The organism is Maritimibacter sp. DP1N21-5, from assembly GCF_019218295.1.
GTDB lineage: Bacteria > Pseudomonadota > Alphaproteobacteria > Rhodobacterales > Rhodobacteraceae > Maritimibacter.
In genome coordinates, this window is record NZ_JAHUZF010000003.1 from 168,334 (window position 1) to 224,998 (window position 56,665).

Here is a 56,665-nt window from a genome sequence, read left to right on the forward strand (position 1 = left end):
ACATAGAAGGCGCGGTCACGGGTGCCGGTGTCGAAGCCCGTCGGGAACCAGCGGCCTTCGGTTTGCCACAGGCCGGCATAGGGCGCCCAGTAGTCCCAGGCCCCCTTCATCAGAAGCATGGCATAGGCAAGGCAGACGGTCAGCGCGATGAGCACGAGCACGCGGCGGCCGCGCGGGGCGAGCATCCCGGTTATCGCATCGACGCCGAGGTGCGCGGTCATGCGCACGCCGTAGCTGATGCCGAAGACGACGAGCCAGGCGAAGAGGATCAGCGTGACTTCGAGCCCCCAAATGAGCGACTCGTTGAAGACGTAGCGGAGGATCACGTTGGCGAATGTGACCACAGTCATGAGGCCGAGGATCACGGCGATGACCGTCTCCTCGAAGCCCCGGCGGTATGCTGGCGCGCTCATGGCTGCCCCCTGAAAGCCTGCAATGTTGGATGGAAAGAGGGCGGACGGTTTGTCCCGTCCGCCCGTGGTTGCCTTAGGAACCGGCGTTGATTTCCTGCGCGGCGGCGATGTTGTCGGCGCCGACGTCGCCTTCGAACTGTTCCCAGACGGGCTTCATCGCGTCGACCCAGGCCTGACGCTGTTCGTCGGTCAGTTCGCGGATCACGCCACCGGCGTCGAGGATCGCCTGACGGTTCTCCATGTCGACGGCGTCGATCGCGGCGTTCCGCTCGGCGGTAACTTCGTTCAGGATCGTGAGGAACTGCTCGCGGGTCGCTTCGTCGAGGCTGTCGAGCCAGTCGACCGAGGCCACGACGAGGTAATCGAGCACACCATGGTTGGTTTCGGTGGTGCCGTCCTGAACTTCAAAGAACTTCTGGCCGTAGATGTTGGACCAGGTGTTTTCCTGCCCGTCGACAACGCCGGTCTGGAGCGCGCCGTAAACCTCGGAGAAGGCCATCGGCTGCGGCGAGGCGTCGAGCGCTTCCATCTGGGCCACCAGCACGTCGGAGGGCTGCACGCGGAACTTGAGCCCGGCGGCGTCTTCGGGCAGTTCGAGCGGCTTGTTGGCCGAGAACTGCTTCAGGCCGTTGTGCCAGAAGGCGAGGCCCTGAAGCCCGCGGCGCTGCATCGAGTCCATCATCGCCATGCCGGCTTCGGACGTCTGGAAGGCGTCGACGGCGGCCATGTTCTTGAACATGAAGGGCAGGTCGTAGATGCGGAAGACCTTGGTGAAGGTCTCGAACTTCGACAGCGACGGCGCGGCGAGCTGGACGTCGCCCTGCAGCATGGCCTCGAGCACCTGATCGTCGTTGTAGAGCGTCGAGTTCGGATAGACCTCCATGCAGGCGGTCCCGTTCATCTCTTCGTTGACGCGCTCCATGAGAAGGTTCGCGGCGATGCCCTTGGGGTGATTGTCGGTGTTGGTGACGTGGCTGAACTTGATGACCATCTCGCCATCTTCACAGGCGGCGATAGCGCCGGTGGCGGCAGTTGCGGCTAGAACGGTCGCCAGAGCGGCGGTCGAAAGGAATTTCATGATGTCTCCTCCATGTATCTCCCGGCCCCGGACGGGGTCCGGGGTTATGTGGCGGAGGTCCGCTGAGACCCGCAAGAAAAGAAATGCAGGATTTGCATGGCAGCTATTTCGTTTTGTTAATCAGTTGTTTAGTGGGATTTCAGCTGTGGAGGGTGGAAGATGGTGCCCCCTGATGTGCGGTTTTTCGCACTTCGTTTGCGCCTGACTGTGCGGAATATCGCACAGCCTTGGGAAGGTCTTCACGCCGGAATTACGGATCAGCGATAATCCTCGGGCTTCAGCCCATGCCGGGCGAGCTTGTCGTAGAACGTCTTGCGCGGGAGTTTGAGAGCTCGCGCAGCCTCGGTCGCGTTGCCGGCGTGGTCACGCAGCGCCTCGGCCAGAAAGGTGCGCTCCACCTCGGCCATGCGTTCGGCCAGACCCAGTTCCGGCGAGCTGTCCGGCTCGGTCATGCCCATGGCATAGCGCATCGCTGCGTTCATGAGTGCGCGGGCGTTGCCGGGCCAATCTTCGGCCACGAGCCGCTGCATGGTTTCCGGGGGAACCTCGGGCAGGGGCAGGGCCGCCTGTTCGCAGGCAATGGCGAGGTAATGGCGAAAGAGCGCAGGGATATCCTCCCGCCGGTCGCGCAGGGGCGGAATATGAATGCGCGCTGCGTCAAGCCGGTAGTAGAGGTCCGGGTGGAAGCTGCCGTTTTCGGCAAGCTTTCCGAGGTCCTGATAGGTGCCGGCGATGACTCGCGGAGCCGAGGGGTCCTCCATCCCTTCGATCAGGGCGAACTGGGCCGGCTGCGGCAGGGCGGCGATTTCGTCGAAGAACAGGCTCCCGCCCTCCGCCTCCCGGAAGTTGGCGGCGAGGCTGGTGGGGGTTGCCCCGGCGGCCGCGATCTTCAGGAAAGGGCCGCGCGATATGGCGGAGAGCAGATGGATGACTTCGGCCATCTTCGCGGTGCCAACGCCGGGCTCGCCCGTGATGAGCACATCGGCCATGGTGCGCGCCACGGCTCGGGCATCGGCGCGCATCTTCTGCGACAGGGCCGATGATCCGCGCAGAAGCCGAGCGGCGGCGTCGCCCGATTGCACCTGCGCCTTGAGCGCGCGGTTTTCCAGCACGAGATCCCGGGTCTTGAGGGCCTTCTCCACCACTGCGATCAGCGCGGCGGGGGCACAGGGTTTTTCCAGAAAGTCGAAGGCGCCCGAAGCCATGCCGCGCACGGCGGTCGGCACGTCACCTTCGCCGGTCAGAAGGATCACAGGCAGCTCGGGATCGACCGTATGGGCAAAGTCGAGCAGGGCGAAGCCGTCCTTGCCCGGCATGCGGATGTCGCTGACGACGACGCCGCGGAAGTCCGCGGAAAGGTGGTCCTTCGCCTCGATATAACTGCCCGCGAGCGTCGGCAGCAGGTCGGCAAGCTCGAGCGTCTGGCCCAGCGCCTCGCGCACCGAGGCGTCGTCGTCCACCAGCAGCACGCGGCGGGTCATGCGGCGGCTTCCTTGGGATCGGAAGGAAGCAGGTCCACGGTGAAGATGGCGCCACCCTCGGGATGATTGGCGCCCCGGATCGCGCCGCCGAACCCTTGCACCAGCCCGTAGGAGATCGAGAGACCGAGCCCCATGCCTTCGGCGCTTCCCGGGGACTTGGTCGAATAGAAGGGGTCGAAGACCCGGTCGGGATCGGCGATCCCCGGTCCGCTGTCCCGCACGCTCAGTTGCACGGGGTCGCCGGGTGTCAGGCTGATCGAGACGCAGCCGCCCTGACCCATGGCGTCGATGGCATTGGACAGCAGGTTCACCACGACCTGTTGCAGTCGTACCTCGCCGCCCTTGACGATGACGGGCGCCTGCGGAGACCGCCAGTCCAGCGTGACGTCATGCCTGCGCTGCTTGTCCGCGGTTACCTCGAGCGCGGCCTCGATCACGCCGACGAGATCCACATCCGTGATCGGACCGCTTTCCTGCCGGGCAAAGGCACGCAGGTTCTGGATGATGCGTCCCATCCGGCGGGCCAGTTCCGAGATCTTGGCGAGGTTTTCGCGCGCGATGTCGGGTTTGCCCCGCTCGAAATAGGCCTCGCCGTTTTCTGCGAAGGACCGGATCGCCATGAGGGGCTGGTTGAGCTCGTGGGAAATGCCGGCCGACATCTGCCCCAGCGCCGACAGCTTGCCCGCCTGGACAAGATCGGCCTGCGCGCGTTGCAGCGCCGCCTGCGCCTCTTTCCGCTCGGCCACCTCGCGGGTCAGGGCGGTGTTCGCCGCCGTCAGCTCCTGCGTGCGTTCGCTGACACGAGCTTCCAGCCGGGCATTGGCCTCGGCCTCGACGGCCAGCCGGTGGGCCAGCACCATGCGGTTCTGCTGCACGAAGAACAGCACCGCGCCGAAGGTCATCAGAGCGCCTGCCGTAATCAGCCCCCAGAGCACCGCGCCCGCAAATGCGCCGGAAGTGTCGATGAGCATCTCGGCGGTGAGGTTCAGGGTCGGCATGTCGCGGACAAGATGGATCGCGTGGGAGGGAAGATACCGCCCCCCATCCAGTTGCCAGATGTCGTGACCGCCGACGATCCGGTCGAAATAGGCGGGAAACTCCAACACCCGGTCCGCAAGGATCAGGTCGGACCGGTTGGTGATGAAGACTTGCCCGGTCCGGTCGGTAAAGAACACGGGCGGGGCATCACCGGGCCAGTTGTCCTCGATCTGGCTGACCTCCATCCGGGTCATGACCGCGCCCGAGACGGAACCATCCGGGCGCAATACCGGCGCGGCGAAGCTGAAATACCGGTTCGGGCCGTCGGCGGCGGCAGCGGTTTCGCTCTGGGTGCCAAGCGCGCCCGACAGCGCCCGCGCGAGGGGCGCGAGGGCCGGGTCCCGGGCGACCGATGCTCCCTGACTGCCGGCGACGATCCGACCGTCGGGATCGACCACCGCGACATCCGCCGCTCCGGTCATATCGGCCATGGACTGCACGACCTCGTCCGCGACCGTGGCATCGCCTCCCCCCGCGAGAAGCGCCTGAAGGTCGGGATGGCGCGACAGGATCACCGCGAGTTCGCGGTAACGATAGAGCTGCGCCGCGACCCGGTCGGTGGCGAGCGAAAGGTCGGCCTCGCCGCGCTCCGCCATGCGGTCGAGACGGTCGTGATAGACCGTCCAGCCGACACTGCCTGCCATCATGAGGGCGACGATCAGAAAGGTGAAGATACGGGCCATGGGCGCCTGCGTTTGAACCGGACGCCGACGATCATAGGCCGGGCGGGCAGCCTTGGCGAGGGCCGCCTAGTCTTCGAGCTTGAAGTTCGGCAGGCTGTCCAGCGCGCTCTTGAGTGCATCGCCCCATCCCGAGGAAATGCTCTGGAAGTAGGGGTCCGTCGCGGCGATCCGGCCCCGCGTGCCAAGCCGGAAGCTGTCGGTCGTATAGAGTTGGTAGTCGAAAGGCAGGCCGACGGAGAGGTTCGCCTTCACGGTGGAATCGAAACTCACCAGCAGAAGTTTCAGCGCCTCCTCGAAGGTGGCACCCCGGTCATAGGCCCGCACGAGGATAGGACGGCCGTACTTCGTCTCGCCAATCTGGAAATAGGGCGTATCCTCGCCCGCTTCGATGAAGTTCCCCTCGGGATAGATCAGGAACAGGCGCGGCGGGCTGCCTGCGATCTGGCCGCCGAAGATCAGCGTCGCACCGAAAGACGCATCGGCCCTCTGCCCCGCCTGCGCGTGGGTCGAGATGACGTCCTTGAGCGTCTTGGCGACAAGCTGCGCGGCCTGAAACATCGAGGGCGTCTCGAGGATCGACGGCGCGCGTTCCTGGGGCGCCTTCGTGCGTTCGTCCAGCGTCGAGACGACGGCCTGCGTCGTGGCGAGGTTGCCGGCCGACATGAGCATGAGCACCCGTTCGCCGGATTCTTCCCAGACGTGAAGTTTCTTGAACGTCGAGATGTTGTCCACGCCCGCGTTCGTGCGGGTGTCCGACATCATGACGAGACCCTGGTCGAGCATCAAGCCAACGCAATAGGTCATGGCCGCCCCTTACTGCTGTGCGACTTCGATCTGGACGTCGAGCTTTTCGTCCGCGCCCCCGAAGCGAGAGCCAATTACAGGAGCAGCCCCGGAATAGTCCAGCCCCGTCGCGACGCGCACATAGCGATCGTCGGGCGACTGTGCGTTCGATACATCGAAGCCGACCCAGCCCAACCCGTTCACATGGACCTCTGCCCAGGCATGGGTGGCGTCCTGTTCGGTGCGATCGTCCATCATGAGATAGCCGGACACGTAGCGCGCCGGGAACCCCATCTCGCGGGCGCAGGCAATAAAGATATGGGCGTGGTCCTGGCAGACGCCGTGGCCAGCCGCGATCGCCTCTTCCGCCGTCCATCCGCTGTCGGAGGCCCCGACCGTATAGGTGACGGTCTCGGCGACGGTGCCTGACAGAGCATGAAGCCGTTCGATGTCGGTGTCGCCTTCGACCTGCCGGATGATGGCGCGGGTGCCCGTGCCGGGCTTGGTCAGAGTGGTGGGCCGCTCGAAAAGCCACAGCGGCGCGAGCCCCACGTGCCGTCCGACGACGCCGGCGTTGTCGGTGATCTCTACCTCGCCCTCGCTGCGCACGACGACTTCGCGTGTCTCACGGTCGAAGCTGATCAGCTCCACGAGGTTGTTGTGATGGTCGGTGAAGGTCACTTCCTTCTTGCCGCCCTCGACCGTCGTCGCCCAGTTGAGCACCGTCTGCTGATGATTGTTCTTGGGCGTCTTGCGAAGCTGTTCGAGCCCGTAGAGCACCGGTTCATCGAAGCGGTAGCTCGTCTTGTGTGTGATCTTGAGCCGCATCTGAACCTAAACGTAGAACCTGTAGTCTTCTTCGATCTGCCCGGACAGTTCGCCAAGGCTTCCCAGCACGCTCTGGATATATTCGTGCAGACCGAAGTCGAAGATTTCGTTGACATCATGCATGGAAAACCGCTGGGCGAGCGTGTCGGCGATGTCATGCGACGGTGCGCGCGCGCCGTAGTCCTGCGCGAGATAGTTGAGGTTGTTGCGCAGCTTGGACACGCAGAAATTGAGGCTTCTGGGCATCCGTTTGTCGAGGATCAGGAACTGCGCGATGTCGCGCGAGTTGATCGCGCTTCCATAGGCCGTGCGATAGCCGCCACGGGCCGACACCGCCCTGAGGATCAATTCCCACTGCACGTTGTCCACCGTGCCGCCGACGGAGAAGACCGACGGCAGAAGGACATAGTATTTCACATCGAGGATCCGCGCCGTGTTGTCGGCCCGCTCGAGGAAGGTCCCGATCCGCGCGAAATCATACATGTCGTTGCGCAACATGGTGCCATGGGTCGCACCCCGGACGAGCGCGGTGCGGTGCCGGATGTTCTTCAGGACCGCCGGAAGGTCCCGCTCACTGACCTTGCGGGCGAGGTCGTCGCGCGTCGCCATGTAGCAGGCGTTGACCGCTTCCCAGACCTCCATCGTCAGCGCCGTGCGCACCATGCGCGCGTTCTGGCGGGCGGCGGCGATGGTCGAAAGGACGGAGGACGAGTTGTCCTTGGACCTGAGCAGCCAGTCGATGGCGTGGTCCTTCGTGACCTCGTCGTGGGTCATGTTGTAGCCGTATTCGACACCGGCGGTCTGCATGATCGAGCGCCATTCGTCATCGGAATTGCCCGAGCGTGTCAGCGCGATGCGCTGGCCGGTTTCGATCAGGCGGGATGTGTTCTCGGCCCGCTCCAGAGAGCGATACATCCAGAAGAGGCCGTTCGCGGTCTTGCCTAGCATGGCCTCAGTCCTCCAGCACCCAGGTGTCCTTGGTCCCGCCGCCCTGCGACGAGTTCACCACGAGCGAGCCTTTCTTGAGCGCGACGCGGGTGAGACCCCCAGGGGTGATGTTGATCCCCTCGGGCGAGCACAGGACGAAGGGCCGCAGGTCCACGTGACGGGGCGCGAGGCCCTTCTTCGTGAAGATCGGCACCGTGGAGAGCGACAGCGTGGGCTGCGCGATATAGTTCGATGGCTTCGCGATGAGCTTCTTGCGGAATTCCGCAAGCTCCTTGCGCGACGACGTGGGCCCGATGAGCATCCCGTAGCCGCCCGACCCGTGCACCTCTTTCACGACCAGTTCGGCGAGGTTGTCGAGCACGTATTGAAGGCTGTCGGCGTCCGAGCAACGCCAGGTCGGCACATTCTCGAGGATGGGGCGCTCGCCGGTGTAGAATTCGACGATGTCGGGCATGTAGCTGTAGATCGCCTTGTCGTCCGCGATGCCGGTGCCCGGCGCGTTGGCGATGGTGATCCCGCCCGCGCGATAGACATCCAGGATCCCCGGAATGCCAAGCTGGCTGTCGGGGTTAAAGTTGAGTGGATCGAGGAAGTCGTCGTCGACGCGACGATAGAGTACGTCGATGGGCTGATAGCCCTGCGTCGTGCGCATGGCCACGCGCCCGTCCACGACACGCAGATCGTGGCCCTCTACAAGTTCGACCCCCATCTGGTCGGCCAGGAAGCTGTGTTCGAAATAGGCCGAATTGTAGATCCCCGGCGTCAGCACTGCCACGGTGGGCGGCCCGTCACAGGCGGGCGGTGCGCAGGCGGCGAGCGAGCGGCGCAGGTTGGCCGGATAGTCCGACACCCGGCGCACGTTGGTGCGGGCGAAGAGCTCGGGGAACATCTGGAGCATGGTTTCGCGGTTCTCGAGCATGTAGCTCACACCCGAAGGCGTCCGCGCGTTGTCTTCGAGCACGTAGAACTCGTTGTCGCCCGTGCGGACAAGGTCGATGCCCACGATATGGGTGTAGATGCCGCCGGGCGGGTTCACCCCGATCATCTTGGGCTGGAAGGCGTCGTTGCGGGCGATCATCTCCTGCGGGAGCCGCCCCGCCTTGATGATCTCCTGGCGGTTGTAGATGTCATGCAGGAAAGCGTTGATCGCGCGCACGCGCTGTTCGATCCCCTTCGACAGCTTCTGCCATTCGCGCCCGGAAATGATCCGGGGAATTATGTCGAAGGGAATAAGCCGCTCTTCGGCTTCGGCCCGTCCATAGACGTTGAAGGTGATCCCCGTCAGCCGGAAAAGCTCGTCCGCTTCGCGCTGCTTTTGTCGCAATCGGGTGGGATCTTCCCCGTCGAACCAGGTGTTAAACTCGGCATAGGGCGAACGAAGCGCCTCGTCGCGGCCCCACATTTCGTCAAAGATCTTACCGTCGCTCATGATCCCACTCTACTCACCTCTCGCGCGACCACAAACGAATTGCGACGGCATGGGAACGAGGGCCGGTGCCTCCCGGATCGGAGGTTCACGCTTGTGCCTAAAGCTTGTGCAGATCCGTGGGAATGCGCCGTTATTTGCGCCTCACATCACGCCTAAACCGCGTCCCTGACGTGACAATTTTGCCCGGCACGCGCCAGTGTTGACCCCGGTTACGGACCAGATGGTCCATTTGTGCTGGAAAATATCGAAGGATACCGCTATGGCTCTCGAAAGAGATAAGCAAGCGGCCGATTACAAAGAGCTGCTGCATCGAGGTAGGCGGTAAAGACATGAGCGCGATCCCATTCGTGATCCGCGATGCTGTTGGCAATCTCCAACAGGGTTCGGTTACAAATTCCATTGATATACAATCCATTACCATGCCGCAGGCGAGCCACGTCTCGCTGGACCTGCGGCGTCTCGACGTGGCGGGGTATCTTCGGTCGGGGCAGGACCTCGTTCTGCTGCTCACCGACGGACGCAAGATCGTGCTCGAAGAGTACTACGGTCTCAACGGCGATCCGCAGTCGACGCTTTACCTCAACGAAGGCGGCCATCTGATCGAAACGCGGGTCTCGGCGACGGGCGCGGTCACCCATGTCGAGGCCGACACCTGGGGCAAGTTCTCGGACCTCGACGCCCTGTCCTATCCGGACGATCCGGTGGTGACGCGTGGCGACGGCACCGACGATACGATGGTCGCCGGGGCCTATGCCCAAGGCTACGCTGGCGGCGAGGAAGAAGTGACGATGGGTCCGGGCTTCGCGGCGATCCCGCTCATGGGTTTCGCGGGGGCAGGGGGCGGCGGTGCCTTGGCGGCCGCCGGTCTTGGCGCCGCCGGACTTGGGGCCGTGGCGCTGGCCTCGGGCGGCGGCGGCGCGGGAGCGGGCGGAACGGGTGCTGGCGGCGGGGCGCAATCCGTTCCGGCCAGTGTGACGCTCACGCCCGGCAGTGGCGCGAACGGGTCCATCGTCGTGAACGGCGCGGGCCACGCCTCCGGTCAGTCGACCCTGACGGGCACGACGCAACCGGGTTCGACCGTGATCGTCACCGTCGGTGGCACCGATTATCCGGCAACCGTGGGGCCCAATGGCAATTGGAGCGCGACCATCCCCTCGACTGCGTTGCCCGGCGGCGAATACAGCCAGACGGTGATCGTGACAGCGACGAACGGAAGCGGCAACAGCACGTCGACCTCCGGCACGCTCGTCATCGACACGGTCACGCAAGCGACGGTCAACGGGACCGGCGGTGCGGACGGGATCGTGAACGGGGCCGAGGCGGCGGCGGGCGTGACATTCACCGGCACGGGCGAACCCGGCGCACGCGTGGAGGCGAGCTTTCAAGGCGTCACCCATACGGGCACCGTCGGCGCGAACGGCCAATGGTCCGTGGACTTCGACGCCTCCGAGATTCCCTCGGGCGAGTATTCCGGCACGTTGACCGTGGTCGCGACGGACCTCTACGGCAATACGACCACAGTCACCGACGTGGTGACGGTCGATACGCTTACCACCCTGACCGCGCAGCTCTCGGGCGCAGGCACCGACGGCATCGTGAACGCGGCGGAAGCGCAGGTCGGCGTCACCCTGTCGGGCCTCGCCGAACCGGGCGCAACGGTCACCGTCACCATCGGCACTGTCACGCTCCCGGCCAATGTCGCGGGGAATGGCGCCTACAGTGTGACCTTTGCTGGTGCGAACCTGCCTGCCGGGGAAACCCGGGCGATTGTCAGCGTCACCGCGACCGACCTGGCAGGGAACACCACCACGGCCCAGACCACGGTCGCGATCGACACACTGGTCCGGGACTTCTCCTTCACCTCCACGCCCATCGGCGGCGATGGCGTGCTGTCGACGTCCGAGCTCGCCGCCGGGGTCACGATCACAGGGACCGTCGAGCCCGGATCGACGGTGACGGTCTCTTTCGGGAATGTCCTTCGCAATGCCAGCGTGGCGGCCAACGGCAGCTGGAGTGCCACTTTCGCACCCGGCACCATCCCCTCAGGCGAATACGACGCGCTCTTTTCCGTCTCGGCGCGCGATGCGGCGGGCAACGTGGCCACCATGACCGAAAGCGTCCGGGTCGACACCGACGCGGGGCAGGTGGCGATCAGCCCGGCGATGATCGAGATCGACGACATCGTGAACGCAGCCGAACGGGCTGACGGCGTGACCGTCACCGGCACGGCGACGCCGGGCATGGCGGTGGTCGTGACGCTCGGCAACGCGTCAACGACGGTTCTCTCTTCTGCCACCGGGCAGTGGAGTGCGACTTTCGCGCCCGGACAGATCCCGGTCGGGACCTATGACGCGGCGATCACCGCGCGGATCACCGACAGCTACGGCAACACGAAGACTGCGAGTGACGGCGTACGGATCGACACGGTGGTCGACAACCTCACCGGGCAGGGCGTCGTGGATGTGGACGGCGTTATCAACGGTGCGGAAGCGGCCGCGGGTGCCACCCTCACCGGGACGGTCGAGCCGGGATCGACGGTGCAGGTCACGATGAACGGCTTCACGCATGCGGCCTCGGTCGATGCGGCGGGCAGCTGGGCTGCGAACTTCCTGCCCGGCGAGCTTCCCCTGGGCGAGTTGAATGTGCCCGTCACGGTCCGTGTGGTCGATCCGGCGGGCAACCCCGCGATGATCACCGACACGGTCCGCGTCGATACCCTCGTCAACACCTTGTCCAGGGCTGCGGCCCTCGACGGCAATCCGGCGATCAACGCGGCCGAGGCGGCAACGGGCGTGACCTTCACCGGAACCGTGGAACGTGGATCTTCGGTCGTCGTGAACCTTGGTGAGGTTGCGCATGCCGCCGTGGTGGACGGCAACGGCAACTGGGCCGTGACCTTCTCCCCGGCCGAGATCGGCACGGGCGAACGCAACCTCCAGCTCAGCGTCACCGCCACCGATGCGGCAGGAAACGCGCGCCTGATGACGGAGACCATCGTGCTCGACACCGTCGCGCCCGACGGGCCTTATGTGAACGCCTATACCCGCGAGGGCGAGAACCTTCGGGCCATCCTCGTGGAAACCGGCGATTCCGAGGCTTCAATCGTGGCGCTGTCGCCGACCGGGGCGCAAAGCGCGGTGACCCACACCGCCTATGACGACCTGTTCCGGCAGGGCGAGGTCTATATCAACTTCCCGCAGGATCTTCCCAACGGGTCGCACCTCGTCATTACCAAGACGGACGACGCTGGCAACGAAAGCTCGACGCTCTTCGTGCAGGACAGGGCCCTGCCCGATACGATCAACATGGCGAACCCGGGGTTCGCCAACCACCAGATCGAGGCCATCGACCTGCGCTTTGCCGAAGACAGCCAACTCACGATCTCGGCGGATGTGCTCGAAGGGCTTTCGGTCAACACCAACGCGCTGACCATTCATGGCTCTGCGGACGATCGGGTGATCATCGACATCACCGACGGGTCGGCCTTCACCAACACCAACCAGCACGTGACCATCGGCAATCAGGATTACACGATCTACACGCTCGGCGATGAAGGCGGGATGCTCATCATCGACGACGACATTCAACTCACGACCTGATCGCGAAGATCATGCCACGGCGCGCCGATGAAAGAGCGCGCCGGGCAGAGGCAGGCAAGCGAGAGAGGCAGGACCCTTGAGGCAGGGACTATTTCGACAGACGGCCATGGCCATCCTCGCGATGGCCCTGTCCGGCTGCATGTCCGACGAGATCACCGGAAATCTGCCGTTTGGGGTGGGCGCAGAACGTCCCGAGGAGGTGACCCGCATGGGCGCCTATGCCCAGGCGCAGGCGGATCGGTCGGAAGAAAACCGCTCCGTAATCATCGACGCCCTGATGGCCCGGCGTTCGGTGCTGCTGCCGGGTTCGCCTTACGATTCGGTCGCGAGGTCCGTCCTCGACGCCTCGTCACGCACGGCCGAGGCTGAATTGCAGCAGGCTCGTCTTCGCTCGCGCGCGGCGGACAAGAACTGGCTGCCGTCGCTCGGACCGAACCTGAGCCTTGCCAACTTCTCGTCCTTCATCGCGACGCTGGTGATCGACCAGGTGATCTTCGACAACGGCCGCAAGAAGGCCGAACGCGAATTCGCCCGGGCCGATGTGGAAGCCGCTGCCGTGAATCTCGCGCAGGACCAGAACGACCGGGTGCATACGGCGCTGGTCCTTTATCTCACGGTTGAGGAAGAACGAGACCGCGCCCGCGTGGCCGAGGCCGGGCTTGGCCGGATGCGCGTACTGGAGCGGAACATGACCGCCCGGGTCGAGGGGGGGCTGGCCGACCTGTCCGAACTCGCGGTCATCCGGGCCAAGGTCGCCGAACTCGAAGCAAGCGCCGAAGCCGCGACGCGAAAGGCCGCCAGTGCAGAAGCCGAACTGGCGGCCATGTCGGCGCGTCCGCTGGATGAGGTTCATGGTCTTTCGTCGGTCGCCCTGCCCAGCGGCGTCACGCCGCTCGCGCTGCATTTGGCCGAGGCCGAGATGAAGCGCGACATGGCGCAGGCTGCCATTGCCCGTGCGGGGCTTCTCCCCGGGTTGTCGGCAGGTGGCGCGATTTCCAATCAGGGGACCTCCGGGCCCGATCTGCAGCTTTCGTCCGACTCGGGCTTCGGGTTTTCCACGCCCGAAAACCTGCGGGCGGTCGAAGCCTCGAAAGAGGCCTCCACACGGCGGGTGGACGAGGTGCGGGAAGAGGTGAACCGCAAGTTGGCCGCGCTCGCCGCCGAGCGCGACGGCATGGCCGCCAATGCCCGACGTTCGGCCGAGCTTGCCACCCAGAGCGAAGCCAATGCCACGCTCTTTCAGCGCCAGTTCGAGGCCGGCACCCGGAGCGTGACCGAACTGGCCAATGTGATCGAGACCGCGACCCGGCTCGCCGACGACGCGATCCAGGCGCGGTATCAGTCGGCGCGGATCGACGTGGAGTTGGCGCGCACGCTGGGGGTTCTTGCAGACGGGGCGGCGATGTGACCGGGTCGAACCCCTTTCCCGTCACCATCACCGGTGCCGCGCTCCGGGGCACGATCCGGCCCACGGCCAACGCGAACCCCGCGCCGGACGCTGCCCCCGCCACGTCGGGCACCGTGACGAGGTCAGACCCCGAACTGCGCCGGGCGGCGACAACGACGCGGCTGTCTCGCCGCGCCGCTCTTCTGGAAACCTACGCCGCGCTTCTTGGCCAGACGGCAGTCGCCCGCGACATCGAGGACGCCATGCTCGCGCTGGGCGACGGGTCGCAGGGCGTGAGCGCGGAGATGATCGTGGCAGGGCTTCGCGCGGTCGGACTGAAGGCCAGGCTCACGGTCACGCGGACCCTCGATCCCGCGCTCTGGCCTGCCGTTGCGATCATGACGAACGGACAGGCGGTTCTGGTTCTCGGGGCCTCGGCCGATACCGTGACGATCTATGAAGCGGGCGCACGGGACCGGCAGACCGACGTGCCCATGGCCGACTTCGACCCTTTCTTCGGGGGTCAGGTCATCCGCGCCACCGCGACCCGAGACCAGATCGACGCTCGCCATGCGGTGCGTGGGACGCCGCCGCATTGGTTCTGGGGCGAAATCCGGCGCTACAAACGGCATTTCTACGAAGTGGCACTCGGCAGTTTCACGGCGAACCTGCTGGCCGTCGCCGTCGCACTCTTCTCGCTTCAGGTCTATGACCGGGTGATCCCGCATCAATCCACGCCGACGCTCTGGATGCTGACGCTTGGCGCGGGGCTCGCCATCCTGCTCGAGGCGGGTCTCAAGGTCGCGCGGGCGCGGCTCATGGATGGGGCGGGCAAGGCGATCGAGCTCAACATCCAGTCGCTCCTCATGTCGCGCATCCTCGGTATGCGGTCCGACAAACGCCCTGCCACGCCCTCCGGCCTCTTCGCCTCCATGCGCGAATTTTCCTCGGTGCGGGAGTTCTTTACGGCTTCCTCCATCGGCGCGCTCACGGACATTCCCTTCATCGCGCTCTTCCTTTTTCTGGTGGCCTCCATCGGCGGGCCGATCGTGCTGGTTCTCGTCGGGGGCGGGGTGCTCATGGTCCTGCCGGGGCTTTTCCTTCAAAAGCGCATGGTGGAGCTTTCCAGACAGTCGCAGGGCGCCTCGGCCAAGTCGTCGCGCCTCCTGCACGAGGCGATCTATGACCTCGACACGATCAAGACCGCCCGGGGCGAGGCGCGGTTCATGCGGCTCTGGAACGAACTGAGCCTGCTGCAGGCGCTGAAGTCGTCCGACCAGCGCAAGCTCGCGGCCTGGCTCGGCTTCTGGGCACAAGGCGTGCAACAGGCGACCTATGTCGCCGCCGTGGTGGTCGGTGTCTACCTGACCTTCGCCGGACAGTTTACCGTGGGCACGATCATCGCGGTCGGTATCCTGTCGGGCCGCACGCTCGCGCCATTGACGCAGCTTGCCGCAACGCTGGCGCGCTGGTCCAACGTGAAGAATGCGCTGGACGGGCTCGACGCCATCGCGGGCTCGGATCAGGACGCGGTCGAGGGGCGGACCCACTTGCGGCGCGATACTATCCGGGGCGCCTATGAACTGCGGGAGGTGAGCTTCGCCTATGACGAGGACGCCGTGCACCTCGACGTGCCCGCACTCGCCATCGGCGCGGGGCAGAAGGTCGCGCTGTTGGGGACGAACGGTTCCGGCAAGTCGACCTTCCTGAAACTGCTTGCGGGCCTCTATGGACCGGGCAAGGGCCGTCTCATGATCGACGGGGTCGACATGGCGCAACTGGCCCCCCGCGACCTGCGTCGCAATGTGGGCTATCTGGGTCAGGACGTGCGGCTCTTTGCCGGCAGCCTTCGCGACAACCTGAACCTCACGCTTCTCGACCGAGACGACGACCGGCTGCTGGCTGCGCTCGACTTCGCTGGACTAGGCACCTTTGTGCGGGGTCATGCCAAGGGCCTCGACCTTGAGATCCGCGACAACGGTGAAGGCCTGTCCGCCGGGCAGCGGCAGTCGATCGGCTGGGCGCGGCTCTGGCTTCAGGACCCGAACGTGGTGCTTCTGGACGAGCCAACCGCCGCGCTCGACACCACCCTCGAAGCGGCGCTGATTTCCCGCCTGCACGACTGGCTCGGACGGCGCACCGCCGTCATCGCAACCCACCGCCTGCCGATCCTGACGCTCTGCGAACGGGTTCTCATCCTGCAGAACGGCCGCCCCGTCGTGGATGGTCCGCGCGACGACGTGCTCGCGCATCTGCGGGGCGACGGTGTGACGGGGACACGGAAGACCGCATGACGACATTGGACGCACCCTTCGCCGAGGACCTCAAACGTCCGTCGCGCCTCATCTGGCTCTCGGCCGTTTCGGTGCTGGTGTTCCTTCTCTGGGCCGCCATCGCCTGGGTCGACGAGATCGTGCGTGCGCCGGGCGAGGTGACGTCCTCCTCCCGCCCTCAGAGCATCCAGAACCTCGAAGGCGGGATCCTCGCCGAACTGCTTGTGAACGAAGGGGATCAGGTCGCGGCGGGCGATGTCATCGCGCGGCTGACCGGGACCGGGTTCCGTTCGACCGTGACGGATTACGCCGAACAGATCGGCGGGCTCAAGATCAAGCGCCTGCGGCTCGAAGCCGAACTGGCGGGCGAGGATACCTTCGTCGTGCCGGAGGACCTCGCTCGGCTGACGCCCAATATCGTCGCGTCCGAAACTGCGCTTCTCTCGGCGCGGCAGGCCGATTTCATTGCACGGCGCGACGGGGCCAACGCCGTGTTGGAACAGGCCGCCACCCAGATGAAGATCCTCGAGGATCTGTATGATCAGAAGGTCGTAGCACTCATCGAAGTGACCCGCGCCCGGCAGGCCCACGCGGACGCCCGCGTGAAATACAACGAGATCGTGACCCAGACCGAACTTGCCCGTGCCGAAGAGTATTCCGACGTGCTGCGCGAGCAGGCGACGCTCGAACAGAACCTTGCCGTCGCGGAGGATCAGCTTGACCGGACCGTGCTGACCTCGCCCATGGCGGGGGTCGTGAACAATCTCGCCGTGACCACCATCGGCGGCGTCGTGCGTCCCGGCGAGGAGATCGCCCAGATCATTCCGCTTGGCGACGACATCTTCGTCGAAGCGCGCGTCAGGCCTGAAGACATCGCCAACGTCCAGCGCGGGCAGGAGGCGACGGTGAAGCTCTCGGCCTATGACTACACGATCTACGGGTCGCTCAAGGGCCGGGTCGAACTCGTCTCGGCCGACACGTTCAAGGACGAGCGCGCCCGCGACGGCGACCCGCATTATCGCGTGATCCTGAAACTCGACATGGCCTCGCTCACCGAACGGCAGCGCAGGCTGGAAATCCGGCCCGGCATGGTCGCGGATGTCGAACTTCACACCGGGTCCAAGACCATCCTGCGCTACCTGTTGAAGCCGCTCTACAAATCCCGGGAAGCCTTCCGCGAGCCTTGAAGGGTGGCGGACACATTAGTTGACATATCAATTCGAAGTGCGCAGGAATGGAGCGTTGACGAGTCAACTCGTTGAGTCCTCGACGCTGGCTTTAGGAGGGGCGCATGGAACTGATCGAAGGCCACAGGGTCATTGTGCCGGCCAAAGGCATCCCAACGCTCGACATCGACCCGTTCGACGAAGCGGTTCTGGCCGATCCTTTCGAGTATTTCGACGCGCTGCGCGGGCTGGGGCCGGTGGTCTATGTCCCGAGGTATTCCATGCTTGCGGTCGGGCAATACGGGTCGACCCATGGCGTCTTCACGGATCATGCGCATTTCGTGTCGTCCCGGGGCGTGGGTCTGAACGACTTCAAGATCGGAACACCCTGGCGCCCGCCGTCGATCATCCTCGAGGTCGATCCGCCGGATCATACGAAGACACGCCGTGTCATGGCCCGAGCCCTGTCGCCCAAGGTGGTCAAGGACCTGGCCCAGACCTTCGCCACCGCGGCAGAGGCTCTCGTGGACGAGGTGCTGGCCAAGGGCCGCGTCGAAAGCGTGACCGAAATCGCGGAACGCTTCCCCCTGTCCGTCTTTCCGCAGGCGGTGGGGCTGAGGGAAGTGCATGACCGCTATCTCGTCGACTACGGCAATTGCGTCTTCAACGCGATGGGACCGGACAATCGGCTGCGGCGGGAGGCCATCGACTACACCCGCGAGATCGCCCCCTGGATCATGGCGGCCTGTGCCCGCGATAGGCTGACGCCGGATGGTATCGGGGCAGCGATCTATGCCGACGCCGATGCGGGCGAGATCACCGAGGGCGAAGCCGCGATGTTGGTGCGCTCGCTCCTGTCGGCCGGGGTGGACACGACCGTTTCGGGCATCGGCAACGCGCTTTTCTGTTTCGCCGAGAACCCTGTCGAATGGGACAAGCTGCGCGCCGACCCGAGCCTGATCAAACCGGCATTCGAGGAGGTTCTGCGCTATTCCTTCCCGGTCCATACCTTCGGTCGGACCGCGGGCGTGGATACGGAAATCTCCGGGCATCCGGTGGAGGAGGGAACCAAGATACTCGCCGTGATCGGTGCAGCCAACCGCGATCCCGAGAAATGGGGGGCGGATGCGGACCAGTTCCGGGTCGACCGCCGCCCCGTAGGTCAGATCGGTTTCGGCGCAGGTATCCACGGTTGTGTCGGCCAGAACATTGCCCGAGGCGAGACGGCCGCGATCCTCACCGCGCTTGCCGCCAAAGTGAAGCGGATCGAGTTCGACGGCGCGCCGGTCTGGCGGCCCTCGAACGCGATCCACGCACTCGACTGCCTGCCGCTGCGGTTTGTTCCGGCGTAGGGACGAGGAGCGTATGACCCGCGAGACTCACAGGTCGACGAAGGACCGCGAGGGAGAGACGATCCTCGACCTCGAAACTTACGTGCCCTTTCTTCTGTCGGTCGCGGCAGCGGCCTGGACCCGAACGACATCGGCCGAATATCGGGCGCACTTCGGGCTGGGGATCACAGACTGGCGGGTGATTTCGATGCTCAATATCGAACCCAAGATCACGGCGAACCGGATCTGTCAGGTGATCCACATGGACAAGGCGGCGGTCAGTCGGGCCTTGCACACGCTGTCCGAGGCGGGGATCGTCGCCTTCGACGCGCCGAAGCAGAACCCTCGGAACCGGACCTGGTGGCTCACCGACAAGGGGCGGGGGCTCCATGCAGACATTCTCGGCGTGGCGCTGGAGCATGAGGCGAAGATGATGGCGGGGGTCGCGGGGGAAGACTTGGACACCTTCCTCTCCGTGCTGCGCCGTATGCACGTGAACCTCTCGGCGAAGTCTTAGCGCGGTGCCGCCGCTCGCCGAAGCCGGTCGTTGATCGCACGGCCCAACCCTTCGTCAGGGATCGGGGACACCGCGATGGGGGCGGTCCCGTCCCGGTCCATCTCGTGCATCATGCGAAAGAGGTTCGCCGCCGCTTCCACCAGATCGCCACGGGGCGACAGGTTCCAGTCGGCCTCGACATCCCCGAACCCCAGGAGCCGCTCACCGGGCCGCGCCGTTTCGGCACCGAGCCTCACCGGCGCGTCGGGCGCATAGTGGCTGGCGAGCTGGCCCGGCGCGGTGATCCGCGCGCCCTCGTCGCGAGTGGCGAGCGGCGCGCCCAATGCGGCCTCGATGTCCTCGACCGAGAGGCCGCCCGGTCTCAGCACAACTGGGCGCGGAACCGTGGGGCGAGGCGCGAAACCGACGATGGTGCTTTCCACGCCGACACCGCAGGGGCCACCGTCCAGAACCGCCGCGATCCGTCCGGAGAGCCCGGCCATCACATGCGCGGCCGTGGTTGGTGAAATCCGCCCGGATGGGTTGGCCGAGGGGGCGACGATGGGGCGATCGACGGCGCGCAGAAGCCGCTGCGCCACCGGATGCGCCGGCACCCGCACTGCCACCGTGGAAAGCCCCGCGCTCACCAGTGCCGACATCCCGGCCTCCGGGCGCGCTTCGAGCACCAGCGTGAGCGGTCCCGGCCAGAACGCCTCGGCAAGGGTGCGCGCTTCGTCCGTCAGGACGGCGATCCGTTCCACGCCGGCAAGATCGGGCACATGCGCGATCAGCGGATTGAACCTTGGCCGACCCTTGGCTTCGTAGATCCCCGCAACGGCCAGATCGTTGCCCGCATCTCCGCCCAGACCATAGACCGTTTCGGTCGGGAAACTGACGAGAGCACCCCGGCGCAGAAGGTCGGCCGCCTCGGCGATGCCGGCCTCGTCCGCCTGCAGGAGCCTTGTCTGAAGTGCCGGAGCCATGACGCCGCGTTGTCCTTGTCTCGCATTGTGAAAGCAATAAGTTTCAGCCAACCGCCTATAGCCCCGGCAAAGGCCCACGTCCAACGAAAGGTGACCCATGCCCTTCCGCTCGCCCGTCTCCGACTTCCAGTTCCTGCTCGACAACGTTGTCGATTTCGCTGCCGTCGCAGCGACCGAGAAATTCGCGGAGGCCACCGACGACACAGTGACCGCGATCCTCACCGAAGCGGCCAAGCTGTCGGACGAGGTGGTCGCGCCTCTCAATCGTAGTGGCGACCTCGATCCCGCGAAGCTGGAAAACGGCGTGGTGCGCACCTCGAAGGGGTTCAGGGAGGGCTATCAGGCCATTGCCGAGGGCGGCTGGGTCGGTATCTCGGGCGATCCTGAATATGGCGGCATGGGGCTTCCCTTCACGCTGGCGGCGAGCGTGAACGACATGCTTTCAGGGGCCTGCCTTGCGCTCGGGCTGAACCCGCTTCTGACGCAGGGTCAGATCGAGGCGCTGGAAACCCATGCCTCGGATCAGCTCAAGGACACTTATCTGCCCAGGCTGACGTCTGGCGAATGGACCGGGACCATGAACCTGACCGAACCGCAGGCCGGATCGGACGTGGGCGGGCTTACCTCCAAGGCGACGCGCAACGACGACGGGACCTATGCCGTCACCGGCCAGAAGATCTTCATCTCCTGGGGCGATCACGACGTGGCTGCGAACGTCTGCCACCTCGTCCTCGCGCGGCTGCCGGACGGCAAGCCGGGGACCAAGGGGATCAGTCTTTTCATGGTGCCGAAGTTCATCCCGGACGAGAACGGCGAAGCCGGCAAGGCCAATGATCTGCGCGTCGTCAGCCTCGAACACAAGATGGGCCTTCATGGCTCGCCGACCTGCGTGATGAGCTTCGAGGGGGCGACTGGCTGGCTCGTAGGCGAGGAACACAACGGCATGGCCTGCATGTTCACGATGATGAACAACGCCCGGCTTCAGGTCGGGGTGCAGGGTGTGGGCATCGCTGAGGCGGCCTATCAGCATGCCCTGACCTATGCGCTCGACCGCAAACAGGGACGCACGCCCATCGAGAACGGGCGCGGCACCATCGTGGATTTCGCGGATGTGCGGCGGATGCTGCTTCAGATGCGTTCCGAGACCTATGCCGCGCGTGCCATCGCGCTCGCCTGTTCCGTGGCGATCGACATGAGCCATGCGACCGGGGACAAGGAGTGGGAGGCGCGGGCGGCTTTCCTCACCCCCATCGCGAAAAGCTACGGCACCGATACCGGCATCAAGGTGTCCGAGCTTGGAGTGCAGGTGCACGGCGGCATGGGCTTTGTCGAGGAGACCGGCGCGGCGCAGTATTCCCGCGACGTGCGCGTGACCTCGATCTACGAAGGCACCAACGGCATTCAGGCGATGGACCTCGTCGCGCGCAAGATGATGGACGGCGGCGACATGGCCTTCCGCCTGCTGGACGAGATCGAGAGCTTCAACGAAACGATCCGGGAAAGCCACGGCGACCTTGCCGGGCCGGTCTGGGACGCGGCGGAGACCCTGAGAGAGGCAACCGAATGGTTGCTCGAACAGGACCTTCAGACCCGGTTCGCAGGCGCGGTGCCCTATCAATCCGCTTTCGCGCGGGTGCTTGGCGCCTACTACCACCTGAAGTCGGCCCATGCCGAGGGCGAACCCGGCCCTCGCACCGCGCTTGCCCGGTTCTATATCGAGCGTCTCCTGCCCGACCACGAAGCCAACCTCGCCGCTGCGCGGGCCGGGGCGGAGGGTCTTTATGCCTTCGGCATCGAGGAGCTGTCGGCGTGATGGTCGCCCCTCTCGCCTTTCCGTGGGAGGATCCTCCCGCTGAAGGCGAGGTGACGGAAGTGGCCGAGGGCGTTCTTTGGATCAGGATGCCGCTTCCCATGAAGCTCGACCATGTGAACGTCTTTGCCTTCGACGATCCCGAGGGCTGGACCATCGTTGACACGGGACTGGACAGCAAGCGCGCCCGCGCGATCTGGGAGACGCTTTTGTCGGGTCCGCTTGCCGGGCGGCAAGTGGCGCGGGTCGTCGTCACGCACCATCACCCGGACCACATCGGCCTCGCGGGATATTTTCAGCGTCACCATGGGGCCGAGCTCGTCACCACTCGCACGGCCTGGCTCATGGCGCGGATGCTGCGGCTCGACGAACAGGAGCGCCCCGTCGACGAAACGCTCGCCTTCTGGCGGTCGGCGGGCATGGATCGCGAGATCTATGAGAAGCGCAAGGAAGAGCGGCCCTTCAACTTCGCCGACATCGTGAGCGAACTGCCCCTTGGCTTCACACGGATCAAGGAAGGCGACAGCATCACCTTCGGTGGACGCACCTGGGACGTGCGCATTGGCAACGGCCACGCGCCCGAACATGCCACCTTCTGGTCGCGCGACGACGCCCTTGTCCACGGGGGCGACCAGCTGCTCGCCACGATTTCCCCGAACCTCGGCGTCTATGCGACCGAGCCCGAGGCCGACCCGGTCGGCGAATGGCTCGAAAGCTGCGAACGGCTCAAGCAATACGCGACGCCGGAACAGCTCGTGCTGCCCGGTCACAAGCTGCCCTATACCGGGCTGCCCACGAGGATGCGCCAACTCATCGAGAACCACCATTCGGCGTTGCGCCGGCTCCTCGCAGCCATCGAGGAACCGCGCACTGCGGTCGAATGTTTCCCGGCGATCTTCAAGCGAAAGATCGGGGATGCCGAATATGGCCTCGCTCTGGTTGAAGCGCTCGCGCATCTGAACCACCTTTACCAGATCGGCCAGGCCACGCGGGAACGCGGACCTGACGATGCGTGGATCTGGAAGAAACAGGGGTAAGACATGTCCGTAACGGGAATCGAACGCAGGCCGGGGCGGGCCGTGCATTGCGACGATCATGCAGAACCGACGCCGGAACAGGTGCCCTTGCCGGACGCGCTCACCCATGAGCCCATCGACAAGAAAAGCCCCGCGCAATGGGCCTATGAGCGGCTCATCCTCTATATCCAGAACTTCGAACTGAAGCTCGACCGCGACCACGAGGTCGCCATGGGTTTTGTCGGCGGCGATGCTGGTGTGCTCAGGATCGAGGGGCTTGGGTATTTCGACCCGGATATCGTGACGTTCTACGGCGCCGAACGTGACGGCACCAAGACCCAGCTCGTCCAGCATGTGAGCCAGCTCAATGTGATGCTGAAGGCCATGCCGCGCCCGAAAGAGGAAAAGGATGAGGAGCCCTATCGCATCGGGTTTCGGCTCGCACGGGACCTGGAACAGGGGCAGGACGGGGACCAAGAGGCGACACCTGGGGCCAAATAGCCCTTTTCACGCGCCAAAGTCGTGACAGACCCATCGGAATCGTCTATCGGACAAAAAAATTCGAATGCGAGGGCAACGAAATGGCTGAACACGAACCCGGCACGATGGATATCCGTGTGCAGGAAAAGACTTTTGATGGATTCATCAAGTTCACGGTACGCTCGGTGATCGCGATCATCGTGGTGCTGATCCTGCTGGCCATCGTCGGCGCCTGATCCCTTCGGGGCCGCCCCACCGGCGGCCCTTTTCACGTCGACAATCTGTTCCGGGTGCACTCCATGCGTCGCCTCCTGCTTGCTGTTTTCATGATGCTCGGTCTGGCCGCCTGTTCGGGCGAAAGCGTCTGGGCGCCGGATGAAGAGGTGCAGCGCGCCGTCTACCGTCACCCGGGTCCGCCGACCATCACGCTCTTCACGGTGATCGGGACCAAGAACGGGCAGGGCGGGCATTCGGGGCTCATGATCAACGGAAGCCAGCGGATCCTGTTCGATCCGGCGGGCACCTTCAACCACCCGCAGATCCCCGAACGCAACGACGTGCTTTTTGGCTTCAATGACCGGGCGGTGGCCTTTTACGAGGACTATCACGCACGCGAAACCTGGTACATCGTGCGCCATGAAAAGGTGGTGACACCCGAGGTCGCGCAACTGGCGATGCAGCTTGCGATGAACTACGGCGCCGTGCCGAAGGCCTATTGCGCCTCGTCGATCAGCGACATCCTGCGGCAGGTCCCGGGGTTCCAGAGCCTGCCCTCGACGATGTTCCCGGTCCCGCTGATGGAGGCCTTCAAGGGTCTGGGCGGCGTGACCGAGAGCGTCTATCGCGACAACGATCCCGACTTCAACGGCAACATTCTGGCGCCGGCGATTCGCTGACCTGCGCCTCCGCTGCCCTGCGCCAAGGGCGCGCGGTCAGAAATCGACCGCCAGCCCCTTTTTCTCCCAATCGCCATAGCGCACGGGCTCGGGCCCGTCGCGGCCGCCAAGCTCGCTGGGCAGGTCGAGCGCCTTCTGCGTCCTGCGGCGTTCCTCGGCCTCGGCCAGGGCGCGCTGCGCGGCGGGGGGAAGGTCCTTCTTGGCATCGGTATCGTCAGGCATCGCTCTCTTCCTTCGTCTTCTGCTTTGATATAGGCGGCGCAATGAGAATTGGCAAAGGATCGGCCGATGGCAGGTGACGCGACATTGCCGCGCAAGCGCGCGCTGGACATTCTGGGCGACGTGACGGAAGAGCGGCGGCTCCTGTCCGAGGTCCTGCCCAAGCGGACGGCTTCGCTCGCACCCGAGGATCGCGCAAGGGTGCAGCGACTGGTCACGACGACCCTGCGCGCGATGGACCGCGCCGACCGCGCACTGGGCCCGCACCTCAAGAAACGTCCTGCGCCTCGGGTGATGAACCTCCTGCGGCTTGGCATGGTGGAAATCTGCGATCTGGTCGAAGCGCCGCATGGTGTCGTCAATTCCGCCGTCGCCATCGCGCGAAGCGACAAGAAGACCGAAGGCATGGCCGGGCTGGTCAATGCCGTCTTGCGCAAGGCAGATATCGAGGGGTGGCCGAATCTCCCCATCCCGCGGCTTCCGAAATGGCTGCGCAAACCGCTGGTGGACGACTACGGCAAGGAGATCGTCGCGGCGATCGAGGCCGCGCATTATGCAGGCGCGCCCATCGACCTTACCCCCAAGGGCGAGGCCGACGCAGTGGCCCGCGCCGTGGGCGGAACGGTCCTGCCGAATGGAACCGTGCGGCTTGCCGGTCAGGTGCAGGTCACCGCTTTGCCCGGTTACGACGCGGGCGACTGGTGGGTACAGGACGTTGCGGCTTCGCTGCCGGCCCGGGTGCTGGGCGCCAAGCCTGGCGAGCGTGTCCTCGACCTCTGCGCCGCACCCGGTGGCAAGACCCTGCAACTCGCCGCCGCCGGGGCCGATGTGACGGCGGTCGACGTGAACGCAGCACGCATGGCACGGGTCGAGGAGAACCTGGCGCGCACCGGGCTTTCCGCGACCTGTGTCGTCTCCGATGCGCTGGAATACGAGGCCCCCGCCTTCGATGCCGTGCTTCTCGACGCGCCCTGCACCGCGACCGGCACGATCCGCCGCCACCCGGATCTGCCGCAGGCGAAGGATGGCGCGGATTTCCCGGGTCTCTTCGAACTTCAGGAGCATCTCATCGACCGGGCGCTCGGGCTTCTGAAACCCGGCGGGCGGCTGGTCTATTGCACCTGTTCGCTGCTCATCGACGAGGGCGAGGAACAGGTGCGCGACGCGCTCGCGCGGCATCCGGGGCTCAGGGTCGAGGCGATCTCGCCCGGCGATACCGGCTTCGACTTCGCCGTCGACGAGCTGGGTGGGCTGCGTCTGCGGCCGGATTTCCTGCCGGAACAGGGTGGGATGGACGGCTTCTACATCGCCCGCTTCGTCAAAGCCTGACGCGCGGTCCCTGAAGCCGACCTGAATCACATGACTCGCGCGTCGGCTCCCGCTAATGTGCCACGAGACCCCGCGAAGGGGCGTCTGCTGGACTGAGGCGAGGGCATTGGCGACGGACATCCCCATGACGGACCGCAAGACGCGGTGGCTCAACCGCTGGCACGCGTGGCGTGCCGGGCGGGCGACGCCGCCGACGGGATTCGTCTCGCAACCCGATCCGCGCACCATCGGCAGTTTCGCGCGTGGGCGGCAACTCGTCGCTGGGAATTTCCTCTTTGCCGGCAACCTCGTCCAGGCGCCCGAGCAAAGCCTCTGGACCATTTCGCCGCCCAGCCCCGACTTCGAGGCCGCTCTGCATGGTTTCGCCTGGATGGACGACCTTGCCGCGCTGGGTGACCGCGACGCACGGGCGCGCGCGCAGTTCTGGACGCAGGACTGGATCGACCGTTTCGGGCGTGGCAACGGACCGGGCTGGACGCCGGATGTCGCAGGCCGCCGTCTGATCCGCTGGATCAATCACGCGATCCTCATCCTGAACGGACAGGACAAGGACGCGGCCGAGGCCTTCTACCGCTCGCTCGGCCAGCAGACGATCTTCGTGGCACGGCGCTGGCAGGCGACCTCGCCCGGGCTGCCCCGGTTCGAGGCGCTGACCGGGCTCGTTTATGCGGGGCTGTCTCTGACCGGCATGGAGAAACATGCGAAACCCGCCGCCACCGCGCTCGCCCGGGAATGCGACCGGGAAATCGACGCGGCGGGCGGGATCGCCACGCGTAACCCGGAGGAATTGCTCGAGGTCTTCACGCTTCTGAACTGGGCGGCGCTCGCGCTCGACGAAGCGGGGCAGGGCGCGCTGCCGGGCCATCGCAAGGCGATCGAGCGGATCGCGCCCACGCTTCGGGCCCTGCGTCATTCCGACGGTGCGCTTGCGCGGTTCCACGGGGGCGGGCGCGGGTTAGAGGGGCGGCTCGATCAGGCGCTCGCGACCTCCGGGATTCGCGGCGGCGCGACCGAAGGGCTCGCCATGGGCTATGCGCGCCTGTCCTCCGGGCGCACCTCGATCGTTATGGACGCCTCCAAGCCCCCGGTGGGTGCGGCGAGCTATGATGCCCATGCATCCTCCCTCGCCTTTGAACTGACCTCAGGGCGGCGGCCGCTTGTCGTGTCCTGCGGGTCGGGCAACTACTTTGGAGCCGAATGGGGCAAGGCCGGTCGCGCCACACCGTCGCATTCGGTTCTGGGGCTCACCGGCATTTCATCCTCCCGCCTGGGTCAGCCGGAGCCAACCGCTCACGGATTGCGCGCGCCGATGGTCGAGGTCCCGAACGAGGTCGAAGCGCGTATGATCGGCGACATCGACATGGTCGGTCTCGTCGCGGGTCACGACGGCTATGTCCCCCGGCACGGCCTCGCCTATGTGCGGCGGATCGAGCTGTCGCTCGACGGGCGGCGGGTGGGCGGCGAAGAAACCCTCGCCGCCGTCAGCGAAACCGAACAGGCGCGCTTCAATGCCGCGCGGGCGCGCGAACCCGACGGTATTCCTTTCGACGTCCGGTTCCATCTGCATCCTGACGTCGACGCGACGCTCGACCTTGGTGGCACGGCGGTATCCATGCAGCTCAAGTCTGGCGAAATCTGGGTCTTCCGCTACGAAGGCAAGGCGCAACTGCGGCTCGATCCCTCCGTTTACCTCGAAAAGACGCGGCTGAAGCCCCGCGCAGCGAAACAGGTGGTTCTATCTTCCCGCGCGATGGATTATGCGACCCGCATCCGCTGGACCTTTGCCAAGGCCAAGGACACGCCCATCGGCGTGCGCGACCTGGTGCGGGACGACGCGGACGAGCTGCCGAACTGACATCTGGGGACATCCATGACCGACCTTTCACCCGTGCGCCGCGCGCTGATTTCCGTTTCCGACAAGACCGGGCTGATCGAGCTGGGCCAGGCGCTCGCCGGGCGCGGTATCGAGCTTCTGTCCACCGGCGGATCGGCCAAGGCGCTGCGTGACGCGGGTGTAGCGGTCAAGGACGTCTCCGAGGTCACGAATTTCCCCGAGATGATGGATGGGCGGGTTAAGACGCTGCACCCCATGGTCCACGGCGGCCTGCTTGCGCTCCGCGACAACGACGACCACGTGGCGGCGATGAAAGAGCATGGGATCGGCGCGATCGATCTGCTCGTGGTGAACCTCTACCCCTTCGAGGCCGCGTTGGCCCGGGGTGCCGACTATGACGAGATGATCGAGAACATCGACATCGGCGGCCCGGCGATGATCCGCGCGGCGGCCAAGAACCACGGTTTCGTCACGACCATCGTCGATGTCGAGGATTACGACGCGCTGCTCGCGGAACTGGACTCGAACGACGGCGCCACCACTTATGCCTTCCGCCAGCGGCAGGCGCAGATCGCCTATGCCCGCACGGGGGCCTATGACGCCGCCGTCAGCACGTGGATGGCGGATGCCATCGGCGAGGCGAATCCCCGCCGCCGTGTCGTCGCCGGTCAGATCAAGCAGACCATGCGCTACGGCGAGAACCCGCATCAGGACGCTGCCTTCTACGTGGACGGCTCGAACCGTGAGGGTGTAGCGACGGCCACCGTGCATCAGGGCAAGGAGCTGTCCTACAACAACATCAACGACACCGATGCAGCGTTCGAGCTCGTGTCCGAGTTCCGGCCAGAGGACGGCCCGGCGGTCGCGATCATCAAGCACGCGAACCCGAGCGGCGTGGCGCGGGGCGAGACACTGCTCGACGCCTATCAAAAGGCTTTCGACTGCGACCGCACCTCGGCCTTCGGCGGCATCGTCGCGCTGAACCAGCCGCTCGACGCGGACACCGCGCGCGCGATCACCGAGATCTTCACCGAGGTCGTCATCGCGCCGGGAGCCTCCGACGAGGCGCGCGAGGTCTTTGCCGCGAAGAAGAACCTGCGGCTTCTGACCACGGGCGGCCTGCCCGACAACCGCGCGGGCGGACAGACGATCCGTCAGGTGGCCGGTGGCTATCTGTTTCAGAACAAGGACAACGGGTTCATCGGCTTGGACGACCTCAAGGTCGTGACGAAGAAGGCCCCTACAGACGCCCAGATGCGGGACCTGCTCTTTGCGTGGAAGGTCGCCAAGCACGTGAAGTCGAACGCCATCGTCTATGTGAAGGACGGCGCGACCGTGGGCGTGGGTGCGGGCCAGATGTCCCGACTCGATTCGGCGATGATTGCCGCGACCAAGGCGCAGCGCATGGCCGATCAGCTGGGTCTGTCCGAGAGCCTCGCCATCGGGTCGGCGGTGGCGTCCGATGCCTTCTTCCCCTTCCCTGACGGGCTGATGGAGGCCGCGCAAGCGGGCGCGACCTGTGTCATTCAGCCGGGCGGCTCGATGCGTGACGACGAAGTCATCGCGGCAGCGGACGAAGCAGGTCTCGCCATGGTCTTTACCGGCATGCGGCACTTCCGGCACTGAACGGGGACGACGATGCGCACCCTTGGCCTGACTGCCCTGATCATCCTGATCCTCGACCAGCTCACCAAATGGCTGGTCGTGCATCACATGGAATTGCAGCGCGTGGGCGCCATCGACTTCTGGGATCCCTTCCTCAACTTCCGCATGGCCTGGAACGAGGGCGTGAACTTCGGCCTGTTTTCCTCGTCGGAAGAGGTCACGCGCTGGGCGCTGATCGCGGTCGCCGTGGTGATCTCGGTCGGCGTGGTCTGGTGGATCCGGCGCGACAAGATGGGCTGGAAGGCGCAACTTGCGGGCGGGCTCATGGTCGGGGGTGCGGTGGGCAACATCATCGACCGTATTCTTTACGGGGCGGTCGCGGACTTCATGAACATGTCCTGCTGCGGGATCAACAACCCGTGGAGCTTCAACATCGCCGACATCGCGATCTTCGCGGGCGCCATCGGGCTAGTCATCTTCGCGGACGCTTCGGGCGAGAAAAAGCCTCGGTCCCGGTCCGGGACGAAAGGCAAATGAAAGACTGGCCGGCAACGAATCCCCATGTGTCGATTTCACCCGTGACGGGGCGGGCGGGATACGCTACACACTGTGCCCAAAGGGTGCAGGAGGCATAGATGCAGGGCTTTGCCACGAAAATCGGACTCGGGATCGCGGTGCTCGCGCTCGCCGCCTGTGAAACGGACCGCGAGCCGAACCTGTTCAACGTGCGCTCGAGCACGCCGGACGAATTTTCGATCATCCCGACCAAGCCGCTCGAGCAGCCCGAGGATTACGAAAGCCTGCCCGCGCCGACCCCCGGTGGCTCGAACCGCGCCGACATCAATCCCTATTCCGACGCCATCGTCGCCGTGGGCGGCAGCGAAGCGGCCTACAACCGTGGCGCCACGGCGAGCGAGAACGGTCTGCTGGCGCAGGCCGCTCGTTACGGCGCGCCCGCCAACATCCGCGAACAACTCGCGGAAGAGGACCTCGAATACCGGCGCGAGAACAACGGGCGCCTGCTCGAACGTCTGTTCAACGTGAACGTTTATTACGAGAGCTACTCGCAGCAAGAACTGGACCAACATCTGGAACAGGACCGCTTGCAGCAGCGCGGTGTGCGCACCCCCTCGGCGCCGCCGGACCCGCTCCGCTACTGATCCGACCGGATCACACGCGCGTGCACAACCCTGTGCACGGGGTTGCACCGGCCCGCGCGAAGGCTACCTTCGGGCCAATGGAGGACCCCATATGACGCGACTTCTCTCGGCCTGCTTCGCCGTGCTTATCACTTCCATGCCTGCGCTTGCGAAGGAGGAAGTGACCGACTTCACCCTCGACAACGGGATGGAGGTCGTGGTGATCGAGGATCATCGGGCCCCGGTCGTGGTTCACATGGTCTGGTATCGCGCGGGAGCGGCGGACGAACCCTGGGGGAAATCCGGCATCGCCCATTTCCTGGAACATCTCCTTTTCAAGGCGACCGAGAACATGCCCTCGGGCGAGCTGTCCCGCGTCGTGGCCGAGGTCGGCGGATCGGACAATGCTTTCACGTCCTACGACAACACCGCCTATTTCCAGCGTGTCGCCAAGGAACATCTCGAGACAATGATGACGATGGAGGCCGACCGGATGCGCAACCTCCTGCTCTCCGAGGACGACATCGCGACCGAACGCGACGTGATCCTCGAGGAGCGCGCGATGCGGATCGACAACAATCCCGGCGCGCTTCTCAACGAACAGATGAGCGCCGCGCTTTTCATGAACCATCCCTATGGCATCCCACTTATTGGCTGGCGGCACGAGATGGAGACACTGGGTCGCGAGGACGCGCTGGCCTTCTACGAAAAATACTATGCGCCCAACAATGCCGTGCTGATCGTCGCGGGCGACGTGACCCCGAACGAGGTGCTGGCCCTTGCCGAGGAACATTATGGTCCGCTTGAGCCGACGCCGGGGCTCGAGGCCCGCGAACGCCCGCTGGAGCCTGTCCCGCTCGCCGAACGGCGCATGTCGATGACCGACCCGCGCGTGTCCCAGCCCTATGTGCTTCGCGACTACATCGCCCCCGCGCGTATGCCGGGGGATCAGAAGACCGCCGCCGCGCTCGTCTATCTGGACGAGATCCTCGGCGGCTCGCGGGCCACGTCGCTTCTGGCCCGGGCGCTGGAGTTCGACACCAACACCGCCGTCTCCACCTTCACCGGCTATTCCTCGACCTCGCTCGACAGTTCGATCTTCACTGTGGGCGTCGTGCCGGCGGAGGGCGTGTCGCTGGACGACGCCGAGGCCGCTATGGACGGCGTGATTGCACAATTCATGGAGGACGGCATCGACCCGGCCCAGTTCGAGCGCATCAAGACCCGCATCCGCGCGAGCGAGATCTACGCGCAGGATTCGGCGCAGGGGCTCGCCAACAGCTATGGCCGCGCCCTGACCACCGGGCTCACGCTTGAGGATATCGACGCCTGGCAGGAGGTGCTGCAATCGGTCACGCCTGATGACGTGCTGGAAGCTGCCGCGTTGGTCCTGAAGCCCGCGCAAAGCGTCACCGCGCATATGATGCCGCCCGCACCCGCCCCCATGGTCGAAACTCAGGAAGAGGCGATCCAATGATCCGTTACGCGCTGGCAATCCTCGTCCTCTTTACGCTTCCGCTCCGCGCCGAAGTCCCGATACAGGAGGTCACCTCTCCCGGCGGTCTGAAGGCCTGGCTTGTCGAGGAACACTCGATCCCCTTCGTCGCGCTCGAAATCCGCTTCCGGGGTGGCGCCTCGCTTGACGAAGCCGGCAAGCAGGGGGCGACGAACCTCATGACCGGGCTTCTCGAAGAGGGCGCGGCCGACATGGACAGCCAGGCCTTCGCGCAGGCCAAGGAGGAGGTGGCGACCACCATCGGCTTCGACATTTTCGGCGATGTCCTGACCGTATCGACGCGCTACCTCACCGAGAACGCCGAGGCCTCGCTCGAGCTCCTGCGCGCCGCGCTGATCGAGCCGACCTTCGATCCCGTTGCCATCGAACGCGTGCGTGCCCAGGTGATCGCCCATCTGAAATCCCGCACCACGGACCCCGACGAAATCGTCGGTGACGTGATGGCGACCGCGGCCTATGGCGACCACCCCTATGCGCGCTACCTTGGGGGGACGCTCGACAGCGTCGCCGCGCTGACCCGGGACGACATCGTGACCGCCTTCCGGAACGCCATCGCGCGTGACCGGGTCTATATCGCCGCCGTGGGCGACATCACGCCCGAGGAACTGGGCCGTGTGATGGATCTTGTGCTGGGCGACCTGCCGGACGAGGGCGCACCCTTTCCGGCCGATGTGGAATTCGCCGCAAGCCCCGGCGTTTCTGTAACCCCCTTCGACACGCCGCAATCGGTGACCCGTTTCGGCCAACCCGGCATGGAGATCGACGATCCTGATTTCTTCGCGGCCTTCATCCTCAACACCGTCATGGGCGGCTCGAACTTCGACAATCGCCTGATGGATGAAGTGCGGGAAAAGCGTGGGCTGACCTACGGCATCGGCACCTATCTGATCGACAGCGACTACACCGAGGCCTTCATGGGCAGCTTTTCTTCGCAGAACAACCGCATGGCCGAAGCCGTGGGGGTCGTGCAGGATGAGTGGCGCAAGATGGCCGAAGAGGGGATCACGCAGGAAGAACTGGACGCTGCGAAGCTCTATCTCACCGGTTCCTATCCCCTGCGTTTCGACGGCAACGCGAATATCGCCAATATCCTCGCGTCCATGCAGATGGACGGCTACGACGTCGATTATCCGGCCACCCGTAACGACAAGGTCAACGCCGTGACCCTGGAAGAGGCGAACCGCGTCGCGGCCGAGTTCTTCCAGCCCGACAACCTGCGCTTCGTGGTGGTGGGCCAGCCCGAGGGTCTCGACCCCACGGTGAATTGAGCCGGCACGGGGGAGGGTCTGGGCCCTCGCCTTCGACTAGCGCTGATACCTGATGAAGGGCGTGAGCGTGCCGACCCGGTCGTAAAGCTGGCGCGCGGTCGCGTTGAATTCCTGTGTCATCCAATAGACTGTCGGCGTCCCGTTCTCGTCGGCCAGCCGATAGACCGCCTCGATCAGCGCGCGCCCGACGCCGGTGCCGCGCGTTTCGAGCGTGGCGAAGAGGTCCTGAAGATAGGTCACGTCTTCGCGCTTCCAGTTGTGGGCATGGAAGACCACGTTGACCATCCCCACGAGCCTGCCGTCCTTTTCCGCCACGAGCCCCCGTTGCTGGAGCCGCGCAGGATCGCAAAGACGGGCAAAGGTCGTTTCGCTCACCTCGTCGGGCAGCTTCGTTTCGTAGAAGTCGAGGTAGCCCAGCCAGAGCGGCATCCACTGGTCGCGGTCGTCGGGGCGAAGGGGGCGGATCAATAGAGTCATGGTGGGTCCCGCACTGTTTTGGGCAGCAGAGACAGGTCCAAGGTCGGGGGTCAAGCCTGTGCCAGACGGGGCGCGCGCGGATTTTCTGTGACCTATCCACAGAAATCTGTCCCTCGCCTGCTTCCTGCACTGCCCAAAATCATGCTATATCTAGCGGCATGTCCGCGACCGCACCCCATATGTCTGGTAACGCCACCAATTCTAGAGCGTCGATCCAGCAGCTTGACGAGGCTGCGATCAACCGGATCGCGGCGGGCGAGGTCGTGGAACGCCCCGCCTCGGCGGTCAAGGAACTGGTGGAAAACGCCGTCGATGCTGGTGCCACCCGGATCGAGATCGCCTATGCCGATGGGGGCAAGACGCTGATCCGCGTGACCGACGACGGCTGCGGCATCCCACCCGAGGAATTGCCCCTCGCGCTTGCCCGGCACGCCACCTCCAAGATCGACGGGTCGGACCTTCTCAACATCCATACCTTCGGCTTCCGGGGCGAGGCGCTCCCGTCGCTTGGTGCCGTCGGTCGCCTGACCATCACTTCGCGCGCGGAGGGCCATGACGCCGCGACCATCCGCGTCGCAGGCGGACGGATGGACCCCGCGAAACCCGCCGCTCTCACCCGTGGCACCGTGGTCGAATTGCGCGACCTGTTCTATGCCACGCCTGCGCGTCTCAAATTTCTGCGCACCGACCGCGCCGAGGCGCAGGCCATCGCCGATACGGTTAAACGCCTCGCCATGGCCGAACCGCATCTGGGCTTCACACTGCGCGATGTCTCGGGCGGCGGGGAAGGGCGCGTGGTGTTCCAGTCGCTGCCGGAAACCGGCGACCTTTTCGGCGCGCTCCATGGCCGGCTCGCGGGCGTGCTGGGCCGCGATTTCGCCGAGAACGCACTGGCCATAGACGCCGAACGCGACGGGTTTCGTCTGATCGGCTATGCCGCGCTGCCCACCTATTCGCGCGGCGCTGCCGTGGCGCAGTTCCTTTTCGTCAATGGCCGCCCGGTGCGCGACAAGCTTCTCATCGGGGCATTGCGCGGGGCCTATCACGATTTCCTGTCGCGCGACCGGCATCCGGCTGCCGCGCTATTCATCACCTGTGATCCCAGACTCGTGGACGTCAACGTCCACCCCGCGAAATCCGAGGTTCGTTTCCGTGAACCCGGGTTGGTGCGGGGCCTCATCGTGTCGGCGCTCCGTCATGCGCTGCACGAGGCAGGCCACCGCGCCTCCTCCACCGTCGCGACGGCGACGTTGGGGGCGATGCGGCCCGAGGGCTCTGAACAGCCCTCCGTCCCCCGCATCTACCAGATGGACCGACCCCCCCAGTCGGTCCTTCACACCGCGCGGCACATGCAAGCTCCCCCGAGCTTCGCTTTTGCCGAGCAACCTTCGGCCCGGTTCGATCCCGCTCCCCAAGTCGCGGGGTCGGATCGGCCCGAAGAAACGCATTCTGTAGCCGTGCCAGACCGCGAATCCCTGCCGCTCGGCGCGGCGCGGGCGCAGGTGCACGAGAATTACATCATCGCCCAGACCGAAACCGGCATCGTCATCGTGGACCAGCATGCGGCCCACGAACGGCTGGTCTATGAAAATCTGAAGTCACAGATGGCGGCGAATGGCGTCGCGTCGCAGACGCTGCTCATCCCCGAGATCATCGAGCTGTCGGCGGGTGACACCGTCTTGCTCCTCGATTTGGCGGAGGACCTCGCGCGCCTGGGGCTACATATCGAAGCCTTTGGCGGCGGCGCCATCGCGGTGCGCGAAACGCCCGCGATCCTCGGACAGGTCAACGCCGAGGCAATGATCCGCGATATCCTCGACGAGCTCGCTGACCTCGGGCAGTCAAACACGCTCCAGTCCCGGATCGAGGCGATCCTGTCGCGCGTCGCCTGTCATGGCTCGATCCGCTCCGGGCGCTGGATGCGGCCAGAGGAAATGAACGCGCTCCTGCGCGAAATGGAGGCGACACCGCATTCCGGGCAGTGTAACCATGGCCGTCCCACCTATGTGGAACTGAAACTCTCTGACATCGAACGGCTTTTCGGACGCACATGATCCAGATTGGCGACACCACGTTTTCCCTCTCCGACCCGCTCACGCTGGCCGCGCTTGCCGGAGGGCTTGTCCTGCTGCTCCTCGTGATCCTCCTGGTCCTGCTCCTCGTGCGTTCGGGACGCGCGTCGCAGACGAATGCCGAACTCACCCGGCAGCTCGCGGGCATCGGGCAGGCGGTGCAGATCCTTGGCCAAGGCCAGGACCAGCTTTCGGGCGGGTTGCGCAACGTGTCGGATACGCAGGCCTCGGGCCAGTCGCGGATGATCCAGACGATGGAGGCACGCCTGGCCGAGGTGCAGCGCCAGATGCAGGACCGCCTGCACGAGAACGCCATGCGCTCGGCGCGGTCGTTGTCGGAGCTGCAGGAGCGGATGAACGAAACGCTCTCCGGCTCGACCGTCAAGACCACGAAGAGCCTGACCGAACTTCAGGAACGCCTCGCCACCATCGACAAGGCGCAGGCGAATATCGAAAAGCTCTCCGGCAACGTGCTGTCTTTGCAGGACATCCTGTCCAACAAGCAGACGCGCGGGGCCTTCGGGGAAATTCAACTGAACGACATCGTGGGCAAGGCCCTGCCCGCGGACAGTTATTCCATGCAGGCGACGCTCTCGAACGGCAAGCGCGCCGATTGCCTAATCCACCTGCCGAACCCGCCCGGGCCCATCGTCATCGACTCGAAGTTCCCGCTCGAAGCCTATGAGGCGCTGCGCAATGCCGAGACGGCCCAGCAGACAGCCGAGGCCGCGCGGCTCCTGCGCACCGCCGTGCGCACGCATATCAAGGCGATCGGCGAGAAATATATCATCGACGGTGAAACCGCCGATGGCGCGATCATGTTCCTGCCGTCGGAAGCGGTCTATGCCGAGCTTCACGCCAACTTCGCCGACGTGGTGCGAGAGGGCTTCAATGCCCGCGTCTGGATCGTGTCGCCGACGACCTGCATGGCCACGCTCAATACCATGCGGGCGATCCTGAAAGACGCGCGGATGCGCGAACAGGCGGGGGCGATCCGCAAGGAACTGTCGCTGCTTTTCGCGGATGTGAACCGGCTGGGCGACCGCGTCGAAAACCTCGACCGCCATTTCCATCAGGCGGCCAAGGATATCTCGGACATCAAGATTTCGGCCGAGAAAGCCGGGAACCGGGCCAAGCGGCTCGACAACTTCGATTTCGAGGAACTGGCCCCCGACGCCGACACCGCCGCCATCGTCCGCCTGCCCAAGGCCTGACGGCTTGCACCGGCCGCGCGCGCGGCCCATGGTGAGGGCAATCATCGAAGAGGCCAACATGCTCGAAATCAGCCCCTCCCGTGTCGCCCGCATCGCCCTTCAGGCGCGCGAATTGCCGGACACCGAGACCGTGCTCCGCAGCTATATCTCCGACCTCAATACCGACGAACAGGCGAGCCTCGTCGCCGTGATGTGGATCGGGCGCGAAACTTTCGAGGCCGAGGACCTCGAGGAAGCCATCGCCACCGCAAAGGCCGAAGCCACCGCGCCGACCGAGGACTACCTGCTGGGGGAGACAATGCTGGCGGATTACCTCGAAGCCGGTCTCGATGCGCTGGGATATGACGTCGAGGACCTCGAAGACGATCATATGAAATAGGGCGCCCGTGTCGGGCGCGACACCTGTAGAACGCCTTAGACGAAGGTCCGTGCGAATTCGCGTGACGGATCGGCCAGATGAGGCACGGCGTTGAACTGCGTCAGCGACAGGGACGCCCCGATCGGATGCATCTGGTGGACCGAGGTGTTCATGATCGCGAGCGCCATGCGCGCCATCGCCCCGATCTCGAGCCCCATGGACACACGAATGCCCATGGAAATGAGCCCGCCCGAGGTCACGACAAGCGCGCGACCCTCGCCCTCGGAGATTTCGTGGAGCACGTCGCCGACCCGCTGTTCGAAGTCCTGAAAGGTCTCCTGGGCGCCCTTGATCTGACCATCCCGCCAGGCGGTGAAAACCAGCGGCAGATGTTCGATGAACGCGTCGCGACCGGTCGGATGGGCAATCCCCATCTGTTCATGCATCCGCGCCGACAGGTCGAAGTATGCAACTTCGTTCAGCCGGGCGTCTTCGATGACGGGACCGAAACCCACCGCTGCGGCCGTTTCGCGATGGCGCCGCAGGGTGCCCGAATAGACCCGCGCATAGCCCTCGCCCGATGCCCGAAGGTAATCGCCCAGCCATTCGGCCTGTTGGTGGCCCAACTCCGACAGCTTGTCGTAACCGTGTTCGTCGTTCGAGGCGTTATTGGCCTGGCCGTGGCGGATGAGTGTGATCTGAGACATGCCCGCTTGCTAGCCCGACCGGCGGGTGAGGGGAAGCCCTATCGCCAGACCACGTCGCCCAGAAAGATGTAGCCCGCTCCGTAGATCGTCTTGATCAGTTTCGGGTTCTTGGGGTCTTCGCCCAGTTTCGTGCGCAGGCGCGAGATGCGGACGTCCATCGCGCGGTCGAAGCTTTCGCCCGCCGCACCGCCGAGCGCCTCCTGCATATGCGCCCTCGAAATGAGCCGCTTCGGTGCTTCGAGGAACAGGCGCAGCACCTCGGCCTCGGCATGGGACACGCTCACCTCTGCGCCGTCCGTGCCCTCCAGCACGTATCGGTCGAAATGCGCAGTCCAGTCCGCGAAACTCGCGGTGTTCGTGGTGCCGGTCGCCGCCTTGCCCTGCCTGAGTCGCGCGCGCACGCGAGCCACGACCTCGGCCGGCTCGAAGGGTTTCGTGATATAGTCGTCCGCCCCCAGTTCCAGCCCTGCCACCCGGTCATGCACCTGCGCGCGTCCCGAAACGATGATGATCGACGCCCCGCTTTCGAGCGCGAGCCGGTGGACGAGCGACAGCCCGTCGCGGTCGGGCAATCCGAGGTCCACCAGACAGACATCAGGGGTCATCGACCGTAGCGCCGCCTCGAACTCGGTGGCGCGACCGAAGCCCGCCGTGCGGAACCCGGCATCCTCCAGCGCCTTCGACAGCACCTGCCGAATCTCGGGCTCGTCTTCCAGGATGGCGACGAGAGCCGCGCTCACAGACTCGCCTCCCCGATGAAGGCGGCGAGCTGGCCCCGGCTGAAGGGTTTCGACAGCACCTTGAGGCCCGCGCGCTTCGGGTCGGACTTGGGCAGGGAGGACATGAGGAGCCGGGGACAGCGGAGCCCTGCCCTGTCCAGAGCTTCGATCAGAACATCGCCCGTCATTCCCTCTCCCAACATGATGTCCGACAACACCAGCCCGATCCCGTCGATCTCGGCCAGTCCCAGCGCCTCGGCCGCATTCTCGGCTTCGATAACGGTATGCCCGAGACCGACCAGCATGTCGCGCACATCTGCGCGGATGTCCGGGTTGTCCTCGACCAGGAGCACCATGGTAGGCCCTGCGTCCTGTCCGGCCGGGATCAGGGGTAGCCGCATGGTCACCTGTGCGCCGGCCTCAGTGTTCTCGACCCGGACCCGCCCGCCATTGAGCTTGGCGTGGTCATAGACCATGGCAAGCCCCAGTCCCGATCCGTCGCCGCCCTTCGTCGTGAAAAAGGCATCGAACGCATGGTCGAGCGCCTCGGGCGTGAAGCCGGGTCCGGTATCCGTGACCACGAAATCGAGCCACGTGTCCGCCACCTGCCGCACCGTAATGCCGATCTGTCCGCCGGTCTGGTGTTCGGAGGCAATCGCGTCGCGTGCATTGAGGACGAGGTTGAGAAGCGCATCCTGCACCGCGCCCACGTCCAGCATGACCGCACCCGCGCGCGCTTCGTTCACGACGGTGAGGTCGATCCTCTCTGGCAGCGCCGCCCGCGCGAGCGTTTCGGCCTCGGCTAGAAGCGTGGGGAGCGTCACGGCCTCGGGCCGCAGTTCCGGCTCGCCCGACATCGACGCGATCCGCTCCAGTATCCGACCGCCGCGCCGTGCGGCCCCCGTGGTGGCGGCGATGATCTCCCGTGCGTCGGGCGGCAGGTCAAGCTCGCCCAACCGCGACTGCATGCCGAGAATGATCGTGAGCAGGTTCGAGAAATCGTGGGCCAGCCCCGAGGTGAGCTGCGCCGCGAGTTCGCGCTTTCGTGTCTGGGTCAGGGCCGCGCGCGCCCGCGCCTCTTCGGTCACGTCCATCGACAGGATATAGACGCCGGTGATCTCCCCACCCGCATCGTCGGGGGTGAAGGCGACCCGAATGCGCCGTCCGGTGCCTTCATGGTCGAACTCGAACACGCTTGGCGCGCCGTCCAGCGCCTGCGCAAGGTAAGGTTCGATCTGCCCGAAAGCTTCCTCCCCCAGTGCTTTCCTTGAGCTAAGGCCAATGATCTGGCGCGGCGTGCCGGGAAGGACCGAAGACAGGCGTCGGTTGGAATAGGTGTAGCGCAGGTCCCGGTCCACCCGCGCGATATGCGCCGGCATCATCTCGGTCGTCATGCGGGTGCGGGCTTCCATCTCTGTCAGTTGCCGCTGCAACTCGATGAGCGCCGTGTTGGTGGCGGCCAGCGCCCGGTTCGCGGTCTCCAGCTCCTCGGCCCGCGCGAGGACCTGGTCCGACAACTCCTCGGATCGCGTACGCAGGAGCGATTCCTGCCGCTTGATGCCGGTGATGTCCGTGTAGACCGTGACCCACCCCCCCTGCGGTAGCGGGTTACCTTCGACCGAGACCCAGTGCCCGTTCGACCGGGTGCGTTCCATATAGTGCTGCTCGAAGGCCTGTGCCTGCGTTACGCGGACCTCGACGAAGTCGTCGACATCGTCCACCGGCCCGTATTCGCCCCGCTCGGCGAGCCACCGGATGGTGTCTTCAAAGCGCGCGCCCCGCGTGACGAGGTGGTCGGGCAGGTCGAACATGGTCTGAAACGCGCGGTTCCCCACCACGAAGCGGAGGTTCGCGTCATAGATCGACATGGCTTGACCGATCAGGTTCAGCCCGGCCTGCGTCAAGGCCGCGATATCGGTATACTTGAGATCCAAACGCCTCCTCCCAAAGCCGTTCACCGTCTTGGCTAGCACCCTGCGCCCTATCCGCAAAGTCCGTTTTCGCGCGTGCAGCACCCGTAACAATTCGTAAGGATTGGGCAAAACTCGGGAAACGATTTGCCGCTCACTTAGGCCTCGGATCGACCAGCTGCGACTGACAGGGGGAGGACCGGGTCAGGCGCGCCGGGGTCGAGAGGGAGGAACGATTTGGTGAAAGAAACCGCTGAGACGGGCGGGCTGGTGTCCATTCCGGCCCTGCTGGCCCGCAACGTGCGCGACCACGGCACGCGCCCTGCCTACCGCGAAAAGGAATTCGGGATCTGGCAAAGCTGGACCTGGGCCGAAACCGCCGAGGAAATCGACGCGCTGGCCATGGGACTGGTCGCGCTGGGCATCGCGCCCGGCGACCATGTGGCGATCATCGGACGCAACCGTCCTGCGCATTACTGGTCCATGGTGGCGGCGCAGAAATGCGGCGCGGTCCCGGTGCCGCTCTATCAGGACGCCGTCGCGGAAGAGATGGAATATGTGCTCGGCCACTGTGGCGCGCGCTTCGTCATCTGCGGCGATCAGGAACAGGTCGACAAGGTGATCGAGGTGCAGGACCGCGTCCATGGCATCGACCAGGTGATCTATGTCGACAAACGCGGGATGCGCAAATACGACCACGCGCATCTGAACTGGATCGAAGACGTGATGGCCGAGGGCCGCGCCGGTCACTCGCGCCTCGAAGGCGAAGTCGCGAAACGCACCGCCGCGCTCGGCTATGACGACACCTGCGTCATGCTCTATACCTCGGGCACGACCGGCAAGCCCAAGGGCGTCGTGCTGTCAAACCGCAATGTCATCGAGACGGCGAAGAATTCCTCCGACTTCGACCACCTGACCCCGGGCGAGGACATCCTCGCCTATCTGCCGATGGCCTGGGTCGGCGATTTCATCTTCTCGGTTGGACAGGCCTATTGGACCGGGTTCTGCGTCAACTGCCCGGAAAGTCCGGACACGATGATGACCGACCTCAGGGAAATCGGGCCGACCTATTTCTTCGCGCCGCCGCGTGTGTTCGAAAACCTCCTGACCACCGTCATGATCCGGATGGAGGACAGCGGGCGTCTCAAAAAGCGACTGTTTGACCATTTCATGGCCCATGCGCGCCAGGTCGGGCCCGCGATCCTGGACGGCAAGCCGGTGTCGGGCATGGACCGTTTCCGCTATGCGCTGGGCAAGCTCTTCATCTATGGGCCGCTGAAGAACACGCTGGGCTTTTCCCGCGTGCGCGTGGGCTATACGGCGGGCGAGGCGATCGGGCCGGAGATCTTCGATTTCTACCGCTCGCTGGGCATCAACCTGAAACAGCTCTACGGCCAGACGGAAGCCACCGTGTTCATCACGCAGCAACCCGATGGCGAAGTGCGCGCCGATACCGTGGGCGTTCCGTCGCCGGGGGTGGAGCTTCGCATCGCGGACAATGGCGAGGTCTTCTATCGCTCGCCGGGCACCTTCGTCGAATATTACAACAACCCTGACAGCACGGCCTCGACCAAGGACCCGGAAGGCTGGGTCGCGACGGGCGACGCGGGCTTCATCGAGGAGGGCACCGGCCACCTCAGGATCATCGACCGGGCCAAGGACGTGGGCAAGATGGCCGACGGCCGGATGTTCGCGCCGAAGTATGTCGAGAACAAACTGAAGTTCTATCCCAACATCCTCGAGGCGGTCGTCTTCGGCGCGGGGCGCGACCGGTGCACGGCCTTCATCAACATCGACCTCACCGCCGTTGGCAACTGGGCCGAGCGCAACAACATCTCCTACGGGTCCTACCAGGAGCTTGCGAACCACCCGCAGGTCATGGACATGATCCAGGACCATGTGGAGGAGGTGAATGCCTCGATCGCGTCCGACGACATGCTCTCGGGCTGTCAGATCCACCGCTTCCTGATCCTGCACAAGGAACTCGACGCCGACGACGGCGAGATGACCCGCACCCGCAAGGTCAAGCGCGGCGTCATCGCGGAGAAGTTCCAGGATCTGGTGGACGCGCTCTATTCCGGCAAGACCGAGCAATACACCGAAACGGAAGTCACCTACGAGGACGGCCGCAAAGGCAAGATCCGCGCGACGCTGCAGATCCGCGACGCCAAGGTCCAGCCGACCGCCCAACCGCAGGGGATCGCCGCCGAATGACGCTTTCAATCCACTTTGAATACGCAAGAACCGCCGCCACGGGAGGTGCCGCATGAACGACATGAGCCCGGCAACGAGCCCCGACAGCTTCCAGACCCCAGACGGCCGCACCATCGGCGGCGTGGTGATGGAGATGAAGAACATCACGCTCAAGTTCGGCGGCGTCGTCGCGATCAAGGACATCTCCTTCGACATCCGCGAAGGCGAGATCCGCGCGATCATCGGTCCGAACGGCGCGGGCAAATCCTCGATGCTGAACGTCATCTCGGGGTTCTACGTGCCGCAGGAAGGCGAGGTCTGGTTCCGGGGCGAGAAGCGCCCGCAGATGAAGCCCTATCAGGTCGCCGCACAGGGCATCGCCCGGACCTTCCAGAACATTGCGCTTTTCGACGGGATGAGTGTGCTCGACAACATCATGACCGGTCGGCTGACGAAGATGAACGCGTCGCTCGTTTCCCAGGCCGCCTGGTGGGGCCGCGCTGCGCGCGAGGAATATGCCCACCGCGAACAGGTCGAGAAGATCATCGACTTCCTCGAGATCCAGAACATCCGCAAGACTCCGGTCGGACGACTGCCCTACGGCCTCAAGAAACGCGTCGAACTGGCCCGTGCGCTGGCCGCAGAGCCGAAGCTCCTTCTGCTAGACGAGCCGATGGCGGGCATGAACGTGGAGGAGAAAGAAGACATGTCGCGCTTCATCCTCGACGTGAATGACGAGTTCGGCACCACCATCGCGCTGATCGAACATGACATGGGCGTGGTCATGGACCTGTCCGACCGGGTGGTCGTGATGGACTACGGCAAGAAGATCGGTGACGGGACCCCGGACGAGGTGCGCTCGAACCAGGCCGTGATCGACGCCTATCTGGGGGTGTCCCATGACTGATCCCATCGACAATTCCAAATGCCTGACGGGGGACCGCCGCCATGCCTGACCAGCTTCTCTTCGCCATGGAAGTCACCCTGAACGGTCTCATGGCCGGGGTGCTCTATTCCCTCGTCGCGCTCGGCTTCGTGCTGATCTTCAAGGCGTCGGGCATCTTCAACTATTCCCAGGGCGTCATGGCGCTCTTCGCCGCGCTCACGCTCGTCGGCATCCAGGACGGGCAGGTGCCGTTTTCCCACCTGATCAACGCGATCTTCGGGACCAACCTGCATCACTTCGGCTGGCATACGCCGGCGATCCTAGCCATCGCGCTGACGGTGCTGGTCATGGTCGCCTTCGCCTGGATCGTGGAGCGCTACATCCTGCGCCATCTCGTGAACCAGCCCGACATCATCCTGTTCATGGCGACGATCGGGCTTGCCTATTTCATGGAAGGTTTCGGCGACCTCATGTGGGGCGCGGACATCAAGAAGCTCGACGTGGGCCTGCCGCAGGGGATCAACGTCGCGATCGACGACACGACCTTCAACTGGTTCGGCTACGGGTTCTTCATCGACAATCTCGATATCGCCGCGACCGTGGTTGCCGTGATCCTCGTCGTGTCGCTCACCGTCTTCTCGCAATACTCGAAACAGGGCCGTGCGCTGCGCGCCGTGGCCGACGATCACCAGGCCGCGCTGTCGGTCGGGATTTCGCTCCGCTACATCTGGGTCCTAGTCTGGGCGATCGCGGGCTTCGTCGCGCTCGTCGCCGGTATCATGTGGGGCTCGAAGTCGGGCGTGCAGTTCTCGCTCTCGCTGATCGCGCTCAAGGCGCTTCCGGTGCTCATGCTCGGCGGCTTCACCTCGATCCCCGGCGCCATCGTGGGCGGGCTGATCATCGGGGTGGGCGAGAAACTGTTCGAGTTCACCATCGGACCGCTCGTCGGCGGCGCCACCGAGAACTGGTTCGCCTATGTGCTGGCGCTTCTGTTCCTCGTCTTCCGGCCTCAGGGCCTGTTCGGCGAGAAGATCATCGAGAGGGTGTGACACGATGAAAGCCGTCTCCGTTCTCAACACCGTGGCCTGGTCGGGATTCTGGGTCTTCGGCTACCTCGCCCTGACCGATGCGCCCGCCGATGCCACGCATATGACCACGGCCACGCTCCTCGCCGCCCTCGGCGCGGGTGTCGGTCTTGTCTGCTACTTCCAACTCGTGCGCCACGCAGAGGCGACGGGCTATGCCAAGCGCGCGAACCGCGTGCGCAATGACCAGAAATCGGAGGCCATCCAGTGATTTACCGCGAAGCCGGAGACTTCAAGACCTCCTATTCCAAGGATGGTCAGACCTTCCCGATCCGTTTCGACAGGGTCGCCTATTTCACCCTGCTCGTCGTGGCCTTCCTCGTCGTGCCCTTCGTGATCAACAGCTACTGGGCGAACGCGGTGCTGCTGCCGTTCCTGATCTATGCAATCGCCGCGCTCGGGCTGAACATCCTCACGGGGTTCGCCGGGCAGGTGTCTCTAGGCACGGGGGGCTTCATGGCGGTCGGCGCCTATGCCTGCTACAAGCTCATGACCTCCTTCCCGGACGTGAGCATCGCGATCCACATCCTGCTCGCGGGCGGGATCACGGCCATCGTGGGCCTGCTCTTCGGACTGCCCAGTCTGCGGATCAAGGGGTTCTACCTCGCGGTGGCGACGCTCGCGGCCCAGTTCTTCCTCGTCTGGCTCTTCAACAAGGTGCCGTGGTTTTACAACTACTCCGCCTCGGGCCAGATTTCCTCGCCGGAGCGGACCGTGTTCGGGATCGCCGTCACCGGCCCCAACACCACGCCCTGGGCGCCCTATCTGTTCTGTCTCGCATTCGTGGTCGTGCTGGCCTGGATCGCGCGCAACCTCACGCGCGGGGCGATCGGACGCAAATGGATGGCGATCCGCGACATGGACATCGCGGCCGAAATCATCGGGGTGAACCCGCTCATGGCCAAACTCTCGGCCTTCGCGGTCTCGTCCTTCTTCGTGGGCGTCGCCGGGGCGCTGTTCTTCTCGGTCTACCTGGGCGCGGTCGAGGTGGGCGAGGCTTTCGGCATCCAGAAGTCCTTCCTCATTCTCTTCATGATCATCATCGGCGGCCTCGGGTCGATCTTCGGGAGCTTCGCAGGCGCCGCCTTCATGGTGCTCATGCCCGTGCTCCTCAAGAACGTGCTCGTGGGCGGGCTTGGCTGGCCCACCGACCTCGCCGCGCATCTGGAGTTCATGATCGTGGGCGGGCTGATCATCGTCTTTCTGATCCTCGAACCCCACGGGCTGGCCGCCCTGTGGCGGGTCACAAAGGAAAAGCTGCGGCTCTGGCCGTTCCCGCACTAGGGGGACGACCGACTTCCGGCGGGCGCCCACAGGGAACCGCCATCGATACATCGGAACAACCAAGGGAGGAGACACCGATGAAGACCAAACTGGCCCTACTGGCTCTGGGCACCGCGATGGCGGCGACCCCCGCGCTGGCCGAACTCACGTTCACCGCACTGAGCTATCGCACCGGCCCCTATGCCGCGAACGGCATCCCCTTTGCGGATGGCTATCAGGATTATTTCACGCTGCTCAACGAACGTGACGGCGGCATCGGCGGCGAGATGATCAACCTCGTCGAATGCGAAACCGGCTACAACACCGAGAAGGGTGTCGAATGCTACGAGTCCACCAAGGGCTCCGGCGCGCTGGTCTATCAGCCGCTCTCCACCGGCATCACCTACCAGCTCATCCCGAAAGCGACGGCTGACGGTATCCCGGTCCATTCGATGGGCTATGGCCGCACCTCGGCCAAGAACGGCGAAGTCTTCAACTGGATCTTCAACTATCCCGCCAACTACTGGGACGGGGCTTCGGTCGCGATCAAGTATCTGCTGGATGAAAACGGCGGCTCGCTCGAGGGCAAGAAGGTCGCGCTGGTCTATCACAACTCCGCCTATGGCAAGGAACCGATCCGCACGCTGCAGGAGCTTGGCGCCAAGCACGGCTACGAGCTCATCGAACTGCCCGTCGACGCGCCCGGCCAGGAACAGAAGTCCCAGTGGCTCCAGATCCGCCGCGACCAGCCCGACTATGTCCTGATGTGGGGCTGGGGCGTGATGAACCAGGTCGCCATTCAGGAAGCGGTCAACATCCGCTTCCCGATGGAGAATTTCATCGGCATCTGGTGGTCCGGTTCGGAAAACGACGTGCTGCCCGCCGGTGAAGGTGCCAATGGCTACAAGGCGCTGACCTTCCACAACGTCGGGTCGGACTACCCGGTTTTCGACGACATCCAACAGTATGTGGTCGATACCGGCAAGGCCGCCGGTGCGGGCGACCAGATCGGCACCGCGCTCTACAACCGGGGGCTCTATGCCGCCATGCTCGCCGCCGAGGCCGCCAAGACCGCGCAGGAAATGCACGGCACCGCAGCCATCAACGCGGCGCAGATGCGCGACGGGATGGAGAACCTCTCGATCACCGAAGCGAAGATGACCGAGCTCGGCCTGCCGAACTTCGGGCCCGAGTTCGACGTGACCTGCCAGAACCACGGCGGCAATGGCTATGCGGCCGTGGCGCAGTGGGATGCGGCGGCCGGAAGCTGGAGCCTGATCACCGACTACATGCAGGCCGATCTCGACGTGATCGACCCGCTGGTGGCCGAAGACAGCGCGGCCTATGCGGCCGAAAGCGGCACCACGCCGGGCTGCATGTAAGCGATTCCTCCCGGCCCGCCGCAGGGCGGGCCGGGACCAACCGACCCCAGATTACGCCGAGGACCGCCATGCTGGACGCCCAACCTGTGAAAGCCGAAACCGTGCTCGAGGTGAACAACATCGAGGTGATCTACAACCACGTGATCCTCGTTCTGAAGGGCGTGTCGCTCAAGGTGCCGAAGGGCGGCATCACCGCTCTTCTGGGCGGCAATGGCGCGGGCAAGACCACGACGCTGAAAGCAATTTCCAACCTGCTCCATTCCGAACGCGGCGAGGTGACCAAGGGCTCGATTGTCTACCGTGGTGAAAGGGTGCAGGACCTGTCGCCCGCCGATCTGGTGCAGAAGGGCGTCATCCAGGTGATGGAGGGCCGGCATTGTTTCGAACACCTGACGGTCGAGGAAAACCTGCTCACCGGCGCCTATACCCGTCGCGCCTCGCGAGGCGACATCGATGCCGACCTGAACATGGTCTATGACTATTTCCCCCGCCTGAAGGAACGGCGCAAATCGCAGGCGGGCTATACCTCGGGTGGCGAGCAGCAGATGGTCGCGATCGGTCGCGCGCTTATGTCGCGGCCCGAGACGATCCTGCTGGACGAACCCTCGATGGGTCTCGCGCCGCAGCTTGTCGAACAGATCTTCGAGATCGTGAAATCGCTCAACGAAGGCGAGGGATATACCTTCCTCCTCGCCGAACAGAACACCAACGTGGCGCTGCGCTATGCCCATTACGGCTATATCCTTGAATCCGGTCGCGTCGTGATGGACGGACCGGCAAAGGACCTGCGCGAGAACCCGGATGTGAAAGAGTTCTACCTCGGCATGTCGGACGAAGGCCGCAAGTCCTTCCGCGACGTGCGCTCCTACCGCCGCCGCAAGCGGTGGCTGGCATGATACGCGCCGAGGCACTGTGATGCTGGAGACCCCGATGACACATTTCGACGATCTCGAAACCCGGAGCGCTGATGAGCGTGCCGTGGACCTTGCCGCCGCCCTGCCGCGCCAGATCGCGCGGGCCAAGGCGCTGCCGGGCTATGCCGCGTCGCTGGGGCAGGTCAACGCAAACACCGTGACGAGCGTCGAGGCGCTCGCGACGCTGCCCGTCCTGCGCAAATCCGCGCTGGGCGAGGCGCAGAAGGCGCACGCGCCCTTCGGCGGCTTCACCACGAAGCCGGCGCAGGGCTTTGCCCATATCTTCCAAAGCCCCGGCCCGATCTATGAACCGGGCAGCATAGCGGACGACTGGTGGCGCATCGGGCGGTTTCTCTGCGCCGTCGGGATCGGGCAGGGCGACATCGTGCAGAACTGCTTTTCCTATCACCTGACACCCGCCGGCATGATCTTTGAAAACGGCGCGCGGGCGGTCGGGGCCGCGGTCGTGCCCGCGGGCGTGGGCCAGACCGAATTGCAGGTCCGCGCGGCCGCCGACATCGGGACCACCGCCTATGCGGGCACGCCGGATTACCTCAAGGTGATCCTCGACAAGGCAGACGAGATGGGCGTGCGTCTGGGGATCACCAAGGCGGCGGTCGGGGGTGGGGCGCTGTTTCCATCCCTGCGGCAGGAATACGCGGATCGCGGGATCCTTTGTCTTCAGAACTATGCCACGGCGGACCTTGGCAACGTCGCCTACGAGACACCCGCGCAGGAGGGGATGATCGTGGACGAGGGCGTGATCGTCGAGATCGTGCGCCCCGGCACCGGCGACCCGGTCGCCCCGGGCGAGGTGGGGGAGGTCGTGGTGACGTCGCTCAACCCCGATTACCCTTTGATCCGTTTCGCGACCGGCGATCTGTCGGCGGTCATGGCAGGCGAAAGCCCCTGTGGGCGGACCAACACGCGGATCAAGGGCTGGATGGGGCGCGCCGACCAGACGACCAAGATCAAGGGCATGTTCGTGCGCCCGGAACAGGTCGCGGATTTCGTCGCCAAGCACCCCGAAATCGCCCGCGCCCGGGTCATCGCGACCCGCGTCGGCGAGGCGGACGCGATGCGCGTTCAGGTCGAGGCCGATGGCGGCGACGTTGCCGGGTTCGAGGCGAGCGTCATCGAGACGCTCAAGCTGCGCGGCACGGTCGAGCTGGTATCGCCCGGGAGCCTGCCCAACGACGGCAAGGTGATCGAGGATCAGCGCACCTACGATTGAGGTCTTGCGCCGCCTGCTTGCGCAGGCGTCGCGGTGCTGGGAGGGCTCTGCCCTCCCAGACCCTCCCGAGGTATTTATGAAGCAGTGAAGGAGCGGGCGCGTCGGGGAACCCGGGGCCGGGAACCCCGTTGATATGGCATAACGGTCGCTGTTTGCGCATCTGGAGGCCGAAGTCGAACAATCGAGGGAGGTCACATGCGCCCCGTTTCACCACGTCGTTCCGTCCTGTCCGCTGCCTTGGCCGCAGCCCTTGTTGCGCCTTTGCCGGTGCTGGCCGATGCCGCTCTCATCCTTGTCGAAAGCGATTACGAGACACTGAACGATGTGCCGGGTGCCAATCAGGCCGCAGCGCTCGCGCAACTGGCCGAGGACAAGGGCTTCGACGTGAGCGCGTCGCTCGACCAGACCGCGCGCGAGGCGAGCCGCACCGTGGCCGCTTTCCGGCGTGCAGCGGAGGACGGCGAGCGGGTGCTGATCCTCGTTTCGGGTCATGTGGTATCGGATGGCACCAACACCTGGCTCCTGACGTCGGATGCCGAGGAGGTTTCGAGGTTCAACGTGGGGTCCATGGCAGTGCCGCTCGACCCGCTCATGGAGCTTGCCGCCGATTTTCCCGGTCAGGCGGTCGTGATGATCGCGGCGAGTGGCGAGCATCTGCGCGCCGAAGACCTGACCCCGATCGGCACGATGGAGGCCCTGCAGGGCGTGACCGTGATCACGGGGCCGCTGGACGGGCTCACAAGGCTCACCCGCGAAGCGCTGCTCGTGCCAGGCCTTCCCCTCGATCAGGTGATTGAGGACGCGCCGCGGGGCGTGATCGGGACGGGCTATATCTCGACCGCGACGAGCTTTCTGCCGTCCGACGGGGAGCGGGTGGTGATCGAGCGCACGGCGCAGAACCCGGAGGCGGCATTCTGGCTCGTGGCGCAAACTTTGGACGAGGCGCGGGGTTATGAGCTCTATCTCGAGCAATTCCCGGAGGGCCCCCACGCCGAAGAGGCGCGCGCTGCGCTTGGTCAGATCGAGGATCAGGTGCAAAAATCGGCCGAGTTGACCGAGACGGGCCTCGGCCTCAACCAGGCGGCGCGGCGGCAGGTGCAACGCAACCTTTCGCTCTTGGGCTTCGACCCTAAGGGGATCGACGGAATTTTCGGCCCCGGCACCCGTGCCGCGATCACCGCCTACCAGACCGCCAACGGCCATGAGCCGAGCGGATACCTGACCCAGCCCGTGCTTGCCGAAATGACCGCCAAGGCCGACCAGCGGGCAGCAGAGCTCGAACGCGAGGCCGAGCGGCGGCGTCTGGTCGAGGAGCGGCGCGACCGCGCCTATTGGGACGAAACCGGGTCGCGAGGCGACGAGGCGGGTCTTCGCGCCTATCTCGATCGCTATCCCGACGGGCTTTTTGCCGAGGTGACGCAGGAACGCCTTGGCGAGATCGAGGCCGACAAGCGTGCCTCGGCCGAAGCCGACGAACGGTCGTTCTGGGACAGCGTGCGCCAGACCGATGCCGTCGAGGGCTATACCTCCTATCTCACGCGTTACCCCGAAGGGCTTTTCGCAGAGGACGCCCGCGCGCGGCTCGCCGCGCTGGAGGTCGACCGCGAGCAGGAGGCCGGACAGGCCCGCGCCCGCGCCGAGGAGGACCGTGTCGCAGGCAATCGGGTGACCATGCTCCTGGTCGAAACCAAGCTCCAGTCCCTGGGCTATGAACTCCGCGCGGATGGACAGGTGGACAGCGACACCCGCCGCGCAATCCGGCGGTTCCAGAACGATCGGGGTCTGCCGGTGACGGGTTATGTCACGCAGGACACGATGGTGCGGCTGCTTGCGGCTTTCTGACCCGGCGCGCCGCCCGGCGATTCGGGTGGCCGGTCCGGAACCTGCTGATCCAAAAGCAAAAGACCGTCTGCGCGAACAGACGGTCTTTTTATATTTCCGGTGCCTGAAGCGACCCGCGCGAGGCGGGTTGGCACGTCAGCGGCAAATCAGCCCTGACGCGCCTTGAAGCGGCGCTGGGTCTTGTTGATCACGTAGACGCGGCCCTTACGGCGCACGACACGGCAATCCCGGTGCCGGTTCTTCAGCGAGCGGAGCGAGTTACGGACTTTCATGGTCCCTCTCCTACAACGCGGCGCTGGTCGCGCCTTGGGTTATACCCGTTGCCGGGCGGCTAAGTGTGCCCGTTTCCGGGCGGTTCATGGTGGGCGATACTGGGATCGAACCAGTGACCCCTTCGATGTCAACGAAGTGCTCTACCGCTGAGCTAATCGCCCGAATTTCCTGCCCCTTGCCGCGATGCCCTTGCGAACAAGGGTGAATCACCGTTTCGGAACAAACAGGCGCGGGGAACACCCGCGCCGGTTCGCGGTTCTATAAAAGGAGTCGTCAGAGCATGCAAGGGGCTTTTGGCAGGACCATCGGTTGGTCTATGGTTGGACGTCAGGAGGCCTAATGAGTCCCTCATATCATGTCGCGCAGCCGTCGATCCGGTCGACCTCGGTGATCTTCGCATCGCCGCATTCAGGGCGTGACTACGGCTGGGCCTTCCAGCGTCGCTCGGTGCTCGATACGCTCACGCTACGCTCGTCGGAAGACGCTTTCGTGGATCAGCTCTTCGCGGGCGTTCCGACCCATGGTGCGCCGCTTATCACACTCAGCGCGCCGCGTGCCTTCGTCGATGTGAACCGGGGCGCGGAAGAGCTCGATCCCGCGCTCATCAAGGGTGTCGAGAAGACGGGACACAATCCGCGCGTCTCATCGGGCCTGGGTGTCATCCCCCGCGTGGTTGCCGGGGGGCGGGCGATCTATCGCGGCAAGCTCACCCTGGCCGAGGTTCAAGCGCGGCTTGATGACCACTGGCACCCCTATCACCGGCGTCTGGCTACGTTGATCGAGGAAAGCCTCGTGCTCTTCGGTCAGGCCATTCTGGTCGATTGCCATTCGATGCCGCATGAGGCCATCGACAGCTTGTGTCGGGGACGCCGCGACAAGCCCGAGATCGTGCTAGGCGACCGTTTCGGCACCTCGGCCGGGGCCGAGATCGTCGAGGCGATCGAAGCCGCGTTCCGGTCCGAGGGACTCAAGGTGGCGCGCAACACGCCCTTTGCGGGGGCCTTTACGACCCAGACCTACGGCCGCCCCTCGCGCGGGCAACATGCGCTTCAGATCGAAATCGACCGTGCGCTCTACATGAACGAGCGCACCCTGAAGCCCAACAACAACTTCGCTCCGATGGTGGCACTCCTCGACAGGGTCAGCGCCGACATCTGCGAACTTGGGAGGGCGCAGGAGCTTCCTCTCGCCGCGGAATAGCGCTCAGGCCGGCATCATCAGTTCCGAGCGCCATTTGTTCAGCGCGCGCGATAGCTTGTCGGAGCGTTCAGCGTATTCCGTCGTCAAAACATGACGGGCGCCGACGCGGTCTCCGGCTTCGACCAGCGTCGCGACCTGACCGGCGGTCTTGTGGAACTCGGCATGGAGCCGCTTCGTGACCTGATAGGGCACCCCGTCACGCACCGTCTGCGGCATCGCGTCACCATGCAGCCATTTGCCGAACGCGCATTTGTCGTCACAGGCGATGTCGCTGGGGGAACTGTCGCAATGACCCCGCTCAATGGCGGTGTTCAGTCGCTGCTTCCATTTGGCATGGGCGTCGAGGGCTGCGTTGATCTGTCCGGCGAGGATGATGGCACTCATGTTGGTCTCCATTTGCGTAAAATCTTCGACGCTTTCTTGGAGCAGGACCGCGCGAAAATCACGACAATCCGATACAATTGGTTAAGCCCTCACCGGCCCGCGTCAGCGGATCGCACGTCCCTTGGTGATCGCGTTCTCGCCGAACTTCGCGCGGATAGCATCGGTGGCCTTTTCCGCCGCCCGCCGTTTTTCCGCCTGCGGATCGAGCAGGTCCCCGGCCGTATCCGCGCCCTCGGCCCCGGTGATATCGGAAATCCCCACGCCGATCAGCCGGAAGGGACCCCGGTCCTTCACCGTCTCGAAGAGGGCCGCCACCACCCGGTAGATCCGATCCGCGCTTTGCGTGGTGTCGGGCAGGCTCACCCGCTTGGTGATGAGCTTGAAATCGGCCCGCTTGAGCTTGAGCGTCACCACCCGACCCGAACGGCCCTTGGCCTTGGCGCGGTCGGCGACCTTCTCGGAAAGCCGCCACAGGTGTCCATCGAGCAGGTCAGGATCCGAGGTGTCCTCGAAAAAGGTCGTCTCGTTTGAAATCGACTTCACGGGCGCATGGGCAGACACGCGTCGGTGATCCTCGCCTCGGGCAAGGTGCCAGAGCCGCTCACCCATGCCGCCGAAGCGCTCGACCAGCGCCTCCTTCTCCCAGCGCAGGAGGTCTGTGAAGGTGCGGATGCCGGCCCTGTCGAGCGAGGCCTGCGCCGCATCGCCCACGCCCCAGATCATGCGCACGGGCTTGCCCGCGAGGAAAGCAGGCGTCTCGGCCTTGCCGATCACTGAAAACCCGCGCGGCTTGTCGAGGTCGGAGGCGACTTTGGCGAGGAACTTGTTGTGCGACAGACCGATGGAGCCGGTCAGGCCGATCTCGTCCTCCATCCGTTTCACCAGCCGCGCGAGCATCACCGCAGGCGGCGCGCCATGGAGCCGCGCGGTGCCCGTCATGTCCAGAAACGCTTCGTCCAGCGACAAGGGTTCGACGCTGGGCGTGAGTTCGTCCATGAGCGCGCGGATGTCCTTCGACACGGCCGCGTAATGCGCGCCCCGAGGCTTGATCACCACGGCATCCGGGCAGAGCTTCAGCGCCTGGAACATCGGCATCGCCGACCGAACGCCCCGGATTCGCGCGACGTAACAGGCGGTCGAGACGACGCCCCGTTTGCCGCCCCCGATGATTACGGGCTTATGGGCGAGCGTCGGGTCGTCGCGCTTTTCCACGCTGGCGTAGAAGGCATCGCAATCCATATGGGCGATGGACAGTTCGAAGAGTTCGGGATGCGACAACACGCGCGGGGACCGGCACTTCGGGCAACGGTTCCCCTCGTCAAAGGTGGTCAGGCAATCTCGGCACAGCGCAGGCATGGCGCCCTTATACGCCTATCCCCGCGCCCGCGTAATGGCGACGAGGGCCAGCCCGCCGAGAAAGAAGGCGATCGTCAGACCGACGGAATTTGCCGCGACCTGCGCGGGGGTCAGCACGGCCAGGTCGAGGAAAGGATAGGGATACCAGCCGGTCAGCATTCCGCGGAGCAGGGCATAGATCGTATAGGCCAGCGGCCAGACCAGCCATTGCGCGGCGGTGATCCAAGGTAGCGGGACCCGGGACGCAAAGACGAACCAGAAGAGCACGCTCAAGACCGGTGTCGCCGTATGCAGCCCCTGATCGGCCCAGAGCGCGAGCCCTTCCGGCGACCAGAGTTGCGCCAGAAGCGTGTGGTAGACGACGCCGACGATGGTGATCCAGAGTGTCAGCCCGCCGAGCCATGCCGGATTGGAGAGCTGGTTCTTCACGGCCTGCATCGCATAGGTGGCGAGCACCAAGAGGTTGGTCAGCACCGTGAAATACCCGAGGATGACCCAGATCGTCGTCGGCACATGACCGGTCAGTCGACTGGACACGATGAACTGCGCGACCAGTGCAGCGAGCGCCACGAGCGCGATGAGGGCAGAGGCGAAACGGGCGCTGGGTGTCATGCGCTCACGCTTGCCGATTTGTCAGACCCGCGCAAGCGAAACGCGCCGCGCCCGCAGGCGCGCGACGCCGATCATGCCAAGCCCCGCCAGCCAGAAGCCGAACGCGAGCGCGGCGACGTTCACCGCGATCTGTCCGGCGCCGAAACGGGCGACGTCGAGGAAGAAGTAGGGATAGATCCCGTCCGCCGCGCCCCGGATCAGCGCATAGACCAGATAGCCCAACGGCCAGCCGAGCCAGTAGGCCGCAAGCCGCCTGGGCAACCGCAAGTGCAGCGCATAGGCGAACCACCAGCCGACCGTCAGGAGCGGCACGGCCGTGTGGACGAGGTGATCGGCCACGAGGTCGAGACCGGTCTTGCCGTAGTCCGCCAGAAGCAGGTGATAGATGACCCCCACGATGGCGATCCACAGGGCGAGCGCGGCCAGCCAGCCGGGTGCGGGCCTGCGCCCGGTGATGGCCATCCCGGTGAAGCTGACCGCCACCATCAGGTTCGTCAGGATCGTGAAAAACCGCGCCAGCCGCCAAAGCGCCGCTAGGGCGGTCGGGTAATCCTCGCGGGCGAGGATGAACTGGGCGACCAGTCCGGCCCAGGCTGCCAGGGCGATCACTGTCGCCAGTAGACGTGCGTTGCGTTCCATGCGCCTAGTCTGCCCGATCCGGCCCACGTCACAAGCCCTTGCGTTGCGGCAGCCCGGATGGAAAATGCCCCGCATGGAGTGGCGGGATCGCGGCACGCTGCTGAGCGTGCGCAAACACGGCGAAACCTCGGCGATCATCGAGGTATTTACCCGGACGCATGGCCGACACGCCGGCGTCGTGCGCGGCGGCGTGTCGCGCAAGATCGCTCCGATCCTGCAACCCGGCGCGGAACTCGACGTGGTCTGGCGCGCGCGGCTCGAGGAACATATCGGCTCGTTCGCCGTCGAACCTGTCCGGTCGCGGTCGGCGGGGGTGATGGGAGACCGGGGTGCGCTCGCCGCGCTCAATGCGATCACGGCGCTCCTTGTCTTCGCGCTTCCTGAACGTGAAGCCCATCCCCGCCTCTATGCCCGCACGGTGGACATGCTCGACATCGTCGCACAGACGGAAAACTGGCCGGTGGCCTATCTTCAGTGGGAATTGGCGCTGCTCGAAGAGCTTGGCTATGGCCTCGACCTCACCGCCTGCGCCGTCACCGGGGGGCGTGAGGATCTGGTCTATGTATCGCCGAAGTCAGGCCGCGCGGTCAGCGCCGAGGGCGCCGGCGACTGGGCCGACCGGCTTCTGCCGCTCCCACCCGAGCTTTTGGGGCTGGTGACCGATGATCTTGCGGGGGTGCCCGACGGATTGCGCACGACCGGGCATTTCCTGACCCATGGGCTGGCACATGCGCTGGGCGAAAAGCCCCTGCCCGAGGCGCGGGCGCGGCTCGTGGACCGTCTTACGCGTCTTCGAGCGCGCTGATCGCGGCCAGTAGCGTCGACATCGCTTCGCGGGCATTGCCGTGCCCCGCATTCATCGCCAATCCGATCAGGGCGGCATGGACGATATGCGCGAAATTCGGGTCGGTCAGACC

General features: G+C 65.1%; 52 protein-coding genes and 1 tRNA gene (2 of these 53 running past the window's edge). 32 read left to right on the top strand and 21 right to left on the bottom strand.

The annotated features are described in order from the left end of the window. The 8 genes from KJP29_RS02525 to KJP29_RS02560 form a co-directional block, all read right to left on the bottom strand. Window positions 1-413, bottom strand: partial view of a TRAP transporter small permease gene (locus KJP29_RS02525; RefSeq protein ID WP_218461973.1) — the 5' portion only. It extends 238 nt beyond the left edge of the window; only the first 413 of its 651 coding nucleotides appear in the window; the start codon lies at window positions 411-413; its stop codon lies off the left edge, out of view. 73 nt (window positions 414-486) lie between these two features. Beyond that, window positions 487-1,491, bottom strand: coding sequence for a DctP family TRAP transporter solute-binding subunit (locus KJP29_RS02530; protein WP_218461974.1), 1,005 nt, complete (start codon window positions 1,489-1,491; stop codon window positions 487-489). A gap of 257 nt (window positions 1,492-1,748) precedes the next feature. Next, on the bottom strand, window positions 1,749-2,972 hold the full coding sequence (locus tag KJP29_RS02535) for a sigma-54 dependent transcriptional regulator (RefSeq protein ID WP_218461975.1): 1,224 nt from the start codon (window positions 2,970-2,972) through the stop codon (window positions 1,749-1,751). Further along, window positions 2,969-4,693, bottom strand: a complete 1,725-nt coding sequence (locus tag KJP29_RS02540) for an ATP-binding protein (RefSeq protein WP_218461976.1) — start codon at window positions 4,691-4,693, stop codon at window positions 2,969-2,971. Before KJP29_RS02540 ends, KJP29_RS02535 begins: the two co-directional genes overlap by 4 nt. A 66-nt stretch (window positions 4,694-4,759) precedes the next feature. Next, window positions 4,760-5,497 carry a peptidase gene (locus KJP29_RS02545; RefSeq protein WP_218461977.1) on the bottom strand — a complete coding sequence of 246 codons (738 nt, stop codon included), beginning with the start codon at window positions 5,495-5,497 and terminating at the stop codon, window positions 4,760-4,762. Between the two features lie 9 nt (window positions 5,498-5,506). Next, window positions 5,507-6,304, bottom strand: coding sequence for a transglutaminase family protein (locus tag KJP29_RS02550; protein ID WP_218461978.1), 798 nt, complete (start codon window positions 6,302-6,304; stop codon window positions 5,507-5,509). Between the two features lie 6 nt (window positions 6,305-6,310). Next, a complete protein-coding gene (locus KJP29_RS02555) occupies window positions 6,311-7,252 on the bottom strand; it encodes an alpha-E domain-containing protein (RefSeq protein WP_218461979.1) in 942 nt (313 codons plus the stop codon). A gap of 4 nt (window positions 7,253-7,256) precedes the next feature. Beyond that, a complete protein-coding gene (locus KJP29_RS02560) occupies window positions 7,257-8,681 on the bottom strand; it encodes a circularly permuted type 2 ATP-grasp protein (protein ID WP_218461980.1) in 1,425 nt (474 codons plus the stop codon). A gap of 329 nt (window positions 8,682-9,010) precedes the next feature. On the opposite strand from KJP29_RS02560, the gene KJP29_RS02565 reads away from it, so the two are divergent. The 6 genes from KJP29_RS02565 to KJP29_RS02590 all read left to right on the top strand — a co-directional run bounded on the left by KJP29_RS02565 (window position 9,011) and on the right by KJP29_RS02590 (window position 18,954). Next, complete coding sequence (locus tag KJP29_RS02565) at window positions 9,011-12,280, top strand: Ig-like domain-containing protein (RefSeq protein ID WP_218461981.1); 3,270 nt, start codon at window positions 9,011-9,013, stop codon at window positions 12,278-12,280. A gap of 106 nt (window positions 12,281-12,386) precedes the next feature. Continuing rightward, on the top strand, window positions 12,387-13,688 hold the full coding sequence (locus tag KJP29_RS02570; protein ID WP_218461982.1) for a TolC family protein: 1,302 nt from the start codon (window positions 12,387-12,389) through the stop codon (window positions 13,686-13,688). Beyond that, window positions 13,685-15,961, top strand: coding sequence for an ATP-binding cassette domain-containing protein (locus tag KJP29_RS02575; protein WP_370630759.1), 2,277 nt, complete (start codon window positions 13,685-13,687; stop codon window positions 15,959-15,961). The genes KJP29_RS02570 and KJP29_RS02575 overlap by 4 nt, the downstream gene beginning before the upstream one ends. Continuing rightward, window positions 15,958-17,127: an HlyD family efflux transporter periplasmic adaptor subunit gene (locus KJP29_RS02580; RefSeq protein WP_218461983.1), complete on the top strand. Its 1,170-nt coding sequence runs from the start codon at window positions 15,958-15,960 to the stop codon at window positions 17,125-17,127. The genes KJP29_RS02575 and KJP29_RS02580 overlap by 4 nt, the downstream gene beginning before the upstream one ends. A gap of 104 nt (window positions 17,128-17,231) precedes the next feature. Next, window positions 17,232-18,458, top strand: coding sequence for a cytochrome P450 (locus KJP29_RS02585; RefSeq protein WP_218461984.1), 1,227 nt, complete (start codon window positions 17,232-17,234; stop codon window positions 18,456-18,458). Between the two features lie 13 nt (window positions 18,459-18,471). Next, complete coding sequence (locus KJP29_RS02590; protein WP_218461985.1) at window positions 18,472-18,954, top strand: MarR family winged helix-turn-helix transcriptional regulator; 483 nt, start codon at window positions 18,472-18,474, stop codon at window positions 18,952-18,954. On the opposite strand, the gene KJP29_RS02595 is transcribed toward KJP29_RS02590, so the two are convergent. After that, window positions 18,951-19,916, bottom strand: coding sequence for an L-threonylcarbamoyladenylate synthase (locus KJP29_RS02595; protein WP_218461986.1), 966 nt, complete (start codon window positions 19,914-19,916; stop codon window positions 18,951-18,953). The genes KJP29_RS02590 and KJP29_RS02595 overlap by 4 nt on opposite strands. A 97-nt stretch (window positions 19,917-20,013) precedes the next feature. On the opposite strand from KJP29_RS02595, the gene KJP29_RS02600 reads away from it, so the two are divergent. From KJP29_RS02600 to KJP29_RS02620, 5 genes are all read left to right on the top strand, one after another. Then, a complete protein-coding gene (locus KJP29_RS02600; RefSeq protein WP_218461987.1) occupies window positions 20,014-21,729 on the top strand; it encodes an acyl-CoA dehydrogenase in 1,716 nt (571 codons plus the stop codon). Beyond that, a complete protein-coding gene (locus tag KJP29_RS02605) occupies window positions 21,729-22,763 on the top strand; it encodes an MBL fold metallo-hydrolase (protein WP_218462353.1) in 1,035 nt (344 codons plus the stop codon). The genes KJP29_RS02600 and KJP29_RS02605 overlap by 1 nt, the downstream gene beginning before the upstream one ends. 3 nt (window positions 22,764-22,766) lie before the next feature. Continuing rightward, window positions 22,767-23,243, top strand: a complete 477-nt coding sequence (locus KJP29_RS02610) for a DUF6173 family protein (protein ID WP_218461988.1) — start codon at window positions 22,767-22,769, stop codon at window positions 23,241-23,243. 80 nt (window positions 23,244-23,323) lie between these two features. After that, a complete protein-coding gene (locus KJP29_RS02615; RefSeq protein WP_218461989.1) occupies window positions 23,324-23,458 on the top strand; it encodes an aa3-type cytochrome c oxidase subunit IV in 135 nt (44 codons plus the stop codon). Between the two features lie 63 nt (window positions 23,459-23,521). Further along, the gene (locus KJP29_RS02620; RefSeq protein ID WP_218461990.1) at window positions 23,522-24,118 is read left to right on the top strand and encodes a hypothetical protein; all 597 of its coding nucleotides are present in this window, start codon (window positions 23,522-23,524) and stop codon (window positions 24,116-24,118) included. Between the two features lie 36 nt (window positions 24,119-24,154). On the opposite strand, the gene KJP29_RS02625 is transcribed toward KJP29_RS02620, so the two are convergent. Further along, complete coding sequence (locus KJP29_RS02625; RefSeq protein ID WP_218461991.1) at window positions 24,155-24,340, bottom strand: DUF1674 domain-containing protein; 186 nt, start codon at window positions 24,338-24,340, stop codon at window positions 24,155-24,157. Between the two features lie 66 nt (window positions 24,341-24,406). On the opposite strand from KJP29_RS02625, the gene KJP29_RS02630 reads away from it, so the two are divergent. The 7 genes from KJP29_RS02630 to KJP29_RS02660 all read left to right on the top strand — a co-directional run bounded on the left by KJP29_RS02630 (window position 24,407) and on the right by KJP29_RS02660 (window position 33,028). Then, the gene (locus tag KJP29_RS02630; protein ID WP_218461992.1) at window positions 24,407-25,666 is read left to right on the top strand and encodes an RsmB/NOP family class I SAM-dependent RNA methyltransferase; all 1,260 of its coding nucleotides are present in this window, start codon (window positions 24,407-24,409) and stop codon (window positions 25,664-25,666) included. A gap of 124 nt (window positions 25,667-25,790) precedes the next feature. After that, window positions 25,791-27,521 carry a heparinase II/III family protein gene (locus KJP29_RS02635; protein WP_218461993.1) on the top strand — a complete coding sequence of 577 codons (1,731 nt, stop codon included), beginning with the start codon at window positions 25,791-25,793 and terminating at the stop codon, window positions 27,519-27,521. Window positions 27,522-27,536: 15 nt separating this feature from the next. Beyond that, window positions 27,537-29,126 carry a bifunctional phosphoribosylaminoimidazolecarboxamide formyltransferase/IMP cyclohydrolase gene (purH, locus tag KJP29_RS02640; protein ID WP_218461994.1) on the top strand — a complete coding sequence of 530 codons (1,590 nt, stop codon included), beginning with the start codon at window positions 27,537-27,539 and terminating at the stop codon, window positions 29,124-29,126. Between the two features lie 12 nt (window positions 29,127-29,138). Further along, complete coding sequence (lspA, locus tag KJP29_RS02645; RefSeq protein ID WP_218461995.1) at window positions 29,139-29,642, top strand: signal peptidase II; 504 nt, start codon at window positions 29,139-29,141, stop codon at window positions 29,640-29,642. A gap of 98 nt (window positions 29,643-29,740) precedes the next feature. Continuing rightward, entirely contained in the window at window positions 29,741-30,265 is a 525-nt protein-coding gene (locus tag KJP29_RS02650) for a DUF3035 domain-containing protein (protein WP_218461996.1), read from the top strand. A gap of 91 nt (window positions 30,266-30,356) precedes the next feature. After that, window positions 30,357-31,721, top strand: coding sequence for a pitrilysin family protein (locus tag KJP29_RS02655; protein ID WP_218461997.1), 1,365 nt, complete (start codon window positions 30,357-30,359; stop codon window positions 31,719-31,721). Then, entirely contained in the window at window positions 31,718-33,028 is a 1,311-nt protein-coding gene (locus KJP29_RS02660; RefSeq protein ID WP_218461998.1) for a pitrilysin family protein, read from the top strand. The genes KJP29_RS02655 and KJP29_RS02660 overlap by 4 nt, the downstream gene beginning before the upstream one ends. 36 nt (window positions 33,029-33,064) lie before the next feature. Here KJP29_RS02660 and KJP29_RS02665 read toward each other — a convergent pair whose 3' ends face one another. Next, window positions 33,065-33,505, bottom strand: a complete 441-nt coding sequence (locus KJP29_RS02665) for a GNAT family N-acetyltransferase (protein ID WP_218461999.1) — start codon at window positions 33,503-33,505, stop codon at window positions 33,065-33,067. A gap of 179 nt (window positions 33,506-33,684) precedes the next feature. On the opposite strand from KJP29_RS02665, the gene mutL reads away from it, so the two are divergent. Genes mutL through KJP29_RS02680 form a run of 3 tightly spaced genes read left to right on the top strand, consistent with a single transcriptional unit; the run spans window position 33,685 to window position 37,170 of the window. Then, the gene (mutL, locus tag KJP29_RS02670; RefSeq protein WP_370630760.1) at window positions 33,685-35,559 is read left to right on the top strand and encodes a DNA mismatch repair endonuclease MutL; all 1,875 of its coding nucleotides are present in this window, start codon (window positions 33,685-33,687) and stop codon (window positions 35,557-35,559) included. Continuing rightward, entirely contained in the window at window positions 35,556-36,791 is a 1,236-nt protein-coding gene (locus KJP29_RS02675; protein ID WP_218462001.1) for a DNA recombination protein RmuC, read from the top strand. The genes mutL and KJP29_RS02675 overlap by 4 nt, the downstream gene beginning before the upstream one ends. Before the next feature lie 58 nt (window positions 36,792-36,849). Next, entirely contained in the window at window positions 36,850-37,170 is a 321-nt protein-coding gene (locus tag KJP29_RS02680) for a DUF3775 domain-containing protein (protein WP_218462002.1), read from the top strand. Window positions 37,171-37,205: 35 nt separating this feature from the next. On the opposite strand, the gene KJP29_RS02685 is transcribed toward KJP29_RS02680, so the two are convergent. The 3 genes from KJP29_RS02685 to KJP29_RS02695 are packed head-to-tail and all read right to left on the bottom strand — an operon-like array spanning window position 37,206 to window position 40,509. Then, a complete protein-coding gene (locus KJP29_RS02685) occupies window positions 37,206-37,856 on the bottom strand; it encodes a histidine phosphatase family protein (RefSeq protein WP_218462003.1) in 651 nt (216 codons plus the stop codon). A gap of 38 nt (window positions 37,857-37,894) precedes the next feature. After that, window positions 37,895-38,596 (bottom strand): response regulator transcription factor, encoded by a 702-nt coding sequence (locus KJP29_RS02690; protein WP_218462004.1) that lies wholly within the window; start codon window positions 38,594-38,596, stop codon window positions 37,895-37,897. After that, a complete protein-coding gene (locus tag KJP29_RS02695; RefSeq protein ID WP_218462005.1) occupies window positions 38,593-40,509 on the bottom strand; it encodes a PAS-domain containing protein in 1,917 nt (638 codons plus the stop codon). Before KJP29_RS02695 ends, KJP29_RS02690 begins: the two co-directional genes overlap by 4 nt. 213 nt (window positions 40,510-40,722) lie before the next feature. Between KJP29_RS02695 and KJP29_RS02700 the strand changes: the two genes are divergently transcribed. From KJP29_RS02700 to KJP29_RS02740, 9 genes are all read left to right on the top strand, one after another. Further along, window positions 40,723-42,699 (top strand): AMP-binding protein, encoded by a 1,977-nt coding sequence (locus KJP29_RS02700; RefSeq protein ID WP_255553405.1) that lies wholly within the window; start codon window positions 40,723-40,725, stop codon window positions 42,697-42,699. A gap of 61 nt (window positions 42,700-42,760) precedes the next feature. Next, window positions 42,761-43,585 carry an ABC transporter ATP-binding protein gene (locus tag KJP29_RS02705; protein WP_370630829.1) on the top strand — a complete coding sequence of 275 codons (825 nt, stop codon included), beginning with the start codon at window positions 42,761-42,763 and terminating at the stop codon, window positions 43,583-43,585. 41 nt (window positions 43,586-43,626) lie between these two features. Then, window positions 43,627-44,613 carry a branched-chain amino acid ABC transporter permease gene (locus KJP29_RS02710; protein WP_218462008.1) on the top strand — a complete coding sequence of 329 codons (987 nt, stop codon included), beginning with the start codon at window positions 43,627-43,629 and terminating at the stop codon, window positions 44,611-44,613. Window positions 44,614-44,617: 4 nt separating this feature from the next. Next, window positions 44,618-44,860, top strand: coding sequence for a hypothetical protein (locus tag KJP29_RS02715; RefSeq protein ID WP_218462009.1), 243 nt, complete (start codon window positions 44,618-44,620; stop codon window positions 44,858-44,860). Beyond that, window positions 44,857-45,933, top strand: a complete 1,077-nt coding sequence (locus KJP29_RS02720) for a branched-chain amino acid ABC transporter permease (protein WP_218462010.1) — start codon at window positions 44,857-44,859, stop codon at window positions 45,931-45,933. The genes KJP29_RS02715 and KJP29_RS02720 overlap by 4 nt, the downstream gene beginning before the upstream one ends. 77 nt (window positions 45,934-46,010) lie before the next feature. Next, complete coding sequence (locus KJP29_RS02725; RefSeq protein ID WP_218462011.1) at window positions 46,011-47,294, top strand: ABC transporter substrate-binding protein; 1,284 nt, start codon at window positions 46,011-46,013, stop codon at window positions 47,292-47,294. 68 nt (window positions 47,295-47,362) lie between these two features. Next, on the top strand, window positions 47,363-48,190 hold the full coding sequence (locus KJP29_RS02730) for an ABC transporter ATP-binding protein (RefSeq protein ID WP_218462012.1): 828 nt from the start codon (window positions 47,363-47,365) through the stop codon (window positions 48,188-48,190). 34 nt (window positions 48,191-48,224) lie between these two features. Further along, window positions 48,225-49,442 (top strand): phenylacetate--CoA ligase family protein, encoded by a 1,218-nt coding sequence (locus KJP29_RS02735; RefSeq protein ID WP_218462013.1) that lies wholly within the window; start codon window positions 48,225-48,227, stop codon window positions 49,440-49,442. A 195-nt stretch (window positions 49,443-49,637) separates the two neighbouring features. Next, complete coding sequence (locus KJP29_RS02740) at window positions 49,638-51,284, top strand: peptidoglycan-binding protein (protein WP_218462014.1); 1,647 nt, start codon at window positions 49,638-49,640, stop codon at window positions 51,282-51,284. Window positions 51,285-51,430: 146 nt separating this feature from the next. Here the strand turns inward: KJP29_RS02740 and ykgO are convergent, their stop codons facing one another. Further along, window positions 51,431-51,556 carry a type B 50S ribosomal protein L36 gene (ykgO, locus tag KJP29_RS02745; RefSeq protein ID WP_005850168.1) on the bottom strand — a complete coding sequence of 42 codons (126 nt, stop codon included), beginning with the start codon at window positions 51,554-51,556 and terminating at the stop codon, window positions 51,431-51,433. An 87-nt stretch (window positions 51,557-51,643) separates the two neighbouring features. Further along, window positions 51,644-51,718 (bottom strand) — tRNA-Val (locus KJP29_RS02750). A gap of 178 nt (window positions 51,719-51,896) precedes the next feature. Here KJP29_RS02750 and KJP29_RS02755 point away from each other — a divergent pair. Beyond that, window positions 51,897-52,757 (top strand): N-formylglutamate amidohydrolase, encoded by an 861-nt coding sequence (locus KJP29_RS02755; RefSeq protein ID WP_218462015.1) that lies wholly within the window; start codon window positions 51,897-51,899, stop codon window positions 52,755-52,757. Between the two features lie 3 nt (window positions 52,758-52,760). Here the strand turns inward: KJP29_RS02755 and KJP29_RS02760 are convergent, their stop codons facing one another. From KJP29_RS02760 to KJP29_RS02775, 4 genes are all read right to left on the bottom strand, one after another. Continuing rightward, a complete protein-coding gene (locus tag KJP29_RS02760; protein ID WP_218462017.1) occupies window positions 52,761-53,141 on the bottom strand; it encodes a CZB domain-containing protein in 381 nt (126 codons plus the stop codon). Between the two features lie 102 nt (window positions 53,142-53,243). Continuing rightward, window positions 53,244-54,497: a DNA polymerase IV gene (locus KJP29_RS02765; protein WP_218462018.1), complete on the bottom strand. Its 1,254-nt coding sequence runs from the start codon at window positions 54,495-54,497 to the stop codon at window positions 53,244-53,246. A 15-nt stretch (window positions 54,498-54,512) separates the two neighbouring features. Next, window positions 54,513-55,109: a Pr6Pr family membrane protein gene (locus KJP29_RS02770; RefSeq protein WP_218462020.1), complete on the bottom strand. Its 597-nt coding sequence runs from the start codon at window positions 55,107-55,109 to the stop codon at window positions 54,513-54,515. Between the two features lie 21 nt (window positions 55,110-55,130). Next, the gene (locus tag KJP29_RS02775) at window positions 55,131-55,748 is read right to left on the bottom strand and encodes a Pr6Pr family membrane protein (protein ID WP_218462022.1); all 618 of its coding nucleotides are present in this window, start codon (window positions 55,746-55,748) and stop codon (window positions 55,131-55,133) included. A gap of 73 nt (window positions 55,749-55,821) precedes the next feature. On the opposite strand from KJP29_RS02775, the gene recO reads away from it, so the two are divergent. Beyond that, window positions 55,822-56,553, top strand: coding sequence for a DNA repair protein RecO (gene recO / locus KJP29_RS02780; RefSeq protein ID WP_218462354.1), 732 nt, complete (start codon window positions 55,822-55,824; stop codon window positions 56,551-56,553). On the opposite strand, the gene KJP29_RS02785 is transcribed toward recO, so the two are convergent. Then, on the bottom strand, window positions 56,531-56,665 hold the end of the coding sequence (locus tag KJP29_RS02785; protein WP_218462023.1) for a TetR/AcrR family transcriptional regulator. It continues 405 nt past the right edge of the window; only the last 135 of its 540 coding nucleotides appear in the window; the start codon falls outside the window, past its right edge — the gene reads right to left on this strand; the stop codon is at window positions 56,531-56,533. The two genes, recO and KJP29_RS02785, sit on opposite strands and share 23 nt — an antisense overlap.

What these genes read in the sequence shown, in the direction of transcription:
- KJP29_RS02595 (WP_218461986.1), bottom strand. Translation starts at nt 19,916, where the DNA reads ATGGCTCCGGCACTTCAGACAAGGCTCCTGCAGGCGGACGAGGCCGGC.
- KJP29_RS02760 (WP_218462017.1), bottom strand. Translation starts at nt 53,141, where the DNA reads ATGAGTGCCATCATCCTCGCCGGACAGATCAACGCAGCCCTCGACGCC.
- mutL (WP_370630760.1), top strand. Translation starts at nt 33,685, where the DNA reads ATGTCTGGTAACGCCACCAATTCTAGAGCGTCGATCCAGCAGCTTGAC.
- KJP29_RS02630 (WP_218461992.1), top strand. Translation starts at nt 24,407, where the DNA reads ATGGCAGGTGACGCGACATTGCCGCGCAAGCGCGCGCTGGACATTCTG.
- KJP29_RS02535 (WP_218461975.1), bottom strand. Translation starts at nt 2,972, where the DNA reads ATGACCCGCCGCGTGCTGCTGGTGGACGACGACGCCTCGGTGCGCGAG.
- purH (WP_218461994.1), top strand. Translation starts at nt 27,537, where the DNA reads ATGACCGACCTTTCACCCGTGCGCCGCGCGCTGATTTCCGTTTCCGAC.
- KJP29_RS02590 (WP_218461985.1), top strand. Translation starts at nt 18,472, where the DNA reads ATGACCCGCGAGACTCACAGGTCGACGAAGGACCGCGAGGGAGAGACG.
- KJP29_RS02655 (WP_218461997.1), top strand. Translation starts at nt 30,357, where the DNA reads ATGACGCGACTTCTCTCGGCCTGCTTCGCCGTGCTTATCACTTCCATG.
- KJP29_RS02530 (WP_218461974.1), bottom strand. Translation starts at nt 1,491, where the DNA reads ATGAAATTCCTTTCGACCGCCGCTCTGGCGACCGTTCTAGCCGCAACT.
- KJP29_RS02550 (WP_218461978.1), bottom strand. Translation starts at nt 6,304, where the DNA reads ATGCGGCTCAAGATCACACACAAGACGAGCTACCGCTTCGATGAACCG.
- KJP29_RS02635 (WP_218461993.1), top strand. Translation starts at nt 25,791, where the DNA reads ATGACGGACCGCAAGACGCGGTGGCTCAACCGCTGGCACGCGTGGCGT.
- ykgO (WP_005850168.1), bottom strand. Translation starts at nt 51,556, where the DNA reads ATGAAAGTCCGTAACTCGCTCCGCTCGCTGAAGAACCGGCACCGGGAT.
- KJP29_RS02555 (WP_218461979.1), bottom strand. Translation starts at nt 7,252, where the DNA reads ATGCTAGGCAAGACCGCGAACGGCCTCTTCTGGATGTATCGCTCTCTG.
- KJP29_RS02570 (WP_218461982.1), top strand. Translation starts at nt 12,387, where the DNA reads ATGGCCATCCTCGCGATGGCCCTGTCCGGCTGCATGTCCGACGAGATC.
- KJP29_RS02775 (WP_218462022.1), bottom strand. Translation starts at nt 55,748, where the DNA reads ATGGAACGCAACGCACGTCTACTGGCGACAGTGATCGCCCTGGCAGCC.
- KJP29_RS02735 (WP_218462013.1), top strand. Translation starts at nt 48,225, where the DNA reads ATGACACATTTCGACGATCTCGAAACCCGGAGCGCTGATGAGCGTGCC.
- KJP29_RS02675 (WP_218462001.1), top strand. Translation starts at nt 35,556, where the DNA reads ATGATCCAGATTGGCGACACCACGTTTTCCCTCTCCGACCCGCTCACG.
- KJP29_RS02565 (WP_218461981.1), top strand. Translation starts at nt 9,011, where the DNA reads ATGAGCGCGATCCCATTCGTGATCCGCGATGCTGTTGGCAATCTCCAA.
- KJP29_RS02540 (WP_218461976.1), bottom strand. Translation starts at nt 4,693, where the DNA reads ATGGCCCGTATCTTCACCTTTCTGATCGTCGCCCTCATGATGGCAGGC.
- KJP29_RS02580 (WP_218461983.1), top strand. Translation starts at nt 15,958, where the DNA reads ATGACGACATTGGACGCACCCTTCGCCGAGGACCTCAAACGTCCGTCG.
- KJP29_RS02715 (WP_218462009.1), top strand. Translation starts at nt 44,618, where the DNA reads ATGAAAGCCGTCTCCGTTCTCAACACCGTGGCCTGGTCGGGATTCTGG.
- lspA (WP_218461995.1), top strand. Translation starts at nt 29,139, where the DNA reads ATGCGCACCCTTGGCCTGACTGCCCTGATCATCCTGATCCTCGACCAG.
- KJP29_RS02755 (WP_218462015.1), top strand. Translation starts at nt 51,897, where the DNA reads ATGAGTCCCTCATATCATGTCGCGCAGCCGTCGATCCGGTCGACCTCG.
- KJP29_RS02615 (WP_218461989.1), top strand. Translation starts at nt 23,324, where the DNA reads ATGGCTGAACACGAACCCGGCACGATGGATATCCGTGTGCAGGAAAAG.
- KJP29_RS02600 (WP_218461987.1), top strand. Translation starts at nt 20,014, where the DNA reads ATGCCCTTCCGCTCGCCCGTCTCCGACTTCCAGTTCCTGCTCGACAAC.
- KJP29_RS02620 (WP_218461990.1), top strand. Translation starts at nt 23,522, where the DNA reads ATGCGTCGCCTCCTGCTTGCTGTTTTCATGATGCTCGGTCTGGCCGCC.
- KJP29_RS02710 (WP_218462008.1), top strand. Translation starts at nt 43,627, where the DNA reads ATGCCTGACCAGCTTCTCTTCGCCATGGAAGTCACCCTGAACGGTCTC.
- KJP29_RS02545 (WP_218461977.1), bottom strand. Translation starts at nt 5,497, where the DNA reads ATGACCTATTGCGTTGGCTTGATGCTCGACCAGGGTCTCGTCATGATG.
- KJP29_RS02665 (WP_218461999.1), bottom strand. Translation starts at nt 33,505, where the DNA reads ATGACTCTATTGATCCGCCCCCTTCGCCCCGACGACCGCGACCAGTGG.
- KJP29_RS02560 (WP_218461980.1), bottom strand. Translation starts at nt 8,681, where the DNA reads ATGAGCGACGGTAAGATCTTTGACGAAATGTGGGGCCGCGACGAGGCG.
- recO (WP_218462354.1), top strand. Translation starts at nt 55,822, where the DNA reads ATGGAGTGGCGGGATCGCGGCACGCTGCTGAGCGTGCGCAAACACGGC.
- KJP29_RS02650 (WP_218461996.1), top strand. Translation starts at nt 29,741, where the DNA reads ATGCAGGGCTTTGCCACGAAAATCGGACTCGGGATCGCGGTGCTCGCG.
- KJP29_RS02740 (WP_218462014.1), top strand. Translation starts at nt 49,638, where the DNA reads ATGCGCCCCGTTTCACCACGTCGTTCCGTCCTGTCCGCTGCCTTGGCC.
- KJP29_RS02705 (WP_370630829.1), top strand. Translation starts at nt 42,761, where the DNA reads ATGAGCCCGGCAACGAGCCCCGACAGCTTCCAGACCCCAGACGGCCGC.
- KJP29_RS02725 (WP_218462011.1), top strand. Translation starts at nt 46,011, where the DNA reads ATGAAGACCAAACTGGCCCTACTGGCTCTGGGCACCGCGATGGCGGCG.
- KJP29_RS02730 (WP_218462012.1), top strand. Translation starts at nt 47,363, where the DNA reads ATGCTGGACGCCCAACCTGTGAAAGCCGAAACCGTGCTCGAGGTGAAC.
- KJP29_RS02625 (WP_218461991.1), bottom strand. Translation starts at nt 24,340, where the DNA reads ATGCCTGACGATACCGATGCCAAGAAGGACCTTCCCCCCGCCGCGCAG.
- KJP29_RS02680 (WP_218462002.1), top strand. Translation starts at nt 36,850, where the DNA reads ATGCTCGAAATCAGCCCCTCCCGTGTCGCCCGCATCGCCCTTCAGGCG.
- KJP29_RS02770 (WP_218462020.1), bottom strand. Translation starts at nt 55,109, where the DNA reads ATGACACCCAGCGCCCGTTTCGCCTCTGCCCTCATCGCGCTCGTGGCG.
- KJP29_RS02610 (WP_218461988.1), top strand. Translation starts at nt 22,767, where the DNA reads ATGTCCGTAACGGGAATCGAACGCAGGCCGGGGCGGGCCGTGCATTGC.
- KJP29_RS02765 (WP_218462018.1), bottom strand. Translation starts at nt 54,497, where the DNA reads ATGCCTGCGCTGTGCCGAGATTGCCTGACCACCTTTGACGAGGGGAAC.
- KJP29_RS02685 (WP_218462003.1), bottom strand. Translation starts at nt 37,856, where the DNA reads ATGTCTCAGATCACACTCATCCGCCACGGCCAGGCCAATAACGCCTCG.
- KJP29_RS02585 (WP_218461984.1), top strand. Translation starts at nt 17,232, where the DNA reads ATGGAACTGATCGAAGGCCACAGGGTCATTGTGCCGGCCAAAGGCATC.
- KJP29_RS02605 (WP_218462353.1), top strand. Translation starts at nt 21,729, where the DNA reads ATGGTCGCCCCTCTCGCCTTTCCGTGGGAGGATCCTCCCGCTGAAGGC.
- KJP29_RS02660 (WP_218461998.1), top strand. Translation starts at nt 31,718, where the DNA reads ATGATCCGTTACGCGCTGGCAATCCTCGTCCTCTTTACGCTTCCGCTC.